This window comes from Vibrio sp. V23_P3S9T160 (assembly GCF_963886625.1).
Lineage (GTDB): Bacteria > Pseudomonadota > Gammaproteobacteria > Enterobacterales > Vibrionaceae > Vibrio > Vibrio anguillarum.
The window spans coordinates 1-57,645 of sequence record NZ_CAWPDB010000044.1; the positions used below are offsets into that span (position 1 = coordinate 1).

At 45.1% G+C, this 57,645-nt stretch carries 50 protein-coding genes and 2 tRNA genes; 24 read left to right on the forward strand and 28 right to left on the reverse strand.

Annotation, left to right across the window (positions count from 1 at the left end; genetic code table 11):
* Positions 1-69 precede the first annotated feature (69 nt).
* Complete coding sequence (locus AACU59_RS02655; protein ID WP_026027359.1) at positions 70-939, forward strand: LysR family transcriptional regulator; 870 nt, start codon at positions 70-72, stop codon at positions 937-939.
* Between the two features lie 23 nt (positions 940-962).
* Here AACU59_RS02655 and AACU59_RS02660 read toward each other — a convergent pair whose 3' ends face one another.
* On the reverse strand, positions 963-1,190 hold the full coding sequence (locus tag AACU59_RS02660) for a glutaredoxin family protein (protein WP_010318599.1): 228 nt from the start codon (positions 1,188-1,190) through the stop codon (positions 963-965).
* Positions 1,191-1,355: 165 nt separating this feature from the next.
* Here AACU59_RS02660 and AACU59_RS02665 point away from each other — a divergent pair, with 165 nt between their 5' ends.
* The 3 genes from AACU59_RS02665 to AACU59_RS02675 all read left to right on the forward strand — a co-directional run bounded on the left by AACU59_RS02665 (position 1,356) and on the right by AACU59_RS02675 (position 3,177).
* Positions 1,356-1,859, forward strand: coding sequence for a M48 metallopeptidase family protein (locus AACU59_RS02665; RefSeq protein WP_094145566.1), 504 nt, complete (start codon positions 1,356-1,358; stop codon positions 1,857-1,859).
* Complete coding sequence (rlmF, locus tag AACU59_RS02670) at positions 1,859-2,893, forward strand: 23S rRNA (adenine(1618)-N(6))-methyltransferase RlmF (RefSeq protein ID WP_094145567.1); 1,035 nt, start codon at positions 1,859-1,861, stop codon at positions 2,891-2,893. The genes AACU59_RS02665 and rlmF overlap by 1 nt, the downstream gene beginning before the upstream one ends.
* A gap of 62 nt (positions 2,894-2,955) precedes the next feature.
* Positions 2,956-3,177 carry a hypothetical protein gene (locus tag AACU59_RS02675; RefSeq protein WP_017042994.1) on the forward strand — a complete coding sequence of 74 codons (222 nt, stop codon included), beginning with the start codon at positions 2,956-2,958 and terminating at the stop codon, positions 3,175-3,177.
* Positions 3,178-3,199: 22 nt separating this feature from the next.
* Here the strand turns inward: AACU59_RS02675 and pilW are convergent, their stop codons facing one another.
* Positions 3,200-3,913 carry a type IV pilus biogenesis/stability protein PilW gene (pilW, locus tag AACU59_RS02680; protein ID WP_094145568.1) on the reverse strand — a complete coding sequence of 238 codons (714 nt, stop codon included), beginning with the start codon at positions 3,911-3,913 and terminating at the stop codon, positions 3,200-3,202.
* Between the two features lie 166 nt (positions 3,914-4,079).
* Positions 4,080-5,021, reverse strand: a complete 942-nt coding sequence (gene metA, locus AACU59_RS02685) for a homoserine O-acetyltransferase MetA (protein ID WP_013856656.1) — start codon at positions 5,019-5,021, stop codon at positions 4,080-4,082.
* A gap of 137 nt (positions 5,022-5,158) precedes the next feature.
* On the opposite strand from metA, the gene AACU59_RS02690 reads away from it, so the two are divergent.
* A complete protein-coding gene (locus AACU59_RS02690) occupies positions 5,159-5,533 on the forward strand; it encodes an ATP-binding protein (RefSeq protein ID WP_167372387.1) in 375 nt (124 codons plus the stop codon).
* A 4-nt stretch (positions 5,534-5,537) separates the two neighbouring features.
* Here AACU59_RS02690 and AACU59_RS02695 read toward each other — a convergent pair whose 3' ends face one another.
* The 5 genes from AACU59_RS02695 to AACU59_RS02715 all read right to left on the reverse strand — a co-directional run bounded on the left by AACU59_RS02695 (position 5,538) and on the right by AACU59_RS02715 (position 10,627).
* The gene (locus AACU59_RS02695; RefSeq protein WP_013856658.1) at positions 5,538-6,674 is read right to left on the reverse strand and encodes an ABC transporter permease; all 1,137 of its coding nucleotides are present in this window, start codon (positions 6,672-6,674) and stop codon (positions 5,538-5,540) included.
* Positions 6,667-7,815, reverse strand: a complete 1,149-nt coding sequence (locus tag AACU59_RS02700) for an ABC transporter permease (RefSeq protein ID WP_094145569.1) — start codon at positions 7,813-7,815, stop codon at positions 6,667-6,669. Before AACU59_RS02700 ends, AACU59_RS02695 begins: the two co-directional genes overlap by 8 nt.
* 5 nt (positions 7,816-7,820) lie before the next feature.
* Entirely contained in the window at positions 7,821-8,795 is a 975-nt protein-coding gene (locus tag AACU59_RS02705) for an HlyD family secretion protein (RefSeq protein WP_094145570.1), read from the reverse strand.
* Complete coding sequence (locus tag AACU59_RS02710; RefSeq protein WP_094145571.1) at positions 8,792-10,228, reverse strand: TolC family protein; 1,437 nt, start codon at positions 10,226-10,228, stop codon at positions 8,792-8,794. Before AACU59_RS02710 ends, AACU59_RS02705 begins: the two co-directional genes overlap by 4 nt.
* Positions 10,229-10,372: 144 nt before the next feature.
* Entirely contained in the window at positions 10,373-10,627 is a 255-nt protein-coding gene (locus AACU59_RS02715; RefSeq protein WP_161437543.1) for a hypothetical protein, read from the reverse strand.
* Positions 10,628-10,987: 360 nt separating this feature from the next.
* Here AACU59_RS02715 and AACU59_RS02720 point away from each other — a divergent pair, with 360 nt between their 5' ends.
* The 7 genes from AACU59_RS02720 to AACU59_RS02750 all read left to right on the forward strand — a co-directional run bounded on the left by AACU59_RS02720 (position 10,988) and on the right by AACU59_RS02750 (position 23,626).
* On the forward strand, positions 10,988-12,607 hold the full coding sequence (locus AACU59_RS02720) for an ATP-binding protein (RefSeq protein WP_094144702.1): 1,620 nt from the start codon (positions 10,988-10,990) through the stop codon (positions 12,605-12,607).
* Complete coding sequence (locus tag AACU59_RS02725; protein WP_013856664.1) at positions 12,604-13,284, forward strand: response regulator; 681 nt, start codon at positions 12,604-12,606, stop codon at positions 13,282-13,284. Before AACU59_RS02720 ends, AACU59_RS02725 begins: the two co-directional genes overlap by 4 nt.
* 157 nt (positions 13,285-13,441) lie before the next feature.
* Positions 13,442-14,221 carry a substrate-binding periplasmic protein gene (locus tag AACU59_RS02730; protein WP_094143179.1) on the forward strand — a complete coding sequence of 260 codons (780 nt, stop codon included), beginning with the start codon at positions 13,442-13,444 and terminating at the stop codon, positions 14,219-14,221.
* A gap of 24 nt (positions 14,222-14,245) precedes the next feature.
* Positions 14,246-15,220: a chemotaxis protein gene (locus tag AACU59_RS02735; RefSeq protein ID WP_026027355.1), complete on the forward strand. Its 975-nt coding sequence runs from the start codon at positions 14,246-14,248 to the stop codon at positions 15,218-15,220.
* Between the two features lie 161 nt (positions 15,221-15,381).
* Positions 15,382-16,200: a hypothetical protein gene (locus tag AACU59_RS02740; protein WP_094144703.1), complete on the forward strand. Its 819-nt coding sequence runs from the start codon at positions 15,382-15,384 to the stop codon at positions 16,198-16,200.
* Between the two features lie 390 nt (positions 16,201-16,590).
* Positions 16,591-22,632: a pullulanase-type alpha-1,6-glucosidase gene (gene pulA / locus AACU59_RS02745; protein ID WP_094144704.1), complete on the forward strand. Its 6,042-nt coding sequence runs from the start codon at positions 16,591-16,593 to the stop codon at positions 22,630-22,632.
* Positions 22,633-22,954: 322 nt separating this feature from the next.
* On the forward strand, positions 22,955-23,626 hold the full coding sequence (locus AACU59_RS02750; protein ID WP_094144705.1) for a DUF2726 domain-containing protein: 672 nt from the start codon (positions 22,955-22,957) through the stop codon (positions 23,624-23,626).
* Here the strand turns inward: AACU59_RS02750 and AACU59_RS02755 are convergent.
* Positions 23,614-24,675, reverse strand: a complete 1,062-nt coding sequence (locus tag AACU59_RS02755) for a GGDEF domain-containing protein (protein WP_094144706.1) — start codon at positions 24,673-24,675, stop codon at positions 23,614-23,616. The two genes, AACU59_RS02750 and AACU59_RS02755, sit on opposite strands and share 13 nt — an antisense overlap.
* A 272-nt stretch (positions 24,676-24,947) precedes the next feature.
* On the opposite strand from AACU59_RS02755, the gene AACU59_RS02760 reads away from it, so the two are divergent.
* From AACU59_RS02760 to AACU59_RS02775, 4 genes are all read left to right on the forward strand, one after another.
* Positions 24,948-25,024, forward strand: a tRNA-Val gene (locus AACU59_RS02760).
* A 37-nt stretch (positions 25,025-25,061) separates the two neighbouring features.
* Positions 25,062-25,138 (forward strand) — tRNA-Val (locus AACU59_RS02765).
* A gap of 309 nt (positions 25,139-25,447) precedes the next feature.
* Positions 25,448-26,500: a lactonase family protein gene (locus tag AACU59_RS02770; protein WP_094144707.1), complete on the forward strand. Its 1,053-nt coding sequence runs from the start codon at positions 25,448-25,450 to the stop codon at positions 26,498-26,500.
* 12 nt (positions 26,501-26,512) lie between these two features.
* Positions 26,513-26,875: a RidA family protein gene (locus AACU59_RS02775; protein ID WP_013856709.1), complete on the forward strand. Its 363-nt coding sequence runs from the start codon at positions 26,513-26,515 to the stop codon at positions 26,873-26,875.
* A 113-nt stretch (positions 26,876-26,988) separates the two neighbouring features.
* On the opposite strand, the gene cydX is transcribed toward AACU59_RS02775, so the two are convergent.
* The 8 genes from cydX to AACU59_RS02815 all read right to left on the reverse strand — a co-directional run bounded on the left by cydX (position 26,989) and on the right by AACU59_RS02815 (position 33,398).
* On the reverse strand, positions 26,989-27,090 hold the full coding sequence (gene cydX, locus AACU59_RS02780) for a cytochrome bd-I oxidase subunit CydX (protein ID WP_013856710.1): 102 nt from the start codon (positions 27,088-27,090) through the stop codon (positions 26,989-26,991).
* Positions 27,091-27,102: 12 nt separating this feature from the next.
* Positions 27,103-28,239 carry a cytochrome d ubiquinol oxidase subunit II gene (gene cydB / locus AACU59_RS02785; protein ID WP_094144708.1) on the reverse strand — a complete coding sequence of 379 codons (1,137 nt, stop codon included), beginning with the start codon at positions 28,237-28,239 and terminating at the stop codon, positions 27,103-27,105.
* An 11-nt stretch (positions 28,240-28,250) separates the two neighbouring features.
* Positions 28,251-29,831: a cytochrome ubiquinol oxidase subunit I gene (locus AACU59_RS02790; RefSeq protein ID WP_094144709.1), complete on the reverse strand. Its 1,581-nt coding sequence runs from the start codon at positions 29,829-29,831 to the stop codon at positions 28,251-28,253.
* A 120-nt stretch (positions 29,832-29,951) separates the two neighbouring features.
* Entirely contained in the window at positions 29,952-30,551 is a 600-nt protein-coding gene (locus AACU59_RS02795; RefSeq protein WP_010318151.1) for an HvfX family Cu-binding RiPP maturation protein, read from the reverse strand.
* The gene (locus tag AACU59_RS02800) at positions 30,548-31,294 is read right to left on the reverse strand and encodes an HvfC family peptide modification chaperone (protein WP_094144710.1); all 747 of its coding nucleotides are present in this window, start codon (positions 31,292-31,294) and stop codon (positions 30,548-30,550) included. The genes AACU59_RS02795 and AACU59_RS02800 overlap by 4 nt, the downstream gene beginning before the upstream one ends.
* Positions 31,287-32,150, reverse strand: coding sequence for a DUF692 domain-containing protein (locus AACU59_RS02805; protein ID WP_094144711.1), 864 nt, complete (start codon positions 32,148-32,150; stop codon positions 31,287-31,289). The genes AACU59_RS02800 and AACU59_RS02805 overlap by 8 nt, the downstream gene beginning before the upstream one ends.
* Positions 32,138-32,452 (reverse strand): hypothetical protein, encoded by a 315-nt coding sequence (locus AACU59_RS02810; protein WP_010318146.1) that lies wholly within the window; start codon positions 32,450-32,452, stop codon positions 32,138-32,140. The genes AACU59_RS02805 and AACU59_RS02810 overlap by 13 nt, the downstream gene beginning before the upstream one ends.
* Positions 32,442-33,398: an MBL fold metallo-hydrolase gene (locus AACU59_RS02815; RefSeq protein WP_094144712.1), complete on the reverse strand. Its 957-nt coding sequence runs from the start codon at positions 33,396-33,398 to the stop codon at positions 32,442-32,444. The genes AACU59_RS02810 and AACU59_RS02815 overlap by 11 nt, the downstream gene beginning before the upstream one ends.
* A gap of 309 nt (positions 33,399-33,707) precedes the next feature.
* On the opposite strand from AACU59_RS02815, the gene AACU59_RS02820 reads away from it, so the two are divergent.
* The 3 genes from AACU59_RS02820 to AACU59_RS02830 all read left to right on the forward strand — a co-directional run bounded on the left by AACU59_RS02820 (position 33,708) and on the right by AACU59_RS02830 (position 39,200).
* Positions 33,708-36,515 (forward strand): BamA/TamA family outer membrane protein, encoded by a 2,808-nt coding sequence (locus AACU59_RS02820; protein ID WP_094144713.1) that lies wholly within the window; start codon positions 33,708-33,710, stop codon positions 36,513-36,515.
* Positions 36,516-36,870: 355 nt separating this feature from the next.
* Complete coding sequence (locus AACU59_RS02825; protein ID WP_094145740.1) at positions 36,871-38,211, forward strand: cytochrome ubiquinol oxidase subunit I; 1,341 nt, start codon at positions 36,871-36,873, stop codon at positions 38,209-38,211.
* A complete protein-coding gene (locus AACU59_RS02830; protein WP_094145739.1) occupies positions 38,208-39,200 on the forward strand; it encodes a cytochrome d ubiquinol oxidase subunit II in 993 nt (330 codons plus the stop codon). The genes AACU59_RS02825 and AACU59_RS02830 overlap by 4 nt, the downstream gene beginning before the upstream one ends.
* Before the next feature lie 64 nt (positions 39,201-39,264).
* On the opposite strand, the gene AACU59_RS02835 is transcribed toward AACU59_RS02830, so the two are convergent.
* Positions 39,265-40,896: a methyl-accepting chemotaxis protein gene (locus tag AACU59_RS02835; protein WP_094145738.1), complete on the reverse strand. Its 1,632-nt coding sequence runs from the start codon at positions 40,894-40,896 to the stop codon at positions 39,265-39,267.
* A 456-nt stretch (positions 40,897-41,352) separates the two neighbouring features.
* On the opposite strand from AACU59_RS02835, the gene AACU59_RS02840 reads away from it, so the two are divergent.
* Complete coding sequence (locus AACU59_RS02840; protein WP_094145737.1) at positions 41,353-42,120, forward strand: potassium channel family protein; 768 nt, start codon at positions 41,353-41,355, stop codon at positions 42,118-42,120.
* A gap of 46 nt (positions 42,121-42,166) precedes the next feature.
* On the opposite strand, the gene AACU59_RS02845 is transcribed toward AACU59_RS02840, so the two are convergent.
* The 3 genes from AACU59_RS02845 to AACU59_RS02855 form a co-directional block, all read right to left on the reverse strand.
* Entirely contained in the window at positions 42,167-43,555 is a 1,389-nt protein-coding gene (locus AACU59_RS02845; RefSeq protein WP_237666561.1) for an EAL domain-containing protein, read from the reverse strand.
* A 254-nt stretch (positions 43,556-43,809) separates the two neighbouring features.
* Complete coding sequence (locus tag AACU59_RS02850) at positions 43,810-44,730, reverse strand: aminoimidazole riboside kinase (RefSeq protein ID WP_094145735.1); 921 nt, start codon at positions 44,728-44,730, stop codon at positions 43,810-43,812.
* 84 nt (positions 44,731-44,814) lie between these two features.
* Entirely contained in the window at positions 44,815-46,254 is a 1,440-nt protein-coding gene (locus AACU59_RS02855) for a sucrose-specific PTS transporter subunit IIBC (protein ID WP_094125142.1), read from the reverse strand.
* A gap of 273 nt (positions 46,255-46,527) precedes the next feature.
* On the opposite strand from AACU59_RS02855, the gene AACU59_RS02860 reads away from it, so the two are divergent.
* From AACU59_RS02860 to AACU59_RS02875, 4 genes are all read left to right on the forward strand, one after another.
* A complete protein-coding gene (locus AACU59_RS02860; protein ID WP_010319758.1) occupies positions 46,528-47,514 on the forward strand; it encodes a LacI family DNA-binding transcriptional regulator in 987 nt (328 codons plus the stop codon).
* A 118-nt stretch (positions 47,515-47,632) separates the two neighbouring features.
* Positions 47,633-49,312 carry a glycoside hydrolase family 32 protein gene (locus AACU59_RS02865; RefSeq protein WP_161437544.1) on the forward strand — a complete coding sequence of 560 codons (1,680 nt, stop codon included), beginning with the start codon at positions 47,633-47,635 and terminating at the stop codon, positions 49,310-49,312.
* Between the two features lie 246 nt (positions 49,313-49,558).
* Entirely contained in the window at positions 49,559-51,097 is a 1,539-nt protein-coding gene (locus AACU59_RS02870) for a methyl-accepting chemotaxis protein (RefSeq protein WP_094144473.1), read from the forward strand.
* A gap of 25 nt (positions 51,098-51,122) precedes the next feature.
* Positions 51,123-51,854: a transporter substrate-binding domain-containing protein gene (locus tag AACU59_RS02875; protein ID WP_094144472.1), complete on the forward strand. Its 732-nt coding sequence runs from the start codon at positions 51,123-51,125 to the stop codon at positions 51,852-51,854.
* Positions 51,855-51,947: 93 nt separating this feature from the next.
* Here the strand turns inward: AACU59_RS02875 and trhO are convergent, their stop codons facing one another.
* From trhO to AACU59_RS02910, 7 genes are all read right to left on the reverse strand, one after another.
* On the reverse strand, positions 51,948-52,931 hold the full coding sequence (gene trhO / locus AACU59_RS02880; protein ID WP_026027546.1) for an oxygen-dependent tRNA uridine(34) hydroxylase TrhO: 984 nt from the start codon (positions 52,929-52,931) through the stop codon (positions 51,948-51,950).
* A gap of 90 nt (positions 52,932-53,021) precedes the next feature.
* Entirely contained in the window at positions 53,022-53,804 is a 783-nt protein-coding gene (locus AACU59_RS02885) for a heme ABC transporter ATP-binding protein (protein ID WP_094144471.1), read from the reverse strand.
* The gene (locus AACU59_RS02890; RefSeq protein ID WP_232471681.1) at positions 53,801-54,745 is read right to left on the reverse strand and encodes a FecCD family ABC transporter permease; all 945 of its coding nucleotides are present in this window, start codon (positions 54,743-54,745) and stop codon (positions 53,801-53,803) included. The genes AACU59_RS02885 and AACU59_RS02890 overlap by 4 nt, the downstream gene beginning before the upstream one ends.
* 100 nt (positions 54,746-54,845) lie before the next feature.
* Positions 54,846-55,694: a heme/hemin ABC transporter substrate-binding protein gene (locus AACU59_RS02895; RefSeq protein WP_017044793.1), complete on the reverse strand. Its 849-nt coding sequence runs from the start codon at positions 55,692-55,694 to the stop codon at positions 54,846-54,848.
* Positions 55,695-55,745: 51 nt separating this feature from the next.
* The gene (locus AACU59_RS02900) at positions 55,746-56,156 is read right to left on the reverse strand and encodes an ExbD/TolR family protein (RefSeq protein WP_013856733.1); all 411 of its coding nucleotides are present in this window, start codon (positions 56,154-56,156) and stop codon (positions 55,746-55,748) included.
* Positions 56,153-56,860: a MotA/TolQ/ExbB proton channel family protein gene (locus AACU59_RS02905; RefSeq protein ID WP_094144470.1), complete on the reverse strand. Its 708-nt coding sequence runs from the start codon at positions 56,858-56,860 to the stop codon at positions 56,153-56,155. Before AACU59_RS02905 ends, AACU59_RS02900 begins: the two co-directional genes overlap by 4 nt.
* Positions 56,860-57,570 carry an energy transducer TonB gene (locus AACU59_RS02910; RefSeq protein ID WP_026028299.1) on the reverse strand — a complete coding sequence of 237 codons (711 nt, stop codon included), beginning with the start codon at positions 57,568-57,570 and terminating at the stop codon, positions 56,860-56,862. Before AACU59_RS02910 ends, AACU59_RS02905 begins: the two co-directional genes overlap by 1 nt.
* Positions 57,571-57,645 lie beyond the last annotated feature (75 nt).

Sequence of the window (57,645 nt, forward strand, 5' to 3'; positions counted from 1 at the left end):
ATATATAAAATATATCCAAACCTCGTTGGACGAATATCGCTTCGTTTGATTCTGTGGAACCATAAAGCTATGGATACTCGCCATCTAAAACATTTTTCGGCTGTAGTTCAATGCGGCAGCTTTACTTTAGCAGCCCAGCAACTGCACATTGCGCAGCCAGCACTCAGTATTTCGATTAAAAAATTTGAGCAGCAATTAGGGGTTGTTTTGCTAAAAAGAGATGAGCGAAAAGTGACGCTGACCCATGAAGGGCAAGTGTTATATGAACACGCCACTCGTATTTTGCAGCAACTTGAAGATGCACAATTGGCGATGGATGAGCTTAAAGGGCTCGTCAAAGGCGAAGTGAGGCTCGGCGCGCCGAGCATGATGGGATCCTATTTCTTTCCAGAAATTGTAATGGCTTTTAAAAGTCACTTTCCCTTGCTAAAAATGACGGTGATAGAAGCGGGAACTCAGTCGATTAGAAAAATGTTGCTCAGTGGTGAGCTAGATATTGGCGTGATCCTCAATCATGATCTGCCCCCGGATTTAGAGGTTGATCCCCTCTTATCATCGCAAATGGTGGCGGTAGTGGGGAAAGAACATGAGTTAGCACAACGAGAATCGATAGATTTTAAGACCTTTTTTGAGCATGAATTGGTAATGTTTAAGCCCGGTTATTTCCACCGCGACTTCATTGATAAAGTGTGTAAAGAGCATAAGCTCAGCGCACATTTCTCTTTTGAAACCAATCTGTTGCCAATGATTTTAAGTATTGTCAAACATGAGTACGCAGTGACTGCGTTATTAGAGCTTGTAACGGAGCATGAACCGGATGTACGAGCGATCCCTTTTGAACCGCCAGTCTGGTTAGATTTAGCCCTCGCATGGCGCAAAGAGGGCTATTTGTCTAATGCCGACCGTACTTTTATTGAATTTGTGAAACAGTACGTGTGAAAGAGGCGATGTGTATCGTTCGATTAACTTTGATAGATTTTTTCAAAGTTGTTTGGGTTCCAGCCAATCATAATTCGATCACCAATTTTTAAAGCCGGTACACTGCGCGCGCCGATCGCATCCAGTTCCTTCCGGCCGCGTTGCATTTTTGCGTTACATAAGCGGTAGGGGATCTGTTTGGCGTCAAGATAGCGCTGAGCATCTTTACAGTGCGGGCATTTATCTTTGACGTAGAGCACAATACGTTTCATCCAATTCACTCATTAACCGAACATAAAGGGCGGCAAGTTTACCCACCGAGGCGCTGAGTTTCAACTCTCTCGGATGCGAAGCCTTGCTCCTTGTGATTGGAAAGATGAAACGCAGGCTTGATTCAGTTACACTTAGCGCCTTTTTTATGAGTCAGTTGCTGGGCTATGCATCCATCTTTTCGTTACATACAAAACTATCCGCCTCATCTCGTTTCACAAGTTGAACAGTTGATCACGGCCGGTAAATTCGTTAGTTGGTTTGAGCAACGTTACCCACAGCGCCATTCGATTCAAAGTGAAAAAGCGTTGTTTAACTACGCGATTGATCTCAAAAATCAATACATGAAGAAAACGGCGCCGATCAGTAAAGTGGTGTACGACAATAAAATCCACATTATCAATAACGCACTAGGGTTGCACAGTTATGTTGCCAAAGTGCATGGTGGGAAAATCAAATCTAAAAATGAGATCCGCATAGCGAGCATGTTTAAAGAAGCACCGGAGCCGCTGTTGCGCATGCTAGTGGTACATGAGCTGGCTCACATCAAAGAGAAAGAGCACAACAAGGCTTTCTATCAACTGTGTTGCCATATGGAACCGAATTATCATCAGCTCGAGTTTGATGCACGATTATTTATGATGTATCTCGATTTAAAAGAGGATCAGTAATGTCAGCCAAAGCGAAGCCGCAGAAAAGCCAACCAGAAGCGAGCCATAAAAAACCTGCGTTAAAAGCAAAGCAGGGATTACATCCTCGTAATCAGCATCAAGGACAATACGATTTCCCCGCGCTGATTAATACACTGCCTGCTTTGAAGCCCTTTGTTATTCGCAACCCGAATGGTGAACCGAGCATCAATTTCTCCGATGCGATGGCGGTGAAAATGCTCAACAAAGCGTTATTGGCACATCATTATCATGTGACCCATTGGGATATTCCCGCTGGGTATTTGTGCCCGCCGATCCCTGGTCGATCTGATTATATTCATCGCGTGGCCGATCTGCTGCTAGATGAGTGCCCATCCATCAAGCATGAAAAGGTTCAAGCACTTGATATTGGGGTCGGAGCTAACTGTATTTATCCGATAGTGGGCGTGGCAGAGTACGGCTGGCGCTATGTTGGTAGCGATATTGATCCTATCTCTATTAAATCCGCCAATCTGGTGGTTAATGGTAATGCTTCGCTCAATGGGCGTATTGAATGCCGTTTGCAGAGCGATGCAAAACATATTTTTAAGCAGATTATTCAAGAAAATGAGCGTTACGATCTCACCACGTGCAACCCGCCTTTCCACGCGTCACAAGTAGAGGCGCAGCAAGGCAGCGAACGTAAGTTGAAAAATTTACAGCGTAATCGAGTCAAAAAAGGTCAAGAAATTGCGGGGCAAGACGCTAACAGAAGTAAGGCGGTCACGCTCAACTTTGGTGGACAAAAAGCTGAGTTATGGTGCCCCGGTGGTGAAGCTGCCTTTGTTAAAAACATGGCCTTTGAAAGTCAACACTACGCTCAGCAAGTGCTGTGGTTCACCACATTGATCTCTAAAAAAGAGAATGTACGTTGGATGCAAAAACAGTTAGATAAAGTGGGTGCTGCAGTGGTGAAGGTTGTTGAAATGCAACAAGGGCAAAAAGTGAGTCGATTCATCGCATGGAGTTTCCAAAATGACAGCCAACGCAAACAATGGTTAGCGGCAAAGTGCTAGGCTGACTTCGTTGATTGACTATATTGGTCAGTGAGTTGAGATAGCAATAGAAGGAGTAAGGTATGGACTTTGACCTTTATTTACCTTGCCAACCTGACTGGATCTGCCAGCCCTTCGCTTATCTGTTTGCTTTGCTTGCGATGATTGGGCTTGGGTTTTTTATTCGTATTATCTATCGCGAATATCAAAAAATTCAGCGCGCTCAGAAAGTCAGACGTCTTCGCCGTATCCACTATCGTGACCGTAATGGTGGCAAAGACGGTAGACCCACCAATATCAAATAACCCTTGCCCTAGTAATACGATGTTAGGAAAAGGTATCGAGCGCCGCTTGATATTTTTTCTCTAACGCTTTATTTCCTGCCTTTTTCTCTAACTCTACCAATAATTGAAGCGATGTTTTTTGGTTACCGTAGCGCTGATTAAATTGCATCAAGCGGATGCGAGCTTGCGTGTATTGTTGAGCGTCAATTTCCAATTTAGCTAATTGCAGCAATGAACGAGCTCGATTAGGGTCATGGTCTAATGTTTTTGCAAAATAGTAGCGCGCTTGTTCTTTATCGCCAGATTTTAACGCGCAAAAGGCTGCGTTCTCATAGCTTGCTGGGACAAGGTAATAATAGGGTTGAGCAATGGCGCGGTTAAAATATTCATCGGCTTTTTGATATTCGCCCTGCTTGCACAAAAATGTGCCGTAGTTATTGAGAATATTGCCATTTTTGGGATGGGCGCGAAGTGCGGTTTGATAGGTTTTACGTGCGGCCTCTGTTTCACCGACAGTTTCGTAGTAGTGAGCCATCGCAAGTTGCGATCGATAGTAAGTTGGCGCATGTTGTGTGGCTTTTTCTAGATTCTCACGCGCTTTGCTCATGTTGCCATTTTCTAAATAGCCTAGGCCGAGCGCAATGCGAGATTCGGCCATTTCAACCGGATCCGCTTTTACTTCAGGCTCACCCTTTTCGTTCACGGTGACACAGGCCGGTAACGTGAACATTATCAATATCATCAGTACTTTTTTCATTGTCTGCAGCTCCTAAATCGCTTAGACGCATGATAAGGAAATCAGAAGATCGAGGGGGAAAGAGCAGAGAAGAATGCGAGTCAGTATGCACTATGTTTGAGTCAGTATGCACTATGTTTGATGAAAACCTGAACACCTCATTACTGAGATGATCAGGCATGAAACACTAATCGTCTTTGGTAAATTTATCTTCGCTAAAGTGTTCAAGGTCGTAAGGTGTTTGTTGGTAAACACAGTAGTTTAACCAGTTTGCAAACAGCAAGTGACCGTGGCTTCGCCAGCTGGCGACTGGCTTATTATCTGGGTTGTCATTGGGGTAGTAGTTGACTGGGATTGCGGGTTCCATCCCTTCACCTAAATCTCGAATATATTCACCATGCAGTGTATGTGCGTCGTATTCAGGGTGACCTGTGACAAACACGTTACGTTTGTCTTTGGTTGAGGCTAAGTACACACCCGCCACATCGGAGGTGGCGAGAATATCTAAATTCGTATGTTCGGCTAAGTATTCTGGTGAAAAATCAGCATAACGAGAATGGGGCGCTAAAAAGGTGTCGTCAAAGCCGCGTAATATCGGATGAAAGGGATGGTGGATTTCATGATGATAAACGCCCGATAATTTTTCTTTGCGAGTTCGTTTGGGCAGATTGTAGAGCAGTTTTAGCCCCGCTTGCGCTGCCCAGCAAACGTAGAGTGTGGAAGTGACGTGATTTTTAGCCCATTCCATCACGCTTTTTAAGTGTTCCCAATAAATCACATCTTCAAATTGAACCAACCCCAAAGGCGCTCCAGTGATGATGAGCCCGTCGAAGTTGCGATTTTTTACCATCTCAAATTGACGGTAAAAGTTCTCCAAATGCTCAGTGGGGGTATTTTTACTTGGGCGCTCATCAATTCTCAGTAATTCAATATCCACTTGCAGCGGAGTATTGGATAACAGGCGCAAAAACTGAGTCTCGGTTTCGATTTTCTTCGGCATTAAATTCAAAATCAAAACTTTCAATGGACGAATGCCCTGAGTGGCGGCACGTGTTTCTGACATCACGAAAATGTTCTCATGACGCAGTACATCACCGGCTGGCAGTTGGTCGGGGATCTTAATCGGCACAGCTTTCTCCCTAAGCTATTTTTGGACGTCTATACTGCCGAACTTAACTCAATCAAAACCAGATGTCGATAGCAAAATGAATCTTGCTGCGAAATTGGTTACTATTGGATATCCGTTTACTTACCTGTTGGATACACATGGCGCTAACCTTAACTTTGATCAGGGGATTACCCGGCTCAGGCAAAAGCACCTTAGCAAGGACGCTACATGCAAAGCATTTTGAAGCGGATATGTATTTTATCAATGAGCAAGGCAGCTATTGTTATCAGCCAGATAAAATCGAGCAAGCTCATCGGTGGTGTCAACAGCAAGTGGAGCGCTGTTTAGCGCAAGGTGAGGACGTTGTTGTGGCGAATACTTTTGTTCGACAGTGGGAGATGCGAGCTTACCGGCAGTTGGCTAAACGTTACCATGCAACCTTAGTGATTAATGTTTGCCGTGCGCAATACCAGAATGTTCATGGTATCGATGATGCCACTGTTGAGCGTATGCGTCAGCAGTGGCAGGAATGATTAATTAACGCTTCCGCTGGAGTTGGTAAAAAGCAAGGGCTCCCCAACCAAACACTTGCACCCACAAGATCCCCCACTGAGTGCTGATTTGATCCCATGATGCACCCATTTGGTTCAAACTGAGAAAACTCTGAATGGCAGGCGTACTTGGAAAGAGGTTGGATATCCAAATGATAGGGCGTGGAATTGCTTCTAACGGCCAAATAAAACCAGCTGAAAAAATCAGTGGCATTGAGCTGATTAATACCACTAACGTCACCAATTCTCGCCGCGGTGTAACTGAACCAAGCCAAATGCCGCATAGGCAAGAGGCCAGTAAGAAAGGCAGTAGAAGTAGCAATAAATGCCCCGCACTGGCGAGGGTGTTGACACCATGTGAGGTAAAACTGGCACCAAAGTAGTACATGCTGAGTAGGTAATAAACAGCAACCAGGACAATGCTGCGTACCAATATTAATCGTAGCGGTGTGGTATGGCTCCAGTAGCCATTTCCGTGCTTTTGTGTTCCGCCCATTAATCCTGCCGCCATGATCATGGTTTGTTGTAAGATCAAGACAAACACCGCTGGGACAACGTAATCAACATAACCCATGCGTGGGTTAAAGGTCGGTTTTAAGTTGATGCTTGTGGCGGAATAGTGCTGAGCGGCCAGAGAAAGCGGTTCTCCTTCCATCACTAAACGTGACACTTTACTTTTCGCGGCTAAGGTTCCACCAGCTTGCGATAAGCCCTCAACTATGGTGCCGTACACTAGAAAGTAAGAGGCATCGCCAGCGTAGGCCAGTGTTGGACTTTTTCCAAGCAGTAGGTCTTTATAAAAATGTTCAGGAATCACTAAAATACCGCTAACTTTGCGGTTAAGAAAAGCCTGCTTGGCATCTTCAATGGTACTGTCTCGTTGAATCACTTTGACTTGTGGCGTTGCGTCAACCATGCGTTCTAGTTGGTAACTGGCTTGGCTTTTATCGAGATTGACAATCGAGAGTGTCTGCTCGCGTGGAGTTTGCTGCGTATAAGGCAAAGGGTATAAAAAGGAGTAAAAAACCACGCCACCAAAGACAGTCAACAGCACCACAGGGTTAGTGAATAGCGCTTTTAGCTCTGCTTTAAGTAGAGCAATGAATCGCGTAGTTTCAGTCATGGTTGATTCGCTCGGCTTGCTTGTGTTTACGGATAAGAATCAAAGTGAGCAGCAGCGGCAATGCATAGCCCAGCATTGGCACTAAATACGTCAGTGATGACAGCAGTTCAGCGTTATAACTCACTTGGCTTACTTGCACTTCAATGTAATGACTCACTGGTAGCAGGCTTCGCCACCACTGCGCTAGAGTATTCATATCCGTCACTGGGAACGTAATGCCCATAAACGCAAAACTTGGTGCGGTAAAAGCGCCCGCAAAACTCATCGCTCTTGCCGGATCGAGTGTTAGAAAGAAAAAGAGTGAGCCCATGATCATGCAGGCGAGCGTCATTGCAAGTTGTGCGATAATCAATAGAGCAAAACTGCCGTGCATTGGCCACATTAATATTTGATAGAACCAGATTAAAAAACCAATCCCTTGCAGCATAAAAATCGGCAGATAACGCATCAATGTTAGCGTTAAAATTCGTAATGGCTTTTCTCCAAGCCACGTTTGCAAACCAAAGTGACGATGGTTTGCTGCCAAAATCATAATGGTACTGACCACGACAACGATTTGCCAAAGAGCGGGTACAACCGCCGAGACTAAAAATTGCGCATAGTTTGTATTGAGATTAAACAGGGGCGTAATCTGTGTCCTGATTGGTACGGCTCGCCCCATCGCACTCAATTTGGTTTGTTGGCTAGTCGCTAGGTTTTTTACGACATCCACTTGGGCATTGAACGTACTTTGTGCTTGAACAATAGCAGAATTGATCAATCGTCCAACCAAAATGTATTGGCTATTGAAGAAGGTCGATACTTGTGGTTGCTCACCACGAAATATTGATTTATCAAATTGATACGGAATGATAACGTACGCGTAAATGTCACTTTCAATTAACGCAGTTTTAGCTTGATTGACATCTTGGAACTGGTGCGTGACGGCCATGGTCGAGGTTGCATCGAAATCTCTTATCAATTGACGTGACAATTGGCTGTGAGACAAATCGACCACGCCAATCGGCAGATCGCGCACTATCCCTTGTGAGAAAATCCACCAAATACTGAATGCCAATACTATGGGTATCCAGCTTAGGCTAGACAATAGCCAAGGGTCATGGCGCAGCAGAGGCCATTGAGGGCGAACCTGAATTGACATAAGGCTTATAGCTCAACCACTAAACTCATTCCCATACGCAAACCTTCGACAGGTGTGGTAGGGCGAGCTTCTATTTCAAAGGTGCGTAAATCAAACCCTTGTGAGGCGTCTGTTGATCGCCATGTGGCGAAATCACCCATCACTGCGATGTGGGAAACGATAAATTCTACTTTGGCTTCTAAAGCAGGTAAGTAAGCCGTAAATGTTGTGTTTTTCGTAAAATGCTTGAGTTGATCTTCGCGTACGTTGAGCACCGCCCATGAGTCTTGGGTATCCACGACAGTGACGACAGGGAAGCCCTGTGGAGCCAGTTCGCCGCTTTGTAGCAGTACTTGGGACACTTCACCGTCAAACCAACTCTCAATTTTAGTATCCGCGGCATAAGCTTCAACTTCCGCTACGGCACCAGCAGCCATACGTTCTTTTTCCGCGGCAGCGAGTTTAGTTTCAGAGCGTGCGCCTTCTTTGGTCATTTGATACATCTGAAAAGCGGCGCTTTCAGTATATTTAGCTGCCTGCCATTGGGTATTCGCTTCATCACGCTTTTGCTCAGCGACGACACCATCACGGTAAAGATTATTGACACGCAAATAGGTTTTTTCCATTAAATCCGCTGCGGCTTTAGCTTTAAGCCATTGATCTTTTGCCGCTTGGATCTGCTGATCGCGTGCGCCTGTTTCTGCTTCTTTCGCCAGTGCGCCCGCCGCTTTTTGACCCGCAATCGCTTGATCTAATTTAGCTTCAATTTCAGGGCTGTGCAGCGTGAAAATGAGCTGGCCACGTTCAACGCTATCGCCTTTGCGCACCAGTACCTGATCAATACGGCCGGGAACTTTTGAGGAAATACTGTATTGTTGAGATTCAATTTGACCTTGTAAGCGAACAGGTTTAGGTTGAGATGCTTGGTAAAAGCGATAGCCTACCCAAGAGATCGCCACCACAGCAGCAAGAGCAATCAGTGTTGGTTTTACGGCTTTCATAAGGCATCCTTTTGAGCAGGTGATTCGTGAGTCATTGATGAGTGCAACAAAATCGCTGATTGTGTGTAGATAGGGAAAGTATTCATTTCACTGGTCAATGCCAGTAACTTATTTAAAGAAAGTAAGTAGTTGAAGCTGGCTAATGACTGTTGCGTTTTTATACTAGCAAGGTAGAGCTCTGCATCCACTACATCTAAAGACGTTGCTAAACCCTGACTGAATGCCTTTTGGCGCAGGTTCAGGTTTTCATTAGCCAGTGTGAGACTTGAGTTTAGTCCCATCACTTCTTCCAATGCTTGTTCGGCTTCCAAATAGGTTTTTTCCACCAACACGCTCAAATCTTGCTTAGCTTGCGCCTTTAAGTAACGTACTTGTGAGACCGCGCTGTGCGCTGCTTTGACTTGATCGCTGCGACCCGATGTTTCAATTAACGGAATGTTGACCCCAACACCCACTAACCAATCCGGTTTCATTTGGCTGGCCAGCGAATCGTCTTCATGTAGGCTGTAATCACCGTAAAGGTAGACTTCTGGATAGTATTTGCCTTTTTCAGCTTTGATCAAGCTGCTTGCTTGCTTTTCTTTTGCTTCAAGTAGTGCCAAGCCCGGATAGGTATTGAGCGTTTGCTCCACAAAAACAGAGAGCGGCGGTAAACGGTCATTGACAAACAGTGAACCAATTGGCTCGACTTTTTCTGTTTGACCTAGAATTTGGGTTAGTGCGCTTTGGGCAATATCTAAGGTTTTTTGTGCTTTTTTGCGTTCAACCGTTGCTTTATCTAATGAGGCTTCAGCTTGTAGCCGTTCCACATGGGCAATTTGTCCTTGTTGCTCTAACTTTAGTGCATTATCACGGTGCTTGGTTAACCCTTGCTCAACGGCTTGGCGAGTCACTAAAACCTCTTTTGCCAAAAGAACACTAAAGTAATATTTGCTCAAGTCTTCATAGCGCGCTTGTGTTTCCATTGCGAGCTGGCTTTGTGCTTCTTCTTTTTTACCTTCCGCAGCGGCTTGTGCGGCGCTGATCCGTCCGCCTGTAAAAATGGGCCAAATAGCGCGAATCGAAGAACTGAAAATATCACGTTCGGTGATGGTTGATGTGATGGAGCCTGCACTGGCGAGTATAGGTCCTAAAACTGGCTCCAAAGATGATGGGATAGATTGCCCAGTGCTATCGAATATCTGCTTTCCTGACAAAGTAACATCTTGGTCTAAACGCGTGTAGTTTGCACCAATAGAAACAGCAGGCAAATTGAGACTGTCTGTGGAATTTTCAATATGCTGATAACGTTCGACATTTGCCCGCCCAGCGGCAAGTGAATTATTGCTCTGTTGCAAAAGATCCCATGCTTGTTGAAAGGAAATCGGCGCGGCGAAAGAAGGGGCTGCACCAAGCAGAGTAAAGACGAATAGGCTGAGTGTTTTCGCTTTCATGCTAAGCTCGAGTAATAATGATTAGAGTTAATGCTCTAGTTTTTTGCTGCGGAAGTCAACAGTGAGATGAGTTGAAATGTCGAAACAACAGCAAGTGATATGCGCTAGCATGAAGCGCATACCATCAAAATTCAATATTTAAATTTAATACTTATGGTAAGAAGGGCAGAGATAATCGGCCCGCCAAACCAATTTTTTACTACCTCTCACGTTTGTACTGCCTTGCATCGTGGTCAGCAAGTCTTTACCCGACATCTGCGGGAAAGCGAGCAGCACTCTCAGGTCATCATTTGACTCAGTCGCTATTTCTTCATAAGCCCGAACATGAGTAAAGGTTGACTGTAAATGGTTAAACAGCATATCTCGGGAAAGGCAAATTCCAAAGGCATCGCGTTTCATTGTAAGTGTCCTTCTGACAATGTTATGAATGGAATCGATAGCAATTGGTATGGTTATTATAGGGCTATCTTTTTGTGAGGTTTCCTCATCATCTTCTTCACTGCACAATTAGTATACAAATGCTTTGGCATTATAAGATAAAATTTTTCTAAAATAGGCGTGATATAGATCACGAAATAACCATGATAATTTTTTATAAAACCTTGTGCATATTCTGCTTGGCAAGTCTTCGAAATAGATTGCAATAAAACGAACCAAAATGGTGCGTGGAATGCGTAGTATTGTTCACAGTTATTCGTTTCTCTCTTCGCTCAAATGTTAAATAAGTGTTAGCTTGTATGCAGAGTTAAAGAGGGATTTATGGTGTGGAGTAGTATCAGTTTTCGTAAGCGTATGCTGATCATAATGACCCTTTCAGGGTTGATTGAATTACTGCTGTTAGTTGCCGCTGGTTTTGTGTACATCAAACATTCTCAAGAAGAAGAGATGGGCTTAAAGGCCTTAGGGGTTGCTTCATTTCTTGCTCAAACTCCATCAGTGGTCGATATGCTTGAATCTGGTAGTGGGGTGGATCATCAACAGCGTTATCGAGAGTTAACAAAATTAATCGGTGCAACCTTCATTGTTATCGGCGATCAACATGGGATCCGCTTAGTCCATCCTGTTGATGAACGAATTGGTCTGCCCATGAAAGGGGGAGATAATGATCAAGCTTTGCTACATGGTGAGTCATACGTTTCTTTTGCTCAGGGTTCATTGGGTAAATCCGTGCGTGGAAAATCGGCGGTAAAAAATGCCCAAGGACAAATCGTTGGTGTGGTGTCAGTTGGTTACTTAATAGAACGACTACAAGATAAAATTGAACCTTTTCTCATCTATCTAATTGGGATGGCACTGCTGGTAGTGCTGGCGAATGCTGTACTTTCCAGCTACGCCTCACGCCGTTTTCAGAAAGCGATACTCGGTTTTGAACCAGAAGAGATTGGCCGATTGTATGTCGAACTCGATGTCACCATGAGTACCTTAAAGGAAGGCATTTTAAGTATTGATGAGGCGGGTATTCTTCGTTCCATTAATAAAAGTGCGTGTGAGATTTTGGCGATTAACCGAGAGAAAGCACTGAATCAACCACTTTCTCTGTTTCTACCTGAAAGTGATCTCATGAGTGTTATTGAAAGTGGCACGCCTGATCACGACATCGAGCTGTACCTCAGTCAACAGCGTCTGATCGCCAATCGAAGTCCGATTATTGTTGACGGTAAAGTGGTTGGGGCGGTGTCCAGCTTCCGCCTCCGAGATGAAATCAACGAGTTAACCGAGCAACTCTCTCAAACCAAAGAGTATGCTGAAATGCTGCGCTCTCAAACTCACGAACATCGCAACAAACTCAACACCATCAGTGGGCTTGTACAGATGGGAGAGCTGGAAGCGGTTCAGCATTTAATCGGCCAAGAAACGGCTCATTACCAATCGCTTATTGAATTTCTACGCGAGACAGTTAGAGATCCACTCATTGCCGGAATGCTGCTGGGTAAAACTGAGCGGGCTCGTGAACTTGGTTTGGAGTTAGTCGTTGAAGAGGGATCGCGTCTAGAACCTTTGCCGCAGCGTATCAATGCCGAAGATATCGTCACTATCTTGGGTAACCTGATTGACAATGCATTTGATGCGACACTCACGATGATCCGCAATGAAAAACGGGTGACACAAGAACGACGCATCATTGAAGTGTCACTCAGCGATTATGGTGCCGAAATTATTCTTGAAGTGGATGATAAAGGGTGTGGTTTACCCGAACAAATGTCGCCACAGCAATTATGGCAAAAGGGAGTCTCTAGCAAAGCAAAACATAACCGAGGTGTGGGTTTACACCTGGTAAAACAGTTAGCTGATCGCTATCAAGGGCAGCTAGAAATGAAAAGTAATCAAGATGTTGGAACAAGAGTTACTGTTTATCTGCCTAAGGAAGAACAAGTATGAATACCCGTGTCATGATCATTGAAGATGATATCGCGATTGCGCAATTACATCATCGTTACCTGACACAAATTGAGGGATTTGAAGTCATTGGCATTGCAACGACTCACGCCGATGCCCAATTGCAGTTAGATATCCTCAAACCCGATTTAGTATTGCTGGATGTTTATCTACCGGATGGTACGGGGCTCGATCTCTTACAGAAAGTTCGAGGCAACAACCAAGGCTGTGATGTAATTTTGATTACTGCAGCGCGCGATGTTGAGACGCTACAACAGGCAATGCGTGGTGGCGTAGTTGATTACTTGCTCAAGCCAGTCATGTTTCCCCGTCTTGAATCGGCATTGAAGAAATACCAAACCCAACAATTAGAGCTGGGTTCCGTGGCTGATGTTGACCAAAACGTAGTTGATAAAATGTTGACAGCCAATACCAGTGAGCTTCCCACTCATCTGCGTCTTCCTAAAGGAATTGATGGGGTTACGCTAGACAAAATACGCCATCTTTTTAACACACCATGCAGTTTGACCGCGGACGAAGCGGGAGAAAAAATTGGTGCAAGTCGAACCACGGCAAGGCGTTATCTGGAATATTTAATCAGCAGTGGTGAGCTAACCGCCGACTTAAATTACGGCACGGTTGGTCGCCCGGAGCGTTGCTATAAAAAAGTTGTACGTTAGGCCGAGAGATTTAATGGGTTAACCGCATGAAATTTAATGCTATTTAATCACGTCGTTCGTATTGTTGATGATGAATGCTTGCGATCAACTAGACGGCGTTTCAAACCCCATCTAAAGTTTAAGGACAAAAGGCAGATAACATCATGTAGGAGAGAGGATGAACGTAATCAAATATCTGCGTACTATTCTACCTATGTGGCTAATCAGTGTGTTGGCATCATCACCTGCTTATCCCGCTAGTCTTGAAACACTAACGTATTATACAGAGGCCTATCCCCCTTTTAATTTTATGAATCAGGGCAAAATCACTGGAATTTCGGTTGATTTACTTCAAGAAGCCGCTAAATTCTCAGGACATGACGTATTATTGAGCCAGATCGTATTGCAACCGTGGGCTCGTTCTTACCGCTCCGCCATCTTGAAAAAAGACGGAGTACTTTTCTCGACAACAAGGACGTCACACAGAGAGGAATTATTTCATTGGGTAGGCCCAATTGATGACATCAAAGTTTCGGTAATTGCACGTAAAGGCAGTAATATCAAACTTGGGGATCCTTTAGAAATTACCTCCTATAAAATCGGGGTGATAAAAGATGACGTCGGCGAACAAATGCTGTTGCAATATGGTGTTCCGAGAGACTCAATGCAAGAAGCAACAGATGTTACTATGCTGGCAGAACAATTAGTGAAAAAGCGTATTGATTTGATTGCATACGATGAGCGGTCAGCTCATTGGTGGATAAAGCAAGCAGGATATGCCCCCGATCAATTTGAAACACTTTATGTGTTAAAGCAGGGATTACTTTACTATGCTTTTAATAAAAATATAGACCAAACACTATTAGACGATTTACAAATGGGTATTGATAAAGTAAAGAACACGGTTAATGAAGACGGTGTTAATCGATATCAAGCCATATTAAACAAATACCAATAACCATTCTTAAGATTAGTGACCAGTATGAGCAACCCAAGTAGTACAATTTTGACAGAGAGTGGTACCAACGAACTTGAGATTATTGAGTTCCATTTAGAAAAGGTACTGCCAGATGGACGCACGAAAACCTGCTATTACGGCATTAACGTTGCGAAAGTTAGGGAAGTGATACAAGTTCCTGATACCACCGATTATCCCAATGCTCAGCCGCATATGATCGGTGTATTTTCGTCACGTGATGTACTGACTCCGTTAGTTGATCTTGCCGGTTGGCTTGGTGTGCCTACTAATCCAAGCCTTGATCGAAAGTTTGTTATCGTGACGGATTTTAACCGCATGACCAATGGCTTTTTGATTGACAGCATTAGTCGTATTCACCGTATTTCTTGGAACGATGTTGAATCGCCGAGTCAGTTTTTAGAAGCGGGTGAGCAAGATTGCGTCGTGGCGGTTGTTCGCAAAGATGGCAACCTGATCATGATTTTGGATTTTGAGAAAATCATCGCTGACATCAACCCTGAATTGAGTATGGAAAAATACGATGTCACGGTGGACAGATCGGTCGACCTCAACCAAAAAATGATCAGCAAACGTAATGCGAAAACCATCATGGTGGTGGATGATTCGGCGTTTATCCGCAGTTTAATACAAGACACATTAAGCTCTGCAGGCTACAACATTATTGCGTGTAAAGACGGTGGTGAAGCCTATGAGAAATTGATGGAAATTGAAAAAGTAGCCAAGTCCGAAAACGTACCCGTGACAGAGTTAGTGAATGCGATCGTAACGGATGTAGAAATGCCGCGCATGGATGGTATGCACTTGTTGAAGCGCTTGCGTGACAGCGAAACTTATAAAACAACGCCGATAGTGATGTTCTCCTCGATCATGAGTGATGATAACCGAGCCAAAGCATTAGCACTGGGTGCTGATGATACCTTGACCAAACCCGAAATTGGCAAAATGGTCACCCTGATGGATAAATATGTATTTGCTTGATTTTAGAGTGGCCTATCTTTAGTCAGTAAAGGAGAACCTCATATGAGGCTCTCCTTTACTTATCACCAGCCACATCTTTTATTTGCAATCGAATGCCACCGCACATAAACCAATCAAAGGGGCTATAGTTTAGATAGGAAAATATTTTGGAGGTAGGCAGTATGAAGCGAACAAGTAATATGCGAATTACTATGCTGATTTTCTTGGGCTCTATTGCTTTACACACCCAAGCATTTGCATCAGAAATATCGTTAACCTTACATTTGCCAACACTACAAAATAATACCCATGTTTATTATCATGAGCTATTGCAAAAATCGCTTGAGGAGCAGGGTGTGAAGGTTAATATAATTATTACACCGGACCATGTACCTCAAAAACGAATTAGTAAAATGCTTGAAAATAATCAATTATCACTGATGTGGTTTTTACAAACTCAAGAACGAGATGAGCGTTATGCTGGCATAAATGTTCCATTGACCAAAGGACTGATTGGTAAACGTATTTTGTTGATTCCACCTCAATTACAACGAACGTTTGATACTATTCATTCGCTTAATGATTTACAAAAGTCGGGATTAACCGCTGGGTTAGGCGTTAATTGGTATGATGTTGAGGTCTGGCGCAATAATAGCTTAAAAGTGTATCAACAAGACGGTGAATGGCGAAATCTCTATCAAAAATTATCTGCAGAAGGGCCGATTCACTATTTTCCAAGAGGCATGAATGAAATTTCCGATGAAGCTAAGTCACTTCCGTATCTGGCCATTGAACAGCGCTTGATATTGCAATATCAAAACGATTTCATTTTTTATCTTAGCCAAGAGACAAAGCGATATCAGCCGATCATTGAGCGTGCCCTACGCAAAGCTCAAAACAGTGGCTTAATGGACAAATTGATTGAAAAACATTGGCGTAGCAGTTTAGAAGCACTGCACCCTGAAAGTCGTACCATCATTCATTTAGATATCCCTCAATAGGCTATTTTTAGGTTCAAGGCTTGGCTATTTTTCTATGTTCAGGCCTTAGCTATGGGACTAAGATCAAACTCTATTAGATTGGTCAAAATGTAATATTCTTTCACACTTTATCATGCTTCATTCTACGCTTTGTCTTTCCGATCACGTTTTTATCTTGCTCTCTCTGCTTTCCTTTCATCTCATTTACCCTGAGCGTGAGTGAACTCTGTGTTTTTCTTCTCCTCCCTTGGCTCTACGCCCTGAGAGCAAAATTGCAAGGGGGAGGTAATTGGCGGTGTCAAAATTATAACGTTAGCTTAGGTAGATATAGGCATATGTCTACTGATTTATAGGTTTTCTGCTAGCAGTGAGAGCAGGACGAGCACTAACGTTATAAAACGGATTACAACAATGAAAACAAACCTAACGAGAATGACTTTAGCGTTTGCTTCAATTGGTATGCTAGCGGGTTGTAATGACTCGTTAGACGTTCAAGTCATGGATGGGTATTTAACCAATGCCCAAGTTTGGCTGGATGTGAACGGCAATCGTCAATTTGAACAAAACGAACCTCAAGCGTATACCGACCAAAAAGGTATCGCAAAAATTAACGTGGCGGGGCTGCGTGGTGACGTAAAAAATTATTATCTGATGGCTTCTGCTATCAAGGGTAAAACCGTTGACCAAGATATTCCCACCGTCAAAGCGGCGCGCAATTATTTAATGATGGCGCCAGCAAATTATCCGGTGATCAGCCCTTTTACGACTTACCTCAGCGTGCAGATGCAAAATGGTAAGCGAGAGAGTAAAGCGTTGGCTGAGCTGAAAAAGGCGCTGCGTATTCCAACTTTGGATGTCAAAGCGGATTATGTCGATAACCACATCTTGGTTGCTCAATCTGCTAAAGCGCTAGCGCAACTGCTACCTGCTACTATCGATGACTCCAGCTTGCCTGAATTGGCCAATACCTTGAAAAAAGCCAGTAAACTGTTTGGCGATGAGATCAAAAAAGCGCAGCGAGAAAAGAGCGATATTCGCGATAAAACACTGATGCTTGAACATGGTGAGCCTGTTATTGGCTTTGATAGCGATAGAGATGGCGTAGCCGATTTGATTGACCACTTTCCTTATGACATTCAAGAGAGTATTGACTCCGATAATGATGGCATTGGCGATCACGCAGACCTAGACGATGACAACGATGGCTGGCCTGATGAAACTGAATGGCGATTAGGGACTGACCCTTATGACGCCTTAAGCTTTGCTGCCGATCTCGATGGCGATGGCATAGCGGATGTCGAAGATGATGATATTGATGGTGATGGGTGGAGCAACGCCGATGAAGCGCGTTTAGGAACGGACGCCAATGATGTTTCAAGCGTTCCTGCTGATCTTGATAGTGACGGTATTGCCGATAGCGAAGATGACGATATTGATGGTGACGGCGTGAGCAACGCGCAGGATGTATTCCCACGAGATCGCTTAGAAAGCCTTGATACCAATAACGATGGGCTAGGGGATTTTGCCTCAAGCGACGATGACGGTGATGGCATCCCCGACAGCATTGATCCACAACCGAAACAGGCGGATAACTCGACAACCGAGCCGACCCCAACTTATCAAGAAGCGATCATTTACTACCTGCGTGATGACAATAATTATGACGGCTGGGGACTACACCTTTGGAACAACGGTAGCTGTGATTCTGTTTCTGAATCTGCGCTTAATGGTGTGGATTGGGGAAATCCTTACTTAGCCTCAGAAATCGACCCGATTTATGGAGCGATATATAGCATTCCACTTAAAGCAGAACATGGCAACTGCATGAATTTTATTGTGCACAGTGGCAATGATAAAGCGCTGGGCGGCGATGATTTAGTGCTGGATTTTGTCAAAGGCAATACGCTTTATACGCGCCATGGTAGTGCGGTATTGAACTACTCTCCGAATGAGCAAATTCAAGTTGCCATTGAGGGCGCAGCTGCACATTGGCTTGCGGTAAATCAACTGGCGTGGTTCGATCACAGCGAAGCGGCAAGCTATGAGCTTTGGAGCCGCGCGCAAGGCAATGGTGATATCGCCCATCCTGAACAATTCATTCATTACCCATTAGCCTTGTCAGGCGTGACCAATAATGCGCATTTCCCACATTTAGCGGGTCGTACCGCCTTCACATTGGATGTGAGCAATGAACAAGCTAAAGCGCTGCTGAAAACTCAGCTACTGACAGTGGCGAGAGATGCTGAAGGTAAAGTACTGGTTGCAACAAAAGTACAGATCCCAGGAATAGTCGATAATCTTTACACGGCTGGCAGCGATGATGCCGATGAAGCGAAACTTGGCGCTTGGATAGACGGTGATAGCGCGCATTTTGCGCTATGGGCTCCGACCGCGCAGCAAGTGGAGTTGTATCTGTATGATCAAGATAAAACCCTTCGCAGTACCTCCCCTCAGCCGATGGTTGAAGATCCAAACACCGGAGTTTGGCACTATCAAGGTGAGCGCTCGCTGAAAAACAGTTTTTATCGTTACCGCGTGCAGGCCTACCATCCTAAAACGGCGCAACTTGAATGGATGACGACGACCGACCCGTATTCGCAATCGCTCAGCACATCCAGCCTTTATTCTCAATTAGTAGACTTAACCGCAGCAGAGTCAAAACCGGACGATTGGGATACTCAAATTATTCCTGAATTGAGTCATCCTGAAGATAACATTCTTTATGAAGTACACATTCGTGACTTCAGCAACAGTGATAGCAAAGGAACAGCGGAATACAACGGTAAGTACCTCGCCTTCTTGGAAGAAGAACGTGACAGTGTTGCGCACCTGAAAAGTTTAAAACAAGCGGGTTTAACCACCATTCACTTACTGCCAAGCTATGATTTAGCGTCGATTCCGGAAGATGAGCAAAAGCGGGTCGATCTTAATGATACGGTCGCAAAACTGTGTGGTATTAACCCGCAAGCCTCGCTCTGTTCTGATGGTACGTCGATGAGCGCGACCATACTTTCTTTGTTGGAAAAAACCGACCCGAATACACCGCAAGCACAAGCATTACTTGCGGATGTGCGGCCGCTTGACAGCTTCAACTGGGGTTATGATCCATTCCATTACAGCGCGCCAGAGGGCAGTTATGCGGTGCAAAGTGATGGTGTGTCACGGGTGAAAGAGTACCGCCAGATGGTGCAAAAACTGCATCAGCTTGGTTTTCGAGTCGTGCAAGATGTGGTCTACAACCATACCTATTCGTCAGGTTTGTATGACAAATCAGTACTGGATAAAACCGTGCCCGGTTATTACCACCGCTTGAACCCCATCACAGGTGCGGTTGAAAATTCTAGCTGCTGTGACAATACCGCTTCAGAAAACCGTATGTTCGAGAAACTGGTGGCCGATAGCGTCACGATGTGGGCGCAAGATTACAAAATCGACGGTTTCCGCTTCGATCTGATGGGACACTTGATGAAATCAAGCATGCTCAAGATTTATGAGGCGGCGAAAACGGTTGATCCTGACACTTGGTTCTATGGTGAAGGCTGGAACTTTGGTGAAGTCGCCAACGGTGCCAGAGGCGAAAATGCTACGCAATGGCCAATGGCTGGAACGGGGATAGGGACTTATAACGACCGCTTACGTGACGGTGTGCGTGGCGGTGGTCCATTTGATAGCGGTGAGGCGTTATTAACTACTCCGGGTTTTGCTAATGCAGGTGATCGTTTTAGTGATGAGCTGAAATCGAAAATGGACTTAATTCGCTATGGCATGGCTGGCAATTTACAAGCCTATCCATTGCAAACCGCCAGCGGCATGACAGTGCTTGGCCGTGATTTCCAATACGGTGGTCAAGGCGCGGCCTATACACTTGACCCACAAGAGTCGATTAACTACGTCTCTAAACACGACAATCAAACCCTGTGGGATTTCAACCAATATAAAGCAAAAGCAGAAACCAGCTCAGCAGATAGAGCGCGCATGCAGATCATTGGTCTTGCGCCAGTAATGCTTGGGCAAGGTGTTCCTTTCTTCCATATGGGGTCAGAACTTCTTCGCTCAAAATCGATGGCGCGCGACAGTTACGACAGTGGTGATTGGTACAACCGTGTTGACTTTAGCAAGCAGACCAACAACTGGAATGTCGGCTTGCCAAGAGCAGATAAAGATCAAGCCAACTGGAATGCGATTCAACGTGTGATAGCCAACCCCAATACGGTAGCTTCCGCGCAAGATATCGCATGGACAGATAATGCCTTCAAAGCCTTGCTGGCGATTCGTGCGCAAACACCGTTGCTCAAGCTCATCTCTGAGCAAGAAGTGTTAAATCGTGTTCGTTTCCATAATACGGGGCCAAATGCACAGCCTGGCATGATTGTTATGTCGGTGAATGATGGTGTTTCAGCTGGAACGGATCTCGACTTTAACGTTGAGGCCATCGTTGTCGCCATCAACGCCAATAGCGTTGAGCAAAGTGTGGTTATTCCGAACGCGCAGCGCTTTGAATTACATCCTGTTTTACGCACAGCACAAGATGTGCGCGTCAAAGAGAGCCAGTTTAACAATGGCCGCTTTACCGTTCCAGCCTTAACGGCGGCAGTGTTTGTAATGCCGCAGCAGGGCGATCAGGGTGCTGGATTAAGCATTGATGCGCCACCAATTGATGTTGCACCTTATGGTTCAACCACGGTGTACGTGCGTGGTTCGATGAACGGTTGGGGAGTTTCAAATCCATTATCCTATCAGCAAAATGGTCTCTACACGTTTGAAGGTTATCTGACTCCCGGAGTGTATGAATTCAAAATTGCTTCTGAAGATTGGAGCACACTAAACCTTGGTTTTGGTGGCTTTAATATAGCTAGCGGTTCCGCGATATTGGAAAATGCAGGAAATGGCAATATCAAGCTTACCGTAACAGAGCAAGGTGTTTGGAAGTTCACACTGGATGCATCCAACACATCGCAACTGGTGGTTGGCGTTGTGGATACGGGTGTTGACTACGCGTGTTATCAAGACAATAACCCCGCTTGCGATTTGCGAATTTATCAAGTGATGGTGGAATCCTTTGTTGATGGAGATTCAAACGCTGATTACGGCGTTGGTTACGGCAACTCGCATCACCGTGGTGATTTGCAAGGCATCATTAATAGCTTGGATTATATTGCTAGCTTGAACGTTAATGCGTTGTGGTTAACGCCAGTATTTGATTCCTGTGCGGGTCAAAATGGCGATGATAAGCTTGATGCTACTGGCTATTTTGCGTGTGATTATTTCAACGTAGATCCTAACTTTGGCAGCAACGCTAAACTAAAAGAGCTGATTGATCGTGCGCATGACAAAGGGCTGTACGTGTTATTGGATGGCGTATTTGGCCACACCAGCTCTGTTGGCGTGAAAGCGTCACCGAGCGGCAATTTGCCTCAGCTTCATGACGGAGAAAGTGGTTATCCGGGTAAGTTGGTCACTTATCCTAGCCAAGCGAGTGAAGCATTTTTCACTGAAGTCGCTACTTACTGGATCCGTGAGTTTGGCATTGATGGTTGGCGTTTAGATCAAGCGTATCAAGTCCCGCTTGAGAGTTGGCGTTCGCTGCGCGCGGCGGTTGAACAAGCATCGCAAGATAACCTCAATGCAGGGAAATCATGGGGTACATTAGGCTATATGGTCGGTGAAGTGTGGCAAGGGGCTGATGACATTACCCTAACTGCGTATGGCAGTGATGCAAACCCAGCGCTCTCCTCAGCCTTCAACTTTCCTTTACGCTATGGTGTGATGCAAGCACTAGCAGTGGAAGAATCTGGTGCAAGCGGTAGCGCTCTGAGTCTAGAAGCCAGTTGGAATAACCGAGCGAAATCGCCTTATCACGCCATGCCAAATCTAATGTTAGGTAATCATGATTTGGTTCGCTTTGGTGACCTGATCCAACGAGGTAATTTAGGTGATTATTATGCGCGACATCTTGCCGCGTTCAGTTTTCTTTCTGCTTATTCTGGGCCAATCACGCTTTACTATGGTGAAGAGATTGGGGATGAAGTCGAAAACTTTGCAGCGCAAGTGACACAAAATTGTGCCGCTGTTGGTTTGTGTGATGATCACGTTGCTCGTTCTAGTGGCAAAGTAGATGGTTCAAGCTTGTCACCACAACAGCAAGCGCTGAAAAACAGCGTCAGTCAATTAATGCTACTGCGCAGCCAATACCCGTCACTGGCTAAAGGGAAGCGGCGTAATGTGTGGATTGACGAGAGTTTGTACGCGGATCTTAAAGTGTACGGTGATGAGCAGATCCTCTATGTGCTTAACACCAGCACCTCCGAGCGGGTCTTATCTCTTGATATGGGAAGCGTAAAAGCTGCGACTCAATTGAAGGATTTAATGACTGAAGAGACGATCGCCACGCAAATCGGTACAACGACAATCATCGTTCCGGCTTTAACTGGTCGCTTACTTCGACTGGATTAATCGTTAAAGCAATAAAAGCTCGCTGCGGCGAGCTTTTTCTTTCTTTCTTTCTTTCTCCTACTAAGGCTCTCATTAATGAGCCTCTCGTTTGGTCATTGTCCATTGACAGAAAACACAAGTTGCGACATTTCACTCATTGGCGTAGCTTATCAACCTGAATGACACTCTGGTACACATTCTAGATTCAGCTTACAAGAGAGCCTGCGGCCATGTGGATTAGGTCACCCTCTTCAACAAATCCATAGTAATAAACTGGCCTTTGGGCGGTACTTCGTTTATTAATTAGCGAGTTAGCTAATTACTTCAACATGGTTTTTATCGTATGACCAACATTTTTATCATTGTTGCACTGCTGGTGCTGTTTTTTGTCTTTATCCAAAAGTACGTGATCAAACACGACGATACCAAAGATTACGCTTATAAGAAGAAAGGGGCGTTACTCAATATGTCGGAAGGCGCCTTTCATAACGCGCTGAAAGCTGCAGTAGGGGAACACGGTGTGGTGTTGGCTAAAGTTTCAATGGCCAACGTGGTTACCCCAGCGGTGAACTTGAATAAAAAGCAGTGGTTCATCGCCAATAACCGAATCGCCAAAAACTATTTTGATTTTGTGGTGTGTGATGCAAGAACCTTAGAGCCGCGAGTCATCATCGAATTGGATAACGGAAAAGAACTGCATAAAGGCAAGGTAGAGCGTGAAAAATTGCTGATGCATGTGTGTAAGTCTGCCAACATTCCATTGATTGGTGCGAACATCAAACACAGCTATCAAGTGAGTAAGCTAAGAAGGTTACTGGCCGCGCATATTGATTTGATCGAAACCGATAAAGAAGTGCGTTTTTGCAAAAAATGTGGCAGCCCAATGGTGATAAAAATTGCCAGCCAAGGCGAATTCAAAGGCCGACGATTCTTTACGTGTAGCCGTCAACCACAGTGTACCTATACTGAAAATTATAATGTTGTGTATGAAGTCGGAGAGGATCAAGAACTCTGAGAAGCCCAAAGTGTCGCATCATTTTTGCTGTCATTGACTTGGCAAATACGAACTTGGTTACGTCCATTTTTCTTCGCTTTATAAAGCTCAACATCGGCTAATTTCAGTAGTACATCCAACTTGTCACCTTCATAGTATTCACAAATACCGACACTTAAGGTCAGTTGGATTCGCTTCGAGCCATAAGCGTACAAATGTTGATTAATCGCTTCGCGTAATTTTTCTCCCACATGTTCGGCTTGCGCGATACTGTTATTAAACAAAGTCACACAAAACTCCTCCCCGCCGATACGGTAGAGGTTATCGTCGCCCACAATTTGAGACATTACCTGCGCCGTATCGATCAGCACCTTATCACCGGCATCATGCCCATGGGTGTCATTGACTTGCTTAAAATAATCAAGGTCAATCACCAGAAGACATAAAGTGGTATCTACCTTATTTTGCACAAAGTGAGCGAAGGCATGAGTGAGTGCTAAACGATTGTGAGAGCCCGTCAACGCATCACGAGAAGCAAGATAGCGTAGTGAGTTTTCGGTTTTTTTACGGCTAGATTCAAAAATATGAGCCACTGTCCAAATTCCGCAGTAGCAAAGAAGCAGATTGATCATCAACGGGATTGGATCATAAGCTTCATTCCATAAGGCTTGATAATAAATGTTGAACAGTTGCGGAATGAGTGCGATGCCCGTAGCGAGGCGGCCATGCTTAACCCCTAGCAATAGGTAAAAAAGTACTGGGAAAAACGTGGTCCATAAAAATAGACCATTACTTAAAGGCTGGATAAAAGTCCCTGCGCTGATAATAAAGATTAGAAAATAAACGTAGACACGAATATGAGTAGCTGAATGTGTTTGTTGCTTTGCAATCAAGTAAACGTAATAGGAGTAACACATGAAGACAAATTCTAATGCTGCTAGCCCGTAGCTGTAAGTGTAAAAAACGTTAAATAGGACGAAGAAAAATGCAATAGCGGTCAGCAGTAAGCTTAACCCACAAAGTACAGAGGCTCTCAAATGATGAGAATGATTGAATAATCGCACATCCATGTTACGTCACCGTATTGCATATCGAAGATATTGATAAAGCTTATAGTACGAGATAATTGGTCCGAATCAATGGATAATCTCACATAACTTATACAATGAAATAAATTGGACAGCTTACATCTATTGTTAATCCGGTTATTGTGCTTAAACCCAGAGTTGTGAATAAAAAACAGACAAGCTGGTGATAGATAAGCCAACTGGCTCAAAAACAAAGAAAATAGACTTGCACACAGCAAAAACAGCCGTTAATATCCACTCCGTTCTGAAGATATGCGTCCGTAGCTCAGTTGGTTAGAGCACCACCTTGACATGGTGGGGGTCGGTGATTCGAGTTCACTCGGACGCACCATTTCAGTTGCATGTATCATGCTCAAGAACAAAAATTTGGGTCTTTAGCTCAGTTGGTTAGAGCGTCTGGTCGACATCCAGAAGGTCGTTGGTTCGAATCCAATAAGACCCACCAAATTCAAACAAAGCCTGCCACGTGCGGGCTTTGTTGTATCTATGACATACCAAATCAGTATTAGACGAAAAACCCACGCAACGTTATCGCGGAAAATTATTTAACAGCGAAGATGGATTTTATCCTCTAGGAAAAATAAACATTATTCCGAGCATGTTGTTCATTGATTATGTTCCGCAATCGCCCGATTGGATTTAAGTTTGGACTGTATGGCGGTTTTCATCACTGCCACACAGGCAGCTTAATTAAATTATCCCAGATTAAGGTGAAATTTGGGTATAGTGTTTTATTTTTGATGATAGGTGGAAAATGAGCACACACACTGCCGCGCGTTTTTACATTGGTACTTATACGGATGCACCAAGCAGTAGTAACGGCGTTGAGCTGATTGAGCTTAACACCATCACGGGTGAACTTAGTGTTTTGCAAGAGGTGATGGCGACGCGTAACCCTTCCTACCTTCTTGAAACCACCAAGGGCTTTTACACTTTTAATGAGGTAGAAGCGAGCGACAACCCACAATTAATACACATTAACAAGGGCTCTGTTTCTCAAGTGCCACTGTCGGGTAGCTATGCATGTCATCTTGCTATTGATGCCAAGCAGCGCTATTGCGCCGTGGCGCATTATGGGTCGGGTAATGTGAACATTGTTCGTTTGGACGACACTGGCAAACCTGAGTCATGCATTGCTGATCTATGGATTAATGGTCAGGGGCCAAATGCAGAGCGCCAAACCTCACCTCACGCTCATCAGGTGGTTTTCCTTAAACAGTCGTCGCAACTGGTTGTGGTCGATTTAGGGAGTGATGCAATTCATTTTTTCGCCATCAACAGTGATAATCAGGCATTTTCATTGGCGCAAACTGTAGAGATGCCTGCGGGGAGTGGGCCGCGCCATGTGGTGTTTAATCACGCAGAAACCCGAGCTTTTGTGGTCTGTGAATTGTCGGAGACTTTGGTCACCTTAGTATTTTCCGGGACGCAATGGCAAATAGAGGCTGAGTGCGATCTCTTGCCGAATGAGGCGAAAAGTGGAGCGGCTGCGGCGATTAAGTTGTCGCCCGATGAACGTTTTCTCTATGCTTCCTGCCGAGAGCAAAATAAAATCGTTCTTTTTGAACTATGCCAGCCACAACCGCAATGGATTGCCGCATTTGATGTCGGTGGCCAATTCCCGCGTGACTTCACTTTGTCTGCGGATGGAGATTGGTTGTTGGTTGCTAGCCAACATTCACACACAATCGCCAGTTATCGCCGAGATGAAACCACAGGCAGGTTGGTTGCCAGCGGCTTTAGCTGCAAAGTCGGCGCGCCAGTCTGTGTGATCGAACAGCACTGTTGCGAGTTATCTTTACCATAAAGAGAGAAATTAATGACTATTCATCGTATTAATCCAAGTAAACGTTGGTCTGACATTACCGTATTCAACGGCATTGCCCACTTTGTGGAAGTGGCTGATAGCGATACAAAAGCCGATATGAAAGGGCAGGTTGAGCAGATCTTAGCCCAAGCTGAGCAGCAGTTGACGGCGATCGACAGCGACAGAAGCCGTGTGTTATCGGTGACGATTTATGTCACAGATTTTGCACATTTCGCCGCTTTGAATGAAGTGTGGGATAGCTGGTTTCCAGAAGGATGCGCACCAAGCCGAGCCTGCGTTCAAGCACAACTGGCAAGTCCTGACTATCTGGTTGAAATGGCTTTTGTTGCCGCAGCTGGCCCAAAGTTTCAGTAAATACGTTTCTTACTATGTGATAAAAAATGGCGCTAAAAACAGCGCCATTTTTTATTTCAAAGCTTGATGATCTTGAACCTTGTTAACAGGTTATCGGCTTGCATATGAGTGAGTTACGATTCATCGAAATGCTCAGCTTGCTCAAGCCACAATCCATTGATTATGCCAAATGCGCAGGCGAGTAATACGCCAAGAACCCAACAGAAATACCACATCAGTCATCTCCTTTAGTACAGCGATACGCTGTGGTTGCGAATATAATCATCATTCAATCGACCGAACATTTTGTAGTAACCCCACGCAGTGTAACTGAGAATAACTGGCACCACTAAGATGGCGACAATCGTGATGATATTGAGTGTTTTTTGGCTGGATGTGGCATCCCAAATCGTCAAACTGTGTGATGGCATTAAGCTTGATGGCATGATCATCGGAAATAGCGCCACGCCTGCCGTTAAAATAATGCATGCAATAGCAAGGCTAGAGAATAAGAAGGCCCAGCCAGATGCTCTTTTCAGGCTTGCCCATATGCACGCCAATAAGCTCGCGATGCCCACGCAAGGGATCAACCACAGCATGGCGTGTGCTTGATAGTTATGCAGTAAATGACGAGCGACGCTAACCACTTCTTTGTGCAAGGGGTTTGAAGCGGCATCCGTGACAATCGGACTCACGATAATATAACCCGCCATGTTGGCGGCAAAGAATCCGCCGATGAGAAATAATGCCACCGCAATGCTGGCACTGACCACCGACGCGTTATGGGCTCGCTCACGTAACGCATCACAAGTTTTGAGCTGTAAAAACGTTGCGCCTTGAGTGACGACGATGGCAAGGCTGAGCAGGCCACACAGTAGCGGAAATGGCGTGAATAGATCCCAAAAATGGCCTTGGTAATCAAGCATCAATAAGTTATTGAGCTGAAAAGGGACTCCTACCAATAAATTGCCAAAACCAATGCCAAAGATGAGGGGCGGCACAACGCCACTGATGAACAGTGCGTTATCGCACGCCTTGCGCCATGAGGGATTATCGATTTTCGAGCGATAATCCATACCAATTGGGCGCAGCCATAACGCAGCAAGTAGCAACATCATCGCTAAATAGAAACTAGAAAATGCGGTGGCGTAAACCAGTGGCCAGATGGCGAAAATCGCACCGCCAGCGGTAATCAGCCATACTTGGTTGCCATCCCAATGAGGCGCGATACTGTTGATCATCACTCTTCGTTCAACATCACTGCGTCCCAAAATGGGCAGTAGCGCTGCAACGCCCATATCAAAGCCATCGGTGATGATAAAACCAATCAATAGCACACCGACAATCGCCCAAGTCAGCAGACGTAAGGTTTCGTAATCAAACATTGTGTTCTCCCTTAATGGTGTACGTGAGATAGAGATCCGTGCCCATCTTGCGTTTCAAAATGGTAACGTCCGGTATGTAGGGCGCTTGGACCGCGTCGAGCAAACTTCACCATCAGGTACATTTCCACCACCAAAAATGCGCTATAGAGTAAGTAAACTAGGCCCAGTGAAATCCATAAATCGCTAGGTGATAGGTTAGATACGGCCATATTAACCGGAAGCACTTCACCGATAGCCCAAGGTTGGCGGCCAAACTCAGCAACAAACCATCCCGCTTCACTGGCAATCCAGGGAAGTGGAATGGCGAATAATGCCGCCTTAAGTAACCAAGGCTGAGTGCCGATTTTTCGCCGACAAAGTTGGATGAAACAGAGCCCAATCACAGCGAACATCGCCATACCGCAGGCCACCATGATGCGGAAGCTCCAAAACAGAGGTGCAACTTGCGGAATGGTATCTTGCGCGGCTTGTTTGATTTGGCTTTCAGTCGCATCAGTTACTTTATCGGTGTATTTTTTGAGTAATAAACCGTACCCCAAATCCTCTTTTAGCGTTTCAAACTGAGCGATGTTTTGCGGTGAATCGTCACCATTGCGTAAGGCTTCCAATAACCCGTAAGCGAGCATGCCATTGCGAATGCGCTCTTCACTGCGCGCCATCAAATCTTTTAAGCCGATGACGGGCTCATCCAATGAACGCGTGGCGATAATACCCATCAAATAAGGGACTTTAATCGCCGCGTCTGTGTGCATGGTTTCTTGGTTAGGTAGCCCAAACAGAGTAAAAGAGGCAGGGGCTTGTTCGGTATCCCACTCGGCTTCAATGGCGGCCAGTTTCACCTGTTGCACTTCACCTAAGGTGTAACCTGACTCATCACCTAGCAATAAAGTGGCGCTAATGGATGCCATGCCAAAAGCGCAAGCCACAGCAAATGAGCGACGCGCAAAGGGAAGGTCGCGCTTTTTCAATAGGTAGTAAGCGCTGATGCCCATGATAAACAGTGCGCCTGTGGTGTAACCCGCCGCAACGGTGTGCACAAACTTCACTTGGGTTACTGGGTTAAAAATGACATCAGTAAAGTTGGTCATTTCCATACGCATGGTTTGATAGTTAAACTCGGCGCCGACGGGGTTTTGCATCCAGCCGTTGGCCATCAAAATCCACAATCCAGAAAAGTTAGAGCCTAAAGCGGTTAACCAAGTCACACTTAAGTGCTGACGCTTAGAAAGGCGCTCCCAGCCGAAGAAAAATAATCCAACGAGTGTTGATTCAAGGAAGAAAGCGATTAAAGCTTCAATCGCCAGTGGAGCACCAAAAATGTCACCCACATAATGAGAGTAGTACGCCCAGTTGGTGCCAAATTGAAACTCCATAGTGAGGCCGGTGGCAACGCCAACGGCGAAGTTGATGCCAAACAGCTTACCCCAAAAACGAGTCATGTCTTTGTAAACGGTTTTGCCGGTCATGACATACAGTGATTCCATGATCGCCAGTAAAAACGATAAGCCAATGGTCAGCGGAACAAAAATAAAATGGTAAAGCGCCGTACTGGCGAACTGGAACCGTGACAGTTCCACCACATCTGTAAGCATAAAGTCTCCCTCCCGCCAGCAAAATGGCAGGTAAGATAGTCAGAGATGAATGTGTGATTGATAACGCCTGCCACTTGAAGCTGCGGGCGGCAACTTCAAGTTAGTCGGCATCATTAGGTGTTAAGCGGTTTGAGGCGTGCGAGTGAATGGTTTTTTTAGCCAGTAGTCGAGGCTGACGTAGCGGCCACCACCATAAATGAAAAGAACCATCAGCATCACAAAGTAAGTCGCCGCAAATTCCATCCCGTTATTGAGCATCACAGGGTCACCGAGCTCAGTGATGTAGTTGTAGCGGCCTGGGAAATTTACGGCTAACCATTCAATAAATCCATTTAAGCGCACGGTTGCTTCCATACTGCTGGTGGCAATCGCGTCCCAGCCATGTTTCCAGTGCACCATTGCGCTCGCCACGCTCATCATGAAAATCATTGGAATCGCCATAATGCGAGTAAAAAGACCAAGTGCGATGCATATACAGCCGAGAACTTCTGTTGCAGCGGCTAAAAATGCCAGCAGTTCTGGAAAAGGTAGATTTAAACCACCATCGGCGGTTGAGGCGCCAAACCAAGCAACGGTTCCAGCGAAACCAACCACTTTGGAATGAGCGCCGACAAAAATCACCGGCACGAGAAAAAGTCGAATCGCAAGTAGTACGATAAAATCGAATTTTTTAAATTTTTCGATCACGCCATCGTACCAATTGAGGGCTGAGTGAATCATAGAGTTTCTCCTAATAAATACAGGCTGATGAGTCCTTGTTGCTGAAACGTTTGAACCCACGCCAAAAAATGGAAGTTGGATAGGTGTTGAGCTATCTGTTGTTCTAGTTGCGTTAGTGACTGTGCTGGGGCGTTTTGAATCATCTGAATTAGGGCGATATCCACTTCTCTGAATTTTTGTGATACCACCTGATGCGATGCATGACGAAATACCCCGTAACAGACCGTTTTTTGTTCTTGAGTTAGAAAAGTGACCGATTCTGGATGGACAAGAAAAGGCACTTCGACCAGTTTTAACGTTGGGTTAAGCTGTATGCAAAACGCCTCCGGTTGAGCTTCAACATCATCCGACCACACGTTGAGATCCGGCACATGGGCGCTATCCATTTCAGCGTTGAAAACGATCCATTCATATTCAAGCAGTGCGATTTGCTCAGCACTGAGGTTAATGTCGGCATTATGGCCATTATGCTGTTGGATAAACTGAACAAATTCAGTCGCAATCTGATGGAACTCAGGCTCCATAGCGCCATGTATTACCAACCATTCGTCCGTCAAAATGTAGAGTGTTTCCTCGTTAAGTTGAGCGCAAAACAGAGGAAAAGTGTGCGTAATGACAGAATAAATGTTCTCTCGAATAAACTCTCGATAACGGCAGGGCGGTTCGCCTTGCGCAATCGGTGAGCGGATCACGCAGGTCAGTGCGTACATTGACATACTCATGTTCATCGGTGGTTTAAGCATGGCTACGCTCCACATCGATAACTAATGATGGCGCTGGCTGCATAATATCGTGATGGATAGTGCGCAACTCTTCAGTCAAAACCACCAGAGGAGGCACATGATGATCACGTTCAAGCAGCAAAGGACGGCTACCTTGCAGAGCGTAAGCATAACGAGCTAAGTCAATCACCTCTTGCTGTACTGGTTTACCATGGGTATCGAGCAAGAAATCTTCGCGCTCTTTTAAGTGACCGGCGATGTGGTAATAGCCGATCGCTTCGCTCGGTAAAGTGGCCAGCATGTCAAACGGGCAGTAATTGTGGTTACGGCTATTCACATACACATTATTGATATCAATCAGCAGTTGGCAGCCGCTGCGCTCGACTATCTCAGCAATAAATTCGCCTTCGGGGATCTCCTTGCCGTAACTGTGGTAGTAGGAGATGTTTTCCAGCACCAAAGGGCGTTGCACAATATCTTGAACGCAGTGAATGCGATCGACCAAGTAAGCAATGCTCTCTTTATAGCGCGGGATAGGCAGCAGTTCATACAAGTACCCTTGGGCATCACGCGAAAAGCTCAAATGCTCACTGTAAATGTCGATGTTAAATTCATCTAAAAATGCCGCTACCTTTTTCACAAACGCTTTGTTCAGTGGCTGACAATCGCCAATCGACAAACTCAGCCCATGTGCAATCAGAGGATAGTGCTTTGCTATCTGCTGTAACTGCTCGCGTTTAAGGCCGCCCATATTCATCCAGTTCTCCGGAGCAAGCTCAAGGAAATCGATATCGGGATGGTCAGGCAACTGGCATAGCAAATCGACGTGTTCGCTACGCAAGCCGATGCCTTTTGAGGTGCGATCTATTGCCCGCATACACCACCAGTGATTTTGCTGTTGGTTAGAGTAATGGTTTCAGCGGAAGGTGTGATTCCTTCTGCGGTTAAGCCGCATTTACCATCTCTGGCGCGAACTAAACGTCCTTGCGGATCGCTTTTTAAATCCTGCTTTTCAAAACGTTTTTCAGTACCACATTTACCAGCCGCGCATTTGCCACCATTTTGCGAGGTGGGTTGCGCACTCACTGGTGCCTCTGTTGACGTTTCGGCAAAGCTCATACCTGAATGCAGAGCAATAGCCGAAGTCATCGCAATAGATAAAGCAATTTTACAATTCATGGGTTATCTCCTTCACGGAACTCATTGGGTAGCTTGAGAGATCACGGGCGGCAATAACTTCGCCGTGATAAAACTGTTTGATGATCTTGGTCGACTCTGATTTATGTTTAAGGCCGACTCCCATCCAGTGGTTGAGCACGAGCAGTTTAGGATTGATTTTGGCGGCAATTTCGCCAATCACTGAAGGTTTAGCGTGCATAAATGCGGAAACTTCATCGGCTGACTCATGAACAGCCATCGGCATGACTAAAATGTCAGCGCCTTGAGCAAAATCGAGAAATGCTGGGTTACTGCCGTTTTGATCGGCAGAAATAACAATGACGCCCTGATCGCTTTCAATACGATAAGCCAAACATGGCACGTCCCCATGAGGAATACCGAGTGCGTAAATGGTTAAACCGTCTTGTTGATACACTTTAGTTGGTGTGGTGGTTTTGTAGGGAACATCGGTGATGGTGACTGGGAACAAACCATCGCTGCCATCATACAAACCGTTCAAATAAGCGTAAGCGCCATCTTTGCTATTAAAGAGTGCGTCCATATAACCGGTTAAGCTAGGGAAGGCAGATCCCGCTTGCGGGCCTGCAATATCTAGTGGGTCTTCTCGCTTAAAGAAGTAGCCACCTTTAAGTAGCGCGGGCAAGTCTGCGACGTGGTCGGTGTGAAAATGGGTAATGCCTAGAAAATCCAAATCTTCCAGTTTAGAGCCGGATTGGCCAAAGCGCAGATACGCGCCGCCGCCAGCATCAATCATGATTTTAGATTTGCCTTTCCACCAAATCACTTCCGCTGAAGAAGAGCGCAGATCATCTGAAATTGGCCCTCCCGATCCTAAAACTTGTAAAGTGAACTCTTTGTCGAGCGGTTCTAACGAGTTTGCGTAAGCACCGATGGCACCGCACGACAAACTGATTGCGAGCACCAGCGCCTTGAGTGGTTGTTTCATGCTGACTACCTTTTAATTGTCTTTTTTATGATATGTGGATACCTAGGGCGAAAAGAGACTTGCGATAAAAGTGCAAGCTTTTTGATTCTCGTCAAGGTGTAGGTGAAAGATATGATTTAAGAGGATGTTTGGTCAATCTTGATTTTCTTACCCATTGGTTAATTAAAACTGAACAATTGAACAAGCAGAAAATAAAGGCGATCTATTTAGAAGAGTTACCCTGACAAAGCCATACATTTCGATACCCAATCCTTTTCACATTCAACGTACAATCGCCGCACTTAATTATTGAAAAGGGTTGTTGTAACGATGTCAGCAAAATTTGTACTCTCACCCATTATGGGTTTGGTGGTTTGTTTGGGTATTATGCATACACCAACAGTATTGGCTGAGTCAGTCGCTTGGGATCAAGCTGGTCAGCAATGGCAGACTCAACAATCGCAACATTTTATCGTGCACTTTCGCAGTGAATTGGCCCAGTACGCGGCGCATTCGTTAGATATTGCCGAGAAAGTGCATCAAGACCTTGCCAGTCAATTCTCAAAGATGCCAGCTGAAAAAACGCACCTAACGCTGGTGGATGACTACGACTATTCCAACGGTTGGGCAACGCCGCTGCCTTATGCTCAAATTCGCTTGATCTTAAATCCTCCCAGCGATGTTAATGGATTGGAAGGCAATGATGAATGGTTGCACATGCTCATCCGCCATGAGTACACTCACATTGTTCATATGGAATTAAATGAGCGTGCGGTCACCGGAGCTCGGCGTATTTTTGGCCGTCACACACTGCTTTTCCCGCATGCAATGACACCCTCGATGCTGTTAGAAGGGTTAGCGGTTTACATGGAAAGCCAAAATGAACAAGGTTATGGACGTTTGCACAATAGCCATTTTGCGATGCAAATGCGTATGGAAGTGGCGAGCGGGCAACTAGCTGATCTCAACCAAGTAGCTGTAGCCAATAAACGTTTACCGCTTGGTAGTGATTACCTTTACGGCGCGTATTTCATTGATTATTTGGCCAAAACGTATGGCGAAGAGGCGCTCCAGCATTTTTTAAGCGATTACAGTGGCTATCTAATTCCGGGCGTGTTCTTGAACCGAAGCGCTCAACGTGCTTTTGGTAAGGATTTTTTTGCACTTTGGCAAGAGTTCCGTGCCGATCTTATCACGCAGTTTTCAGATCAAATTGCGCAAAGTAATGAACAGCCTTCGGAGGCTCAATCTCTCGATAGTCAGCCGTTTGAATATCTATTAGCCAATGGTGGATCAGAGCAATTACTGGCTTGGCGTCGTGATGGGGTTGATCGAGCAAATTTAGCGATGTGGGATAGTAAGCAAAATCAATGGCAGCGTTTATTGACTACAAAAAGCTTAACTAGCCTTGATGTTCATCCCCAGCAAGGTATCGTCGCGTCACAAGTGAATAGTTATCTTGATGGACGAGTGTTGAATGATCTTTATCGCTACGTTGATGGGCAGTGGCAGCGTTTAACCGAGCAACAGCGCTTTACTCAAGTACGTTGGAGCCGAGATGGGCAAAGTGTTTTCGCTACCCGTCATGAACAAGGGTTGCCTGAGTTATGGCAGGTGACACTGGATGGGCAGCAAACCCGCCTATGGCAAGGCACATATGGTTGGGTTATCGGTGATATGGCGCTGTCTCCGGCTGGCGACATTTATGCTTCCGTGAAGCATCCGTCTAGCGCGTGGAATATCATGCGTTTTGTCGCCAAAGAGCAGCGCTGGTTGGCTGTGACTGAAACATCATCAACTGAGCATCAATTGAGTTTTACCCAAGAGGGTGAGTTGCTGTTCAGCGCCGATTACACGGGGCGTTATCAGATCTACCGAATGGACTTAACCAGTCTGCAGCTAGAGCAGTTAACCAATGAAATTGGAGGTGCTTTTTCTCCGCAATGGAATCAATCGCAAGGGCTTATCTACCAAGCTTATGAGCATGATGGTTACCATTTGCGCCATATTCCGACGGTGACGGCTTTCAATGAGGCTCCGCTGTCTTCCTTTTCCAAGGTGACATCCGTTACTTCGACGCCGATATCTCAGGCCGAAAAAAGTGACACTACCGACTACTCACCGTTGTCGACTTTAACGCCACGTTATTGGGTTCCCGTTTGGCAAGGGGATGATAACCAATCGTTACTTGGTTTCTCGACCAGTGGTTCAGATGTGTTAGGGCGACATCAATATGAGATCCAAGCGGCTTGGGATACAAAAAATGCGTTAGCGACGTACCAATTGGGATATCAATATGACAACCGTTGGCAAGCGATGCTCAGCCGAGAGCATGAGTTTAAGTTAAACCCATTGACCAATAAAGACGATCGCATTGTCCGTCAAGATGACTTAACGTTACAACGTAATTATTTATGGCATGGCCTCGATGATAACTTAACGTTTGGTATCGGCACTTATTGGCAGAAAGAGTCATTGATCAAAGCACCTCAAGGTACGCGCTATACACAAGCCAGTGATGAGTGGCTGGCAGGGGCTGCATTGCAATGGGATAACCGTGAAGGCTTATTGAATGTTCCCGGTTATGCGTGGGGTCATTACGCTGATTTGGTATGGGAGTCCAATGTTGGCGGTGATTACTCTGGACAAAAATGGCAGGCGCAGTGGCAAGCACATTGGGACCTCCCGGGGAGCTTCAACCTTACCACTCATCTTGCGGCAGGTTATGCGGACTCAAAAGCCAAACCGTTTGAGCTAGGCAGTTATGAAGGGGATAGTGAGCAGCTTTATGGCCGCCAACAGATAGCGTTGCGTGGCTACAGCTCTGCGGCTCAAGTAGGGCAAGCTTACGCGACACAAAGTGTTGAACTAAGCCGCTTATTGTATCGCGCTGAACGAAACTGGAATTTGTGGCCAATTGGCTTGGGGGATATTTCAGGTTCTGTATTTGTCGACTCAGGATCAAGCTGGAACGATAACCAAAACTACCAAGCCCTGACGGGGATTGGTGCTGAAGTGCAGATCGATACAATAGTACTTTATGGCGGCACGTTACCAGTACGGATTGGTTACGCTCATGGATTAGACAGTAAATTAGGCAAAGATGAAGTGTATATAAAGCTAACTGCTCAGTTTTAACCGTTTGTTAAGGAGGAAAGGGTCGCATCAAATGCGACCCTTTTTGCGTTGTAAGCCGAAGCAAGGCTTACTGCTTACTCAAACCTAACGCTTGTTATGGGGCACGGTTATTTTTTGTCATAATTCTTCCGTAATTTGATACATCTTTTTCCTCGGTCTTACAGCTGATGATTGGTACAACTCATTGGCTGCACTGCTGTGGATTTTTCATTTTCATTAATCGATGAGAAGGCTTAGTTAATTTAAGTAAGAAAATCCTCAGACAGTGAACTTAATTAGGTCGAACAACGTAATTAACAATTAAGTAAATTGTTGTTATTTGATTGCCTAGTCTTTTTTGATTGAGGAAAGAGTGATGTTAGAGACCCTCATGTTGTCGCGGATCCAGTTTGCCGCCAATATCAGTTTTCATATTTTATTTCCAACCATTACGATTGCGCTTGCATGGGTGATGGTGTTTTTTAAGTGGCGTTTTGTACGAACGCAAGCTCAGTTGTGGTTGGACTTATATTATTTCTGGGTCAAGATATTTGCCCTGACTTTTGCGCTCGGTGTTGTTTCTGGTATTACGATGAGTTTTCAATTTGGGACTAACTGGCCAGGATTTATGGAGAGCGTCGGTAACGTCGCTGGGCCATTGTTAGGCTATGAAGTGATGACGGCCTTTTTTATGGAAGCGACCTTCCTTGGCGTGATGCTTTTTGGGCGTGGAAGAGTACCTGAATGGGTGCATACCTTAGCAACCGTGCTGGTGGCGATAGGCACATCACTCTCTGCTTTTTGGATTTTAGTTTTAAATAGTTGGATGCATACACCTGCTGGTTATGAAGTGATTGAAGGCATTGTTCATGTCACCAGTTGGAAAGAGGTTATTTTTAATCCTTCTATGCCGTATCGGCTTGTACATATGTTGCTGGCTTCTTTACTCACCGCAAGTTTTGTCATTGCAGGGATCTCTGCTTACCAATTTTTGCGTAATTCACAACTGGAAGCAGCGAAAGTGGGCCTTAGAGTCGGCATTATTCTCGCGGCCATTGCTATACCAATACAAATTTTTGTTGGCGATTTACACGGTTTAAATACGTTAAAACACCAACCCGCTAAAATTGCCGCGATGGAAGGGGTGTGGGATACGGAGCAAGGAGCACCGTTACTCTTGTTCGCTTGGCCTGATGAAGTCACGCGTAGCAATCACTTTGAACTCGGTATTCCTAAATTAGCCAGCTTGATACTCACACATGACCTCGACGGTGAAATTGTGGGTTTAAATCAATTCGCACCGGACCATCCCCCGGTTAAGCCACTGTTCTTTGGCTTTCGAATTATGGTCGGAATTGGCGTGCTGATGCTGCTAGTGAGCTGGTTTGGTGCATGGCGTTTAATTCGTAAAAAAACCTTACCCAAGTTCTACCTTTATACCGTTGTCGCGATGACGTTTTCGGGATGGGTAGCCACATTAGCAGGGTGGTATGTTACTGAAATTGGCCGTCAACCATGGCTTGTCAGTGGTGTATTGCGTACTTCTGATGCAGTTACTACGATTGGAAGTGGTTCTGTTGTGCTGTCATTAGCCATGTATTTAACCATTTATGCCGTATTGCTAGTTGCTTATATTCATACACTGTTTTATTTAGCAAGGCAGTTCTCTACAAGCATAACGATTCAACCGATTGACGAGCAAAAGGCACCATTATGATCTCTTATCTACCGGAAATTTATCTTTTACTGCTTGGTTTTAGCGTTTTCATGTATGCGGTACTTGATGGTTATGATTTGGGTGTCGGTATTTTATTACCCCAAAATAATGAGCAACAGCGCGATAGAATGATCGCCTCCATCGGCCCTTTCTGGGATGCCAATGAAACATGGCTAGTGCTAGGCGTTGGTATTTTATTGATTGCGTTTCCAAGTGCACATAGTTTGATTTTTACTGAGCTGTATTTACCCACCGCACTGATGCTGATCGCATTGATTATGCGCGGTGTAGCGTTTGATTTTCGTGCAAAAGCAAAAGCGGATCATAAAGACCACTGGGACTTGTGTTTTAAAACCGGTTCTTTACTTGCCGCATTAACCCAAGGTTACATGATTGGACGGTATGTGATGAGCTTTGAGGAATCGATGCAGGCTTATGGCTTTGCACTACTCAGTTCGCTGTGCGTGACGGCTGCTTATGTTTATATCGGTGGTGCTTGGTTGGTGTTAAAGACCGAGGGCGCGTTACAAATTCGAGCGGCGCGCTGGTCACGCCGCGCGGGTTGGTTGGCCGCGCTGGGTATTTTCTCAGTCAGTATTGTTAACCCGTTATTTAATCCACTGGTCGCGGAACGTTGGTTTAGCTTCCCTGAAATGCTGTTATTAACTCCTGTTCCGCTGGTGGTGTTAGTTACGATTTTTATGGTTGATCGCTACCTAAAAAGAGTGCCTGTAGTGAATGATATGGGCGTTCAATGGCCATTTTTTGGCGTGATGCTAATTTTTGCATTAAGTTTTCTTGGATTAGCGTACAGCTTTTTCCCTGATGTCGTCCCCGGGATAATGACGGCTCAAGAATCAGCCGCCTCTACAGCTAGCTTATTAGTGGTGGGGATTGGGGTCGTGATTGTGATGCCGATGATTTTGCTGTACACCTTTGTGGTTTACCGAATCTTTAAAGGCAAAGCGACAGATTTAAGCTACAAATAGCAAGAGAATGGATACTATAACGGCCTCAAAAGAGGCCGTTATTTTTAAACCCACGATATGAGGGTTAGACTTGGAAGCGACGTACCGTATTTTGTAGCATTGCAGCCAACTGACTCAGCTCTGCACACGCTTGAGCGGCGCTGGAAGAACCTTGTGCAACTTGCTTGGCTGATTCACTAATGCGTTCGATATTGCGGCTGAGCTCTTCGCTAACCGAATCTTGCTCTCCGCACGCACTGGCAATTTGAATGGTCATATCTGCAATATGCGCGCTTTGATTACTAATGTGGTCAATCGCGATTTGAGTTTGACCACTTTGCTCAACACATTGCCCCATAAGTACACTGCTTTGTGACGTCGCTTCACGAGCACGCAGTGCGCATGTTTGTAGGCTTTGGATAATATTGACGATGTCGCCCGTCGATTGCTGAGTTTTGCCAGCTAAAGCACGGACTTCATCAGCCACAACCGCAAAACCACGCCCTTGTTCACCAGCACGCGCCGCTTCAATTGCTGCGTTAAGTGCAAGCAAATTGGTTTGGTCGGCGATGTTGCTTATCACGTCAACGACAACGTTAATTTGCTGTGCTTGCTGCTCAAGTTCTAATACGCGTTGTTCTGCTTGATCAATTTCTTGAGTCACAAGAGAGATAGCATTAGCGACGGAATCCATCTGTTTTGATCCAAGGATGGATTGTTGATTACTTTCACGAGCGGCGTCAGAAGCGACTTCTGTGCTTCGTGCCACTTCTGCAACCGTTGATTTCATTTGCGTCATGGCCGTAGCAATGTGCATGACCTCGACCTGTTGCTCTTGCATGCCCTGTGATGTCTGTTCAGAGACGGCGCTAACTTCATCGACAGCATGAGATAGTTGAGTCGCTCCGGCGATGATCTCTTCCACCATTGAGCGTAAATTCTCTTGCATACTTGAACACGCATCGGCCAATTCACCTAGCTCATCTTGCCCAATATGTTGACGTGCTAATCGATGGCTTAAATTACCTCCAGCAATGGCATTCGCTTGCTGTACAACCAGCTGTAGTGGCTGGCAGATTAAGCGAGAAAGCAATAGTGTAATGAACACCATAAATGCTATCAGCGCAACGATGCTACCTGTGGAAAATGAGGTGATAGCTTGAATAAGCGTCATCAGTTCAGAGCGATTTTGGGTAACAAAGGTTTGGTTTAAATTGAGAAGATCGTCAATCGCACTCTCTAAACGTTCAAAGGTAACCAAAGAGGCTGAAATGTCCCCTTGAGCTTTTACTTTGTTTTGACTGAGAATATCATCATTAAAAGAGCCTAATGCGGTTAAATAATCGCGCCATAGATTCTTAACTGGCATAAAAATCGAACGCTCGTGATCGGTCCAAACCGCACGCTCATAGGTGGCTAGCGCACTATCAATTTCCTCATAACGTTCTTGCATCCAACGAATGTCTTCCGTAATTTCGGCTTGATCGGTTGTGGAAAGCAAACTGATTTGAGCACGTCGCACAGAAGCCATATTGTATTTGACGTTATTGACCATCATCATTGATGGGAGTGTGTCATCCGTTAGATTGAGTAGGTCATCTTGTATGTCGTTCAATGAACGATATAGGTAATAACCGAAGGCGATGTTGACTAACGCGATAATAGTAAAGGCAAGCGCAATTTTTTTGCGAATGGCTAAATCTTTTAAAAAAGACATGGTAATAAGTGACCTCGGAGTAAAATAACTAGAGCTACACCTCGCCAACGGCTTGAAGCACTGCATTGATTACCATAATAACGCTAATCACATCTTGAGTTGATGCTGAGGCGTTAATGTTCGGCCATTACAGTATTCCAGTGGTGTGGTATCGGGTCACGTCCATATGAAAATAGAGAGATATCCATAAAGTTGTGCATCGTATCACAATTGAAACTTGACTCCTATGGTGTTTTTGAGATTTTTGTGAGTGAGGTATTGGGTGTGAAGAGCTTAGAATAACGCTCAAGGCGGTTATCTTAAGCTCTGTTAAGGTCACAATTCTTTACATCTCAACCACCTAGTTTATAGTGATTTCCATTTTGAATTGAGTGCTAATTGGTTAACGAAAGGGATGGTTGTACTGTTCACTTGGTATTTTTGGCGTTAAGGTAAACGGAAAAAGGTATTTGAATCATGAAATTAAAAACACGTTTACAGCTACTGTCTGCGATCGAACATAAAACTGAAATTCCGATGCTGCTACTATCGGTAGTGTATGTGATCGTCGCTTTACTACCAGATATTGCACCTTTACAGCCCGAAGAGCTTGATTTTCTGGAGCATCTGCTTTGGATTATTTGGGCATTGTTTGCAACGGAGTTATTGGTCAAGGTCTTACTCAGCCCACATCCAGTGCGTTACATGGTAAAAAACTGGCCAGATGTGTTAATTGTTGCCATGCCATTCCTACGTCCGCTCCGTTTTTTACGCATTTTACTGATCTTGCCAAGAGCATGGCGTCAAACAAAGGCGGTACTGAGACAAAAAACGCTCAGCTTTATTGGGCTAACCAGCTTATCGACAGTACTTCTTTCTGCGGCTTTTGTCTATTTGGTCGAAAAAGGTACGGATAGCCCAATCAATGATTTTTCTGATGCGATTTGGTGGGCAATGACCACGATTACTACGGTAGGGTATGGTGATATGTATCCAATCACTCCATTTGGGCGTGGTGTTGCCGTGTTTCTGATGTTGACGGGTATTACACTTTTTGGTTTATTGACGGCCAGTGTTGCGTCTTTCTTCATTGAAGATGATGAACAATCAGCGGCGAAGCATAGCCAGCATCATAATAAACAGCTCAATCAAGTATTAAAACAACTGTCTGCTCATCAGCCAGTTCGAAAACGTTTTCATTTAGCTCGTTACCGTGCTCAGTTGGCCTCTCGCCATAAGAAATAACCACTGAAGTTCTAGTGATCATCGTATTGGAATGCCAGAGATTGATCTAGGTGGTTTTAAGCAAAGTGATAAACTCACTGAGCGGCATAGGCTTATAAAAGAAATAGCCTTGCAAATAGTCAATCTCTCTTTCGTTCAAAAAGTCAATCTGGCCTTGGGTTTCCACACCTTCGGCGATGGTTTTTAACCCAAGTCGCTTAGCTAAATCGACTAAGTTTTCAACAATATGGCTAGATATTGCATCACTACCGATCATGGTAATAAAGCTTCTGTCGATTTTTAAAATGTCAAACTTGAACTCTTGCAAATAGTTCAAACTGGAGTGACCCGTACCAAAATCATCAATTGCCAGCAACACACCTATTTTATCTAATGACTGGAAGAGCTTTTTTGCTTCATCACTATCAATAACCAACTCTCTCTCAGTGAGCTCTAGCGTTAAAATATGTTTACGATTGTTGAAGGTTTCAATGAAATGTTTGCAATCATCAAACAAATTGGAAGCAACACAATGTTTGGCCGAAATGTTAAATCCAATACTGAAATGCTCTGGAAATTGTGACTGATGTAGTGAAAGTTCATGCTCTACTTGCGCCATTAACTGAGTCGTAATAGGAATGATTAGCCCAGATTCTTCCGCTAAGGGAATAAAAAGATCGGGCCTCACTAATCCATGAACAGGATGTTGCCAGCGGGCAAGCACTTCGATATGGCAGAGCTGGCCACTACCATCAACAATCGGTTGTACATACGGAATGAACTCGTTGGATTGAATAGCGCGTTTCACTTCTCCTTGCATTGACGAAGCTTGGCCGAGTTTCCAATAAGCAAAGCCGCCTAAACCAATACTCATAAGAAGAACTAACATCGTGCTGGTTTGTTTGGTGTTTTTAAAATAAAGCCAGTAGTCATTTATAGTTAATTTTACGGCTAGCGAGTAGGGATAGTGATGTGAAGTATTTCGCAGTGTCGGTGATAGTGGTTGTGTCATCACAGCCCCTGTTTGATCGAGATAATTATCTCCGACATGGAAAGAGAGGTGCCCATAGTAATCAAGTAAGATAAGTATATTAGTCAAGTAGTAGGCGGTAACGCCAGTGATGACAGTACCTTGCTCATAGTCGCGTTTAAAAGCTAATACAGGTCGTAACGGTGTAAGTCGGTTTCCCGACATTAGATATAATTCTTTACCTATATAGTTATCAATACGGTAGTGTTCGTTGGCTTCACCGCGTAGCGAATTACAGTAAATGGTTCCCTTCTTGGCTAGATTAAGTGTTCGTATATCTGGAGTTGTTGCCACCAGTTCCCGTAAATAAGGAATAGCCTCTGAGCAACTTGTGCCTAGGTACGGTGCTGCACGTTCATTTGCGACATAAGCATTTCTAAGCAACAGATCCATATAATCCGTACCTTTGAGTAGTATGTTCTGCATATGATCATTTAAATCAGCTCGTGTTTGCCAAGCGATAATTGGACTAGCAATCACAATGGGTAGTAAGAAAGCTAGTAAGCTTAATACCCACCGTTTACATCTTTCATATTTAACAAATGTCTGCATCTTATCCGAGGGTTGTTTGCTTAATCATGCAGTAAGCGTAGCAAACATCCTCTGAAAATCATCCGTTTATTTCGCAGTTTGCTTGAACTTCAACACGACTTACGTCCTTGTAAGTACAAGCCATCATTTTAGCCAATCCATTGAGCAAGCATGTGCTTATCTGGTAGCGCTGTCATTGCCCCTTTTTGAGTGGTGGCTAATGCTCCGCAGCCATTAGCCCATTGCACTGCGTTTATGATAGTACCCTTAGTAAACCACTCTTTATGTAATGACAACTGGCAAAGTAATCCACCGACAAAAGCATCTCCGGCACCTGTTGTATCGATAGGTTCTACGGCTTTTCCAGTAATCATTGTTTGCATCTCTGCTGTGATCACCAGCGCTCCTTTTGCGCCTTGAGTAATGACAACCAGCGGAATGTTCAATTCTTTCACTGAGATTAATCCCTGCTCAAGGCTAGGGCGCTGCGTGAGCAAGATCAGTTCGTCATCAGAAAACTTAACCACATCTGCCATTGCCACTACGCTCATCACCACTGGGATCATCTCTTCGGGGTTAGGCCAGACCTCTTCTCGTAGATTGGGATCAAAACTGACAAATCCCCCGTTGGCTTTGATGCGTTTAATCGCTTCAATGGTAGTGCTGCGACTCGGTTCACTGGCCAGTGCAATGGAGCAACAATGCAGCCATTCGCCCGCTAAAAAGGTCGGAATATCTGAACATTGGATGAATTGATCCGCGCTCGGTTTCACCATAAAGGTAAAACTGCGTTCGCCGTGCGAGTCTAAATCGACCACGACGGTTGATGTTCTTTGTTGATCATCCAACTGCAAATATCGGGTGTCCACTTTCTCTTCGGTTAATGTGGATTGCATAAAGCGCCCCATAGGGTCATTACCCACACGGCCAAAAAAGGCGCTATTACCCCCCAATCTTGCGATGGCAACAGCCACATTCGCCGGAGCACCGCCCGGACATTTGAGATAGTGTGCTTCACCATCAGGAATTAAGTCGACGACCGTGTCGCCTGTCACCCAAACTCGATTCATTTTTTCTTCCAATATCCGTGTTATTCGCTGAAGAAATAAGCCCACTCACATCGAGCGGGCTTAGGAGCATAACAGCCTTGGGGGTTACGCTGTTGCTTGTTTATCAAGCTTTGCGCGCTCTTTGGCACCCAAAACAAGTGTTAAGGTAAAGGCAATAACAAAAGAAATCAGCATGCCAATGATGTAGTAGCTGATTTTCTCTGGGTTAATGGAAATCACTCCTGGAAGCCCAGCCGCGCCTAACGCTTGTGCTTTCACATTAAACAAGGTGATGAATGCACTAGCACAAGCTGAACCGATGATCGCAGCAATAAATGGGTAGCGAAGTTTCAGGTTTACACCGAACATTGCGGGTTCGGTAATGCCCAGAAGGGCGGTCACACCTGATGGAATCGCAATGCCTTTTAATTTGATATCTTTGGTGTTCATACCAACCGCTAAAGCTGCTGCACCTTGTGCGACGTTTGACATGGCCGCAATAGGAAAAATAAACGTACCGCCAGTAATGGCGATGTCAGCCAATAGTTGTGTTTCGATAGCAATAAAGCTGTGGTGCATGCCAGTAATCACAAACGGTGCGTAGATAAAGCCAAACAGTGCACCACCAATGAAGCCAGCAGAATCGTATAGCCAGTTCAGCCCATCACCCAATAGAAAGCCGATATCGCGAGTAATCGGACCTACCAGAGTGAAGGTTAAAAAGCCTGCAATGAAAATCGAGAGCATAGGCGTCAGTAAATTATCCAGTACAGAAGGGATAATTTTGCGCAGGCCATTTTCGATTTTTGCAAGAATAAAGGCAGAGACTAAAACGGGTAAGACAGAGCCCTGATAGCCGACTTTCTGGATCTCAAAGCCAAAAATATTCCAAGTAGGGATGGTGCCTGCGACGGACGCGCCGCCAAATCCCCAACCATTGAGCAGGTCTGGGTGAACCATCAACATACCTAATGCAGCGCCAAGGAATGGGTTGCCGCCGAATTTTTTAGAAGCAGAAAATGCCAACAAAACAGGAAGATAAACAAAAGGGGCGTTAGCGAAGGTGTTGATCATGCTGGCAAGATCAGCCAAGCCCGGATTAGCATCAATCAGTGATTGCCCTTCGATAAAAAGCCCAGTAGCTGTCAGTACATTGAACAGCCCCATCAATAAACCGCCAGCGACGATGGCCGGGATAATAGGGACAAAAATGTCCGACAACCCTTTAACGGCGCGCTGAACTAGGTTCTGCTTTTGTGCACCCGCGCTTGCAACATCATTGGTTGACATTTCGGCAAGGCCGGTCAGCTTGGCCATTTCCGCATAAACTTGGTTAACGATACCGGAGCCAAAAATAATTTGATATTGGCCAGCGACTTTGAATTGTCCTTTGACACCTTCAAGTGAATCAATGGCTTGTTCATCAACCAATGTGTCATCTTTTAGCGCTAATCTTAAACGTGTTGCACAGTGAGCAAGGGCTTGGATATTTTCTCTGCCACCTAATTGCTCTAATAATTGTTTTGCTATGACTGGATAGTTCATAACCCACCCCGGTTGTTGTTTGGTATCCAGATGACTTGATCTCTTTAAGATAAGCATGGTGGATAAAGTTAAAATAAGTATTTTTGGGAACGTTTGCAGAATGGATTTTTGATGAATAATTCAAAGTAGTCAAAAGCCAACCATTGATTCTGTGAATTAGATCGGTAAAAGAGAGATCGATAATTCTACAAACAGCGTTAGAATCACACTATTCGATCGTTTGCTGCGCTGAGTTTTGCAAACAATCCCAAAACAGAATGAGTAAGGTTATGTATGTCGAGTTTGCACGATGTCGCTAAGCTGGCCGGAGTTTCTAAATCGACGGTTTCACGCGTTGTAAATGATGAGTATGGTGTTAAAGAGTCTACAAAAATCAAAGTGTTAAAGGCAATTTCCGAATGCGGCTATATGGTCAACCAAGTCGCTAAAGATCTCAAATCACAAAAAACCAATTTAATTGGAGTCATCGTTCCGCGAGTCTCTTCGCATGCGACAGCACAAGGTGTTGATGGTTTAAGTGCCATATTTGAACAAGCGGGCAAACACGTGTTGCTTGCCAATACTCATCAAGATCACGCTAAAGAGTTGGAATATATTCAAATATTTAATCAAAAGAGGGTCGAAGGCATTGTACTTTACGCCACACACCTTGATATGCCATTAGTGAAAGCAATCCAACAATCTAATGTCCCGGTGGTATTGGTTGGGCAAGATGGCTCACTGCACGATATCCCGAGTATTGTTCATGATGATCTTCGCGTTGGATTCGAAGCGGGTAAACGGTTGATAGCAAAAGGTTGTCAACACATTGGTTTTATTGGTGTTCAGAGCGATGACGTAGCGGTGGATTGCTTGCGTTCTCAAGGGTTAGAGCAAGCACTGGGTATCAACAATTTAACCCTGTTGTTTCATGTGCGTGGTGATTTTTCGATTGAATCTGGTTACTTACAAGCTAAAACATTAATCACGCAATACCCACAATTAGATGGTCTTTTTTGCGCAACCGATAGAATTGCGGTTGGAGCGGTGAAAGCACTGCAAGAGTCTGGAGTTCAGGTTGGATCGCAAATAAAAGTATTAGGAGTTGGCAATGATGAGCTCGCATTTGTCAGTAACCCAAGCTTATCAACATTCAACTATGCCTTTGATAAAGCAGGTGAAAATGCAGCCAAGATGTTGCTTGAACGTATTGCTGGTCGTGGGCAGGAGATGAGTAAAGTCGTGTTAACATTCCAAAATATCGAACGTGAAACCGGCTAAGGCTGAAGGTGCTTGCTGAGGGGAAGCCCGCATAATTGAGGGCAATATTTCACCAATGCTTGCAAGCAGGCTTATTTTTTTATATTTTGCAATCGTTCCCATAAGTTGAGTGTAAGTCATGTCATTAGAAACAGTGCCAGTGGAAAAAATGTCATTTGAAGAGATGGTGAGATTAGTTGGCGGCCCGGCCAATATTCAGCGAGTACTCGCACCAAGAGGCGAAATCGTTATTGCGCTGCGAGATCCAGCTTTAGTCAATGTTTTGCCGAGTCATATGCGCTTGCGAGAAGTGCTCGGTGAATGGCAGCTTTCATTTTTGATTCAACAAGATAGCATCAATGAATATGCCGATGAACTGATGAACAGTTTAGGCCGAATGATTGATTCTCAGCTGCGGCTTAATGCGTACGCCTATTCCTCGCCAAACGATTGTCCATTTCGTCCTACTTGGCATATTTCTCCGCCGCAAGGGCTGCTCAATGATCCAAACGGTTTCATTTATCACCAAGGAAAATATCATCTTTTTTATCAGTGGTATCCTTATGGGTGTGAGCACAAGGATAAATATTGGGTACAACTGACGAGTACTGATCTTATTCACTGGCAATGGCAAGGTATTGCACTGACTCCATCAGATTGGTATGACAGTCACGGAGTTTTTTCTGGTCATGCTTTAAGTCACAACGATGAGTTGATGCTCTTCTATACTGGCAATGTTCGGTTAGGTGAACAGCGATTGCGTCAAACAACGCAATGTTTAGCCGTGTCGCAAGATGGTCTCCGTTTTGAAAAACGTGGCCCAGTGATCCGTAATTTGCCAACGGGTGTCACGGAACACATTCGCGACCCTAAAATAGTGCGCCACCGAGGCAAATGGCTCATGTTATTGGGCGCGCAAACAACGCAATTGCAAGGTCGGCTCGCTATTTATCATTCACATGATCTTAAAGAGTGGCGTTTCGATGGTCTATTTGGTGAAGAAATCGCACCGCTAGGTTACATGTGGGAATGTCCCGATCTGTTTGAAATTGCGGGCCAAAGTTATTTTGTTTTTGGCCCTCAAGGGATTATTTCAGATAACGTGAACCACACAGTTGTCCATCAAAATCGTATTGCAAAAGTCTTATGGGATGAAAATGATCATCCTCACTTTTGTCATCTGCAACCACTGGATCACGGCTTTGATTTTTATGCTCCTCAAACAATGCAAACGGCAGACGGGCGGCGCGTCTTGTGTGCATGGATGGGGTTGCCTGACGAAATTAATCATCCTAGTTGTGACAACGGCTGGCTGCATCAACTTACGGCACTGCGTGAGTTGAGTGTTGAGAATGGTCAACTTATTCAAAGGCCTATAAAGGAGCTAGAGCAGTTATGTAACCAGCCGGTAAGTTTGGAGTTAAGCGATAAATGCACCATTCTCAACACCAAAAGTTTTGAAATGTGTATCACTTTGCCGTGGGGGGCAAGCTTACGTTTGTTTGAAAAAGGTGAGCAATACGTTGAAGTGAGTTTGGATGCCCAGCAAAAAGTATTACGCTTTGATCGTTCCCATACTTTGATACGCCAAGGTGATGTGATTCGTGAATTGGTCTTAGAATGTGAACAGGTTGAGCTGCAGATTCTCGCGGATAATTCTTCATTAGAAGTGTTCATCAACGGCGGAAAAGCAGTGATGAGTGCAAGAGTGTTTACCGATCATGCTGCAACGGGTATTTCACTTTTCAATGGACGAGTGACGGCAAAATACGCTTCTATCCAGCCCGTCAGCGCTTCTTCATTCGCTACTCAATTCTAAATTAAGCCGAAAGTAAACTTTCGGCTCAAAAAATAATAACCTTTTTCTTTCTTGGTCTATCCTTAAGTAAAAGATAAGTGAGATCAACATGATCGGTATGAGTTCAGACAATAGCAGAGATGATATTGACCTCTCTTCTGGTCTGCGTCCTATTCATTAAACACAAGAGTCAGATGGCTATCATGCGGTGCGATGAAGTCAACGCACAGTGCTTAACTCATACCATTGATTAAGGCGAAATGAAGTATGTGGAAAAGTGTCAAAGTGATCTTTGTTACCCAAGTTGTTCTGGCAGTGTCCATTGTGTTGGGCATTTCTAGTTACATTGATTACCAGTCAAAGAAAGCGGAGCTACAACATAGCCTAGATACATCAATCTTGAATGCAAAAGAGCGCTTGAGCTACAGCTTACCTAAAGCAATTTGGGATTTTGATTTACATGCCGCCAAACTCACTATTTCAGCAGAGTTAAATAACCCAGACATACAAGCGGTTAGAGTGAAAGATGCGGGTGGTACACCGCTTCTTTTCCTGAGTACATCACCCGACTCTCAAGACGTGAAAGAGATAGAGTCCAATGAGGGGAAACAATACGAATCTATGCTCTCTTCGGTACAAAAGCTCACCTTTGTTGAGTATGAAAAGGAAAATGAAGTTGGTCAGGTAGAGCTTTTCTATAACACAGATAGGCTAGAAAAAACCTTGTTACAAAGTCTGCAATATAGCCTGATTGAGTTGCTGATTTTAGATAGCGTAATGATTGTATTCCTAATTTTGGCGCTAACGAAAACCGTCCTTCGCCCGCTCAACGATTTGACAGAGCGAGTGGCCGATCTTGCAACCGGTGAAGGGGATTTAAGTCGCATCATTCCAGAACCCAAATATAGAGAGTTTTCGCAGATTATTCGCAGTATTAACCATTTTACAGAGTCACTACGAGAGATCGTTATAGAAGTGACTGAGGCGTCTGTGCAACTAAAAGATACCGCGGAAATGAGTGGCCAAATTGCCTTGAAAAATGCACAACAAATTGATCAACAAAAACACAGTTTATCGACCGTCGCTGCCGCTTCCACACAGATGAGTCAGTCGGTGGCAACAGTGGCTGAAACCGCTAATGACGCCGCAAGGCAAGCAAGTGAGGCTTCTCAATTGGTCGATAATGTTTACCACTCAATAGAACGCTCTGCCGCCGAGATTGTAAACATGCGTTCCGAAATGGGTTCGGTAAACGCGGAAATGCATAAGCTGCTTGATGAAGGGCGGAAAATATCGACGGTGGTCGGGGTGATTAATGACATTTCCGAGCAAACCAACTTGTTAGCATTGAATGCGGCTATTGAGGCGGCGCGCGCAGGAGATCATGGTCGTGGTTTTGCAGTAGTGGCTGATGAAGTACGCAACCTTTCGACCAAAACTAGCCAATCCACCGAACAGATCCAAACCAATATTCGCTCGCTAAGTAGTGCAACAGAATCGGTTGAGCAAGAAATCATCCGCATCTCGAATTTGTTGGAAAGCACCGCTAAACGAGTCTCCGAATCACAGCATTCTGTTGAGCAGGTGAAAAATACTATCTCTGAAATTTCTGAAAGAAATGGCGAGATTTCGCATGCAACAGAAGAGCAGAAACAAGCTATTGATGAAGTCAGTCAAGCGATTGTTGAAGCATCAGAGGCCACTAATGAGCTGTCGAGTAGTGGTCAAGATAATGCTCAGAGAACGAAAGAAGTACTTCAACTGAGCTCAAACATTAAAACTCATATGCGTAAGTTCAAAACATAAGTTCCACCTTCAAGGAGAAGAAAGTATGAAGCGTCTGTTGATCTTTATTTTCAGTATGATGATGGCCTTACCGAGTAGCTTTGCTGCTACTATTACGGCTGCGCAAGATCCATGGCCACCATTTATTTCACCGGATAAAAGTATGCCGGGACTATCGGTAGAAATCGCTGTTGCGGCTATGAAAACACAGGGCTATGACGTCAATTTCCAAATCATGCCTTGGTCACGAGCATTAGATGAGGTGACTAAAGGCAGAATTGATCTGTTGCCTGCAACTTGGTATACGCAGGAGAGAACGGCTTATTTACTTTACAGTGATTCATATTTAGAAAATGAACTGAGCTTTATTAAAAGAGCAGGCGATGCTTTCGAATTTTCAGGTTTAAATAGTTTGAGTGGCAAACAAGTTGGCATCGTTAGGGGCTATGGTTATGGAGATGACTTTTTATCCGCCACTAATTTCAACAAACCAGACGCTAATGATCTCACGACTAACTTGAAGAAACTGCAAGCAAAACGAATTGATCTTACCCTTGAAGATAAGTTGGTTGCGTTATCGACCATGAAAGAGGCGGGCTTAAATAGCAGTGATTTTCAGTTTACCACTGCATCTTTGTCTAAAAATCCTTTACATGTTACCTCAGGCAAAGCGAACCCTAATGCGCAGAAATATATTGATGCGTATAACAAAGGGTTAGCCACGATTAAAGCTGACGGAACATTTGATGCCATTTTAGCGAAATACGGTATTCAGTGATTTTTTTAAAAAAAAAGGCCGCAGTTTTAACGCTGCGGCCTTTTTCTATTCCAATAGGATTTGAATCCTTTGAAGTAAGCATTGGGGTAAATATTAGCGCTTTGAGCCGCGCTGCTCAGCTTTACGTGCTAGTTTTTGCGCACGCTTTTGCTCGATCAGTGATGCGGTATCGCCGCCAATGTGTGCTTCGCCACGCTGTTTTGCGAGCTGAACTTGTTTTTCTCGCTCACGGAAACGGGCCAGTTGTTCCGCAGAGTGAGTACCGAAGCAGGATGGGCAACTGACGCCTTGCTCGTAGACTTCGCTCTGTTTGTCTTCATCGGTAATCGGCAAACGGCAAGCGTTACATACATCGTAGTGACTCTCTTTTAAAGCGTGCCCTACAGCCACTCTGCCATCAAACACATAGCAGTCACCTTGCCATAAGCTCTCTTCTTGCGGCACTTCTTCTAAGTATTTCAAAATGCCACCTTCGAGATGGTACACCTCATCGAACCCTTGCTCTTTTAAATAAGCCGTGGATTTTTCACAGCGAATCCCACCAGTACAAAACATCGCGACTTTTTTGTGTTTCTCTGGTGCGAGGTTCTTCTTCACATAATCAGGAAACTCACGAAAGGTTTCAGTGTGTGGGTTAAGCGCATTTTTGAAGGTGCCAATTTGGATTTCATAATCATTACGGGTATCGACAACCAGCACATCAGGGTCTGAAATTAGCGCATTCCAGTTTTCTGGTTTCACGTAAGTGCCCACAACGTGACGAGGGTCAATGCCTTCAACGCCCATAGTGACAATCTCTTTTTTTAGCTTCACTTTGGTACGGTTAAATGGCTGCTCTGAGGCTTGTGATTCTTTGTAAACCGTGCCTTTCAAATTCGGTTCAGCATCAAGCCAAGCCAGTAGCACATCTATCCCTTTGCGTGTTGATGCCACTGTGCCGTTAATTCCTTCACTGGCTAATAATAGCGTGCCACGAATTTGGTTTTCCTCCATTAGTTCAAGAAGCGGTGCTTGCAGCTCTTGGTAGTGATTGAGTTCAACAAACTTATAGAGTGCACAGACGACGTACTGACTCATGGGGTACCTTTTAAAAAACGATATGAAGAATTGGGGCGCATTATAGCGAAGGGACGCGCCCACAAATACGGACAATTATTAAGGACAATATTAGATGGGGTAGACCATTGGGAAATCCATGGTTGGATGCGCGGCGACAAGTGACGAGTAGCCATACACCTGCTCAATTCTTTCTGCATTGAGCGCTTCCCAAGGTGGGGCATCGCAAACCAGTTTGCCATTGTGCAGCATCACCATGCGATCTGCATATTGAGCCGCAAGGTTGAGATCGTGCAGCACGACGACAACAGCGCATTGCTCTTGGCGTGCTAATGAACGTGCAATGCGCAGTGTATTGTGCTGGTGAGCCAGATCTAACGCTGACGTTGGTTCATCCAGCATCAGGATTTTTTTGTCACCGGAGTGGTGAAGTTGAGTTAATACCCGCGCCAGATGTAAACGTTGTTTTTCACCACCCGATAAAGCCGGGTAGAGATTGTTCGCTCTATCGCTGATATCGGTTTGTTGCATGTAGTGTAGCGCCACTTCACTGACTTGTTGATGGCTTAAATTTAATGGCAGTGCGCCTAATTCCACCACTTCTTGAGCGATAAAAGGAAAGCTCAACGTACTTTGCTGCGGAAGAATGGCCAAGTGCTTTGCTAACTCATTCGGTTGCCACAGTGCTTGCGGAACACCGAAGTAAGCTATTTTGCCTGTTGATGAGATTTCACCGCTGAGTATTTTCAGCAAGGTACTTTTTCCAGCACCATTGGGGCCAAGTAACGCCGTGACTTGACCTGAAAAAATCTCAATATCAATCTTATCCAAAATGGTTCGATGGCCAAATGTAACCGATATATTATTGGCTTGGATCGCTGCCGTTGTACTCAAAATACTTTGCCTTTTTGTTGAAACAGAAGATAAAGGAAGAAAGGTGCACCCACCAGCGCAGTCACAATCCCGACAGGCAGCTCCGCAGGTGCCACTGCTATACGGGCAAACATATCGGCGACAGTGAGTAAGAGTGCACCAAGTAAAGCCGAAATGGGGATCAAACTACGGTGATCGGGGCCAACCAGCATCCGGCCTAGATGAGGGATGACCAAACCGATAAAACCAATCATACCCACCGCGCTGACGGTCACTCCAACGCCGAGTGCGCTGAGTAAAATCATTGAACGTTTAAGTCGTTGCACAGAAATGCCTAGATGACGCGCTTCAGACTCGCCAAGTAATAATGCGTTGAGCGCCATCGCTTGACGGGAGAAACAGACGAGCAGCAGCAGTAAGGTCACAGCGCACAAGAGAATATTTTGCCAGTTTGCACCCGCCAGTGACCCCATTGACCACAATGAGAGATCGCGTAGCATTTGATCGTCTGCAACATAATTCAAATAGCCAATACCCGCCCCCGATAGCGCGCTGATGGCGACGCCTGCGAGTAGCATGATGGTGACGGAAGTACCAAATTTACTGGTGCCTAATCGGTAAACCAACAAGGTAGTCAATGCACCGCCTAAAAAGGCAAAAATAGGTACCACCGCAGCGCTCATCCACGGGTTGGAAAACAGCGCTAAATTGGCGAATAGCACAATCGCAAGTGCGGCTCCGAGGGCTGAACCTGCCGAAACACCGATAATGCCAGGCTCAGCTAATGGATTACGAAACAAGCCTTGCATCACCGTTCCGCACAGCGCCAAAATTGCTCCAACCAACAAGCAGAGCAGGGTACGCGGAAAGCGTATCTCGTGGATGACTAAATTGATGTGCGCGGCAATGTCATTGGAGTGCAGCACAAGGCTTTTTATACTATCACTGAAGCTGATATTCATTGGACCAACGGTGACAGAATAAAGGCTCACTAAGATTACCAAAACTAACAGCGTTGCATTCACCACATTTTTTGAGAGATGACGTAACAAAATAAGCTCCTTAAGGATAGAGCAATGCGTTTAGACGTTGCGCTTCAGCCAAGCTTTTAAGGCCTAACCCGCCGACGAGAGCGTGGCCATCGATGGTGATGATCTGCTTATTTATCCCAGCCGGAGTTGCTACTAACGTCGGTATGGATTGCAAAATGGCGTCTGCTCCTCCGAGTTTTTCATAACTGCGGCCACTGACTAAAATCACGTCCGGTTGCATCTCAATTATCGCTTCCATCGACAGTGGTTTATAAGACGTCACTTGTTCAGCGGCTGGGTTAACCGCGCCAGCCAACTCAATAATGCTGTTTGGCGTGGTGTCACTGCCCGCTACGTTGGCTGCTCTTCCTTCGTGGATAAGAAGAAATAGCACTTTTTTCGGAGTCTTGTGGGTAGATTGATGGTGGGTTAACGCCGCTATTGTGCTTTGAACTTGCTGTTTGAGCGCTTTAGCTTGAGGCTTTGCATCAGCGAGCGTCGCAATTTGGTCAATGCGTGCCAACAACCCCTGTGGTGTAGATTCATCATTCACCACCTCGACGTTAACGCCAGCGCCTTTAAGCTGTTGCAATGTGCTTTCTGGCCCCATTTCACTAGAACCAATCAATTGTGTTGGTGCTAAGGCTAATAATCCTTCTGCGGATAATTGGCGATGATAACCGATCTTTGGGAGAGCAAGATCGTTTGGAATTTCACTAGTGACATCGACCGCAACAAGTTTATTTTGTGCGCCTAACGCAACGAGGATTTCGGTCACCGCGCTGCCCGCACTGATAATCCGTTCTTGCGCGCAGAGCCAAGGTGAGAAGATGAAGAGCGTTATGGCAACAAGCCAATGAGAAAGAGATTTGTGTGTCATCGTGTTGTACTCATGAAAATCATACGGTTTTTAAAAGCGCGTATGAATAGGCTATTGGGGATGGTCGGTTAATAACTGAGTGGCAGCGATGCCATTGTCTTGCAAGAACGCCAGCAATTTAACCAACTGCTGCACTTCGGCGGTTTTGTCTGCGCCAATCACGATGGGGCGATCACTCGCTTTGCTTTGTTCTAACAATGCCAATGTGAAGTTATTCCAATCGATATACTGTTTGCCATCGATAGCCCAGTAAGGTTCGTGCGCCAGAAGATTCACTGTGATTGACTGCTTGTTCACTTCACTCACGGTGGGTGAGTCGGTTGTTGGCAGTGAAACGTCTAATGACTCAAATTTAACCGCGGCTGTAAGCAGCAAAAACACCATGACAATAAAAATGATATCCAACAATGGCGTTAAATCTGGCATTAATGCGGATGAGTGAGAGTGCGGTGTCTTAATCATGATGCATTAACCACATCATTGTCAGAGACGTCTTCATACTTAGCTACACGCTCTTGTTTGGTGGTGCAATCATGCTGTAAAGAAACACCTTCGAGCCATAAGTTGACATAATTTAGTGTGTGCTCAAGTTTTGCCATCACTCTGTCAGCCCATACGCCAAGCAGCTGAGCGCCGGTAATTGCGGGAAGCGCGATCAGCAAACCTGCAGCCGTGGTTCGCATCGCAATGCCTAGGCCATCCGCAAGGTCGTTTGGCGTAATATTGCCAGAAGAGAGCGCCACCCCTTTGAACATTTCAATTAAACCTAACACAGTGCCAAGTAAGCCTAGCAGCGGGCTGATCACACCAATCAAAGATAAAATACGCAGTCCAGAATGCAGTTGATGACGTTTTTCTTGCAACCAAATGCCCGCCGCATCTTCACGTAATCCTTTAGAGAAATCGTGATGAGCAAGTAGCATGGCAACCCCTTTATAAAGCAATGGGCGCTTGCTGGAAAATTCACTGGCTAGCGTCTCAATTTGCGCTGTATGGGTCGGTGATATTTGGTTGAGCGCACTACCGATCGCACCTTTCCCAACACCAAGGCTAAGCAGTACTTGGAAAAGCCGTTCAGTAATGATCATGGTCGCAAGTGCTGAGCAGGCAAAAAGAGGCCAGGCCATCAGGCCAAGTTGTTGTTCTAGTTGAGTAAGTAGTTCCATTATCCTTCCAATTTAAAACGTACTGGGATTTGCACTCGGTGGGCTATTTTTTCACCGTTCACCACTTGAGGAGAGAATTTCCATTGTTTGATGGCATTAAGAGCCGATTCATCTAGCAGCGCCGCGCCCGACGAAGAGAGCAAAACCTGTTTGATTTGGCGGCCGTTTTCGTCTAACCACACCTCATACATAGCGACCCCTTCAATTCCTCGTTTTTGTGCAAGCCTTGGATAAACAGGAGGGGCTGGGCGAGTAACAAAAGACGGCGCATCGACTAATTTCGGTTGATTAGTTGCGCCACTGCTGCTTGGGGCGGCGGCGGTTTTCGGTGTCGATTCAGCGCTATTTTCATTCTCTACAGAGGATGTCACAGCTTCCTTTACAGGAGTTTGCACTTGTGCTGATTTTGTCGGTATTTTAGGAGCCGGTTTGTCTTTTACCGGTTTTGACAGGCTCTTTTTCTGCACCACTTTTTGCGGCTCTTTTTTTGCTGGTTTGGGCTTGTTGGCTCTCTTTTCTGGAGGTGGGGTTTTTGTTGCTTGCTCTTGTACTACCTGAGCTTGAGGTTGAGCCACAAAGTTAATCGACACTGAGGTGGATTGATTTCCCGCAGGCATGGCAAACACTTTTGATTCGTCATCAACAAACAAGATCGCCGCGTGAATCGCGAGAGATAGACTGCCAGCGACAAGATATCTAGTGAAATTCACGTTGTACTCCATATAAAAACAAAGCGTTCAGAGAGAAGATTATTACTTATCATTCAAATAAGATCAATTATCAAT

Excerpts from the sequence above, each read along its gene's own strand:
- AACU59_RS02655 (WP_026027359.1), top strand. The coding sequence starts at position 70 with ATGGATACTCGCCATCTAAAACATTTTTCGGCTGTAGTTCAATGCGGC.
- AACU59_RS02660 (WP_010318599.1), bottom strand. The coding sequence starts at position 1,190 with ATGAAACGTATTGTGCTCTACGTCAAAGATAAATGCCCGCACTGTAAA.
- AACU59_RS02665 (WP_094145566.1), top strand. The coding sequence starts at position 1,356 with ATGCATCCATCTTTTCGTTACATACAAAACTATCCGCCTCATCTCGTT.
- rlmF (WP_094145567.1), top strand. The coding sequence starts at position 1,859 with ATGTCAGCCAAAGCGAAGCCGCAGAAAAGCCAACCAGAAGCGAGCCAT.
- AACU59_RS02675 (WP_017042994.1), top strand. The coding sequence starts at position 2,956 with ATGGACTTTGACCTTTATTTACCTTGCCAACCTGACTGGATCTGCCAG.
- pilW (WP_094145568.1), bottom strand. The coding sequence starts at position 3,913 with ATGAAAAAAGTACTGATGATATTGATAATGTTCACGTTACCGGCCTGT.
- AACU59_RS02690 (WP_167372387.1), top strand. The coding sequence starts at position 5,159 with ATGGCGCTAACCTTAACTTTGATCAGGGGATTACCCGGCTCAGGCAAA.
- AACU59_RS02695 (WP_013856658.1), bottom strand. The coding sequence starts at position 6,674 with ATGACTGAAACTACGCGATTCATTGCTCTACTTAAAGCAGAGCTAAAA.
- AACU59_RS02700 (WP_094145569.1), bottom strand. The coding sequence starts at position 7,815 with ATGTCAATTCAGGTTCGCCCTCAATGGCCTCTGCTGCGCCATGACCCT.
- AACU59_RS02705 (WP_094145570.1), bottom strand. The coding sequence starts at position 8,795 with ATGAAAGCCGTAAAACCAACACTGATTGCTCTTGCTGCTGTGGTGGCG.
- AACU59_RS02710 (WP_094145571.1), bottom strand. The coding sequence starts at position 10,228 with ATGAAAGCGAAAACACTCAGCCTATTCGTCTTTACTCTGCTTGGTGCA.
- AACU59_RS02715 (WP_161437543.1), bottom strand. The coding sequence starts at position 10,627 with ATGAAACGCGATGCCTTTGGAATTTGCCTTTCCCGAGATATGCTGTTT.
- AACU59_RS02720 (WP_094144702.1), top strand. The coding sequence starts at position 10,988 with ATGGTGTGGAGTAGTATCAGTTTTCGTAAGCGTATGCTGATCATAATG.
- AACU59_RS02725 (WP_013856664.1), top strand. The coding sequence starts at position 12,604 with ATGAATACCCGTGTCATGATCATTGAAGATGATATCGCGATTGCGCAA.
- AACU59_RS02730 (WP_094143179.1), top strand. The coding sequence starts at position 13,442 with ATGAACGTAATCAAATATCTGCGTACTATTCTACCTATGTGGCTAATC.
- AACU59_RS02735 (WP_026027355.1), top strand. The coding sequence starts at position 14,246 with ATGAGCAACCCAAGTAGTACAATTTTGACAGAGAGTGGTACCAACGAA.
- AACU59_RS02740 (WP_094144703.1), top strand. The coding sequence starts at position 15,382 with ATGAAGCGAACAAGTAATATGCGAATTACTATGCTGATTTTCTTGGGC.
- pulA (WP_094144704.1), top strand. The coding sequence starts at position 16,591 with ATGAAAACAAACCTAACGAGAATGACTTTAGCGTTTGCTTCAATTGGT.
- AACU59_RS02750 (WP_094144705.1), top strand. The coding sequence starts at position 22,955 with ATGACCAACATTTTTATCATTGTTGCACTGCTGGTGCTGTTTTTTGTC.
- AACU59_RS02755 (WP_094144706.1), bottom strand. The coding sequence starts at position 24,675 with ATGGATGTGCGATTATTCAATCATTCTCATCATTTGAGAGCCTCTGTA.
- AACU59_RS02770 (WP_094144707.1), top strand. The coding sequence starts at position 25,448 with ATGAGCACACACACTGCCGCGCGTTTTTACATTGGTACTTATACGGAT.
- AACU59_RS02775 (WP_013856709.1), top strand. The coding sequence starts at position 26,513 with ATGACTATTCATCGTATTAATCCAAGTAAACGTTGGTCTGACATTACC.
- cydX (WP_013856710.1), bottom strand. The coding sequence starts at position 27,090 with ATGTGGTATTTCTGTTGGGTTCTTGGCGTATTACTCGCCTGCGCATTT.
- cydB (WP_094144708.1), bottom strand. The coding sequence starts at position 28,239 with ATGTTTGATTACGAAACCTTACGTCTGCTGACTTGGGCGATTGTCGGT.
- AACU59_RS02790 (WP_094144709.1), bottom strand. The coding sequence starts at position 29,831 with ATGCTTACAGATGTGGTGGAACTGTCACGGTTCCAGTTCGCCAGTACG.
- AACU59_RS02795 (WP_010318151.1), bottom strand. The coding sequence starts at position 30,551 with ATGATTCACTCAGCCCTCAATTGGTACGATGGCGTGATCGAAAAATTT.
- AACU59_RS02800 (WP_094144710.1), bottom strand. The coding sequence starts at position 31,294 with ATGCTTAAACCACCGATGAACATGAGTATGTCAATGTACGCACTGACC.
- AACU59_RS02805 (WP_094144711.1), bottom strand. The coding sequence starts at position 32,150 with ATGCGGGCAATAGATCGCACCTCAAAAGGCATCGGCTTGCGTAGCGAA.
- AACU59_RS02810 (WP_010318146.1), bottom strand. The coding sequence starts at position 32,452 with ATGAATTGTAAAATTGCTTTATCTATTGCGATGACTTCGGCTATTGCT.
- AACU59_RS02815 (WP_094144712.1), bottom strand. The coding sequence starts at position 33,398 with ATGAAACAACCACTCAAGGCGCTGGTGCTCGCAATCAGTTTGTCGTGC.
- AACU59_RS02820 (WP_094144713.1), top strand. The coding sequence starts at position 33,708 with ATGTCAGCAAAATTTGTACTCTCACCCATTATGGGTTTGGTGGTTTGT.
- AACU59_RS02825 (WP_094145740.1), top strand. The coding sequence starts at position 36,871 with ATGTTAGAGACCCTCATGTTGTCGCGGATCCAGTTTGCCGCCAATATC.
- AACU59_RS02830 (WP_094145739.1), top strand. The coding sequence starts at position 38,208 with ATGATCTCTTATCTACCGGAAATTTATCTTTTACTGCTTGGTTTTAGC.
- AACU59_RS02835 (WP_094145738.1), bottom strand. The coding sequence starts at position 40,896 with ATGTCTTTTTTAAAAGATTTAGCCATTCGCAAAAAAATTGCGCTTGCC.
- AACU59_RS02840 (WP_094145737.1), top strand. The coding sequence starts at position 41,353 with ATGAAATTAAAAACACGTTTACAGCTACTGTCTGCGATCGAACATAAA.
- AACU59_RS02845 (WP_237666561.1), bottom strand. The coding sequence starts at position 43,555 with ATGCAGAACATACTACTCAAAGGTACGGATTATATGGATCTGTTGCTT.
- AACU59_RS02850 (WP_094145735.1), bottom strand. The coding sequence starts at position 44,730 with ATGAATCGAGTTTGGGTGACAGGCGACACGGTCGTCGACTTAATTCCT.
- AACU59_RS02855 (WP_094125142.1), bottom strand. The coding sequence starts at position 46,254 with ATGAACTATCCAGTCATAGCAAAACAATTATTAGAGCAATTAGGTGGC.
- AACU59_RS02860 (WP_010319758.1), top strand. The coding sequence starts at position 46,528 with ATGTCGAGTTTGCACGATGTCGCTAAGCTGGCCGGAGTTTCTAAATCG.
- AACU59_RS02865 (WP_161437544.1), top strand. The coding sequence starts at position 47,633 with ATGTCATTAGAAACAGTGCCAGTGGAAAAAATGTCATTTGAAGAGATG.
- AACU59_RS02870 (WP_094144473.1), top strand. The coding sequence starts at position 49,559 with ATGTGGAAAAGTGTCAAAGTGATCTTTGTTACCCAAGTTGTTCTGGCA.
- AACU59_RS02875 (WP_094144472.1), top strand. The coding sequence starts at position 51,123 with ATGAAGCGTCTGTTGATCTTTATTTTCAGTATGATGATGGCCTTACCG.
- trhO (WP_026027546.1), bottom strand. The coding sequence starts at position 52,931 with ATGAGTCAGTACGTCGTCTGTGCACTCTATAAGTTTGTTGAACTCAAT.
- AACU59_RS02890 (WP_232471681.1), bottom strand. The coding sequence starts at position 54,745 with ATGAATATCAGCTTCAGTGATAGTATAAAAAGCCTTGTGCTGCACTCC.
- AACU59_RS02895 (WP_017044793.1), bottom strand. The coding sequence starts at position 55,694 with ATGACACACAAATCTCTTTCTCATTGGCTTGTTGCCATAACGCTCTTC.
- AACU59_RS02900 (WP_013856733.1), bottom strand. The coding sequence starts at position 56,156 with ATGATTAAGACACCGCACTCTCACTCATCCGCATTAATGCCAGATTTA.
- AACU59_RS02905 (WP_094144470.1), bottom strand. The coding sequence starts at position 56,860 with ATGGAACTACTTACTCAACTAGAACAACAACTTGGCCTGATGGCCTGG.